The organism is Pseudidiomarina sp. (genome assembly GCF_048267825.1).
In the GTDB taxonomy this organism is placed as follows: Bacteria; Pseudomonadota; Gammaproteobacteria; order Enterobacterales; family Alteromonadaceae; genus Pseudidiomarina.
The window spans coordinates 98,770-152,050 of record NZ_JBLWWR010000006.1 but is presented as its reverse complement, the minus strand read 5'-3'; the positions used below and the strand labels follow the sequence as shown (position 1 = coordinate 152,050).

60 protein-coding genes are annotated in these 53,281 nt (G+C 48.9%); 36 read left to right on the top strand and 24 right to left on the bottom strand.

The window, feature by feature from the left end; translation table 11 throughout:
* Positions 1-307: 307 nt before the first annotated feature.
* Together ACN0UN_RS07195 and ACN0UN_RS07190 are read right to left on the bottom strand one after the other, a co-directional pair.
* Positions 308-757 carry a flavodoxin domain-containing protein gene (locus ACN0UN_RS07195; RefSeq protein ID WP_417659393.1) on the bottom strand — a complete coding sequence of 150 codons (450 nt, stop codon included), beginning with the start codon at positions 755-757 and terminating at the stop codon, positions 308-310.
* 11 nt (positions 758-768) lie between these two features.
* Entirely contained in the window at positions 769-2,172 is a 1,404-nt protein-coding gene (locus ACN0UN_RS07190) for a diguanylate cyclase domain-containing protein (RefSeq protein WP_417659392.1), read from the bottom strand.
* 197 nt (positions 2,173-2,369) lie between these two features.
* Between ACN0UN_RS07190 and ACN0UN_RS07185 the strand changes: the two genes are divergently transcribed.
* The 5 genes from ACN0UN_RS07185 to ACN0UN_RS07165 are packed head-to-tail and all read left to right on the top strand — an operon-like array spanning position 2,370 to position 7,684.
* A complete protein-coding gene (locus tag ACN0UN_RS07185; protein ID WP_417659391.1) occupies positions 2,370-4,820 on the top strand; it encodes a M1 family metallopeptidase in 2,451 nt (816 codons plus the stop codon).
* 2 nt (positions 4,821-4,822) lie between these two features.
* Positions 4,823-5,311, top strand: coding sequence for a DUF6702 family protein (locus tag ACN0UN_RS07180; RefSeq protein ID WP_417659390.1), 489 nt, complete (start codon positions 4,823-4,825; stop codon positions 5,309-5,311).
* A gap of 15 nt (positions 5,312-5,326) precedes the next feature.
* Positions 5,327-5,788, top strand: coding sequence for a hypothetical protein (locus ACN0UN_RS07175; protein ID WP_417659389.1), 462 nt, complete (start codon positions 5,327-5,329; stop codon positions 5,786-5,788).
* Positions 5,785-6,861, top strand: coding sequence for a PQQ-dependent sugar dehydrogenase (locus ACN0UN_RS07170; protein WP_417659388.1), 1,077 nt, complete (start codon positions 5,785-5,787; stop codon positions 6,859-6,861). The genes ACN0UN_RS07175 and ACN0UN_RS07170 overlap by 4 nt, the downstream gene beginning before the upstream one ends.
* Positions 6,862-6,883: 22 nt before the next feature.
* Positions 6,884-7,684, top strand: coding sequence for a S1/P1 nuclease (locus ACN0UN_RS07165; protein WP_417659387.1), 801 nt, complete (start codon positions 6,884-6,886; stop codon positions 7,682-7,684).
* A gap of 4 nt (positions 7,685-7,688) precedes the next feature.
* On the opposite strand, the gene ACN0UN_RS07160 is transcribed toward ACN0UN_RS07165, so the two are convergent.
* The 3 genes from ACN0UN_RS07160 to flgA form a co-directional block, all read right to left on the bottom strand.
* Positions 7,689-8,141, bottom strand: a complete 453-nt coding sequence (locus ACN0UN_RS07160; protein ID WP_417659386.1) for a flagella synthesis protein FlgN — start codon at positions 8,139-8,141, stop codon at positions 7,689-7,691.
* A 6-nt stretch (positions 8,142-8,147) separates the two neighbouring features.
* Positions 8,148-8,420 (bottom strand): flagellar biosynthesis anti-sigma factor FlgM, encoded by a 273-nt coding sequence (gene flgM, locus ACN0UN_RS07155; RefSeq protein WP_417659385.1) that lies wholly within the window; start codon positions 8,418-8,420, stop codon positions 8,148-8,150.
* Positions 8,421-8,508: 88 nt separating this feature from the next.
* Positions 8,509-9,231 (bottom strand): flagellar basal body P-ring formation chaperone FlgA, encoded by a 723-nt coding sequence (gene flgA / locus ACN0UN_RS07150; protein WP_417659384.1) that lies wholly within the window; start codon positions 9,229-9,231, stop codon positions 8,509-8,511.
* Between the two features lie 147 nt (positions 9,232-9,378).
* Here flgA and flgB point away from each other — a divergent pair, with 147 nt between their 5' ends.
* The 11 genes from flgB to flgL are packed head-to-tail and all read left to right on the top strand — an operon-like array spanning position 9,379 to position 18,669.
* Positions 9,379-9,783 (top strand): flagellar basal body rod protein FlgB, encoded by a 405-nt coding sequence (flgB, locus tag ACN0UN_RS07145; RefSeq protein WP_417659383.1) that lies wholly within the window; start codon positions 9,379-9,381, stop codon positions 9,781-9,783.
* 13 nt (positions 9,784-9,796) lie between these two features.
* Complete coding sequence (gene flgC, locus ACN0UN_RS07140; protein WP_339878921.1) at positions 9,797-10,201, top strand: flagellar basal body rod protein FlgC; 405 nt, start codon at positions 9,797-9,799, stop codon at positions 10,199-10,201.
* Between the two features lie 10 nt (positions 10,202-10,211).
* Positions 10,212-10,892, top strand: a complete 681-nt coding sequence (locus tag ACN0UN_RS07135; RefSeq protein WP_417659382.1) for a flagellar hook assembly protein FlgD — start codon at positions 10,212-10,214, stop codon at positions 10,890-10,892.
* Positions 10,893-10,903: 11 nt separating this feature from the next.
* Positions 10,904-12,088 (top strand): flagellar hook protein FlgE, encoded by a 1,185-nt coding sequence (gene flgE / locus ACN0UN_RS07130; RefSeq protein ID WP_417659381.1) that lies wholly within the window; start codon positions 10,904-10,906, stop codon positions 12,086-12,088.
* Between the two features lie 18 nt (positions 12,089-12,106).
* Positions 12,107-12,850: a flagellar basal body rod protein FlgF gene (locus tag ACN0UN_RS07125; RefSeq protein WP_417659380.1), complete on the top strand. Its 744-nt coding sequence runs from the start codon at positions 12,107-12,109 to the stop codon at positions 12,848-12,850.
* Positions 12,851-12,865: 15 nt separating this feature from the next.
* Entirely contained in the window at positions 12,866-13,648 is a 783-nt protein-coding gene (gene flgG, locus ACN0UN_RS07120; protein ID WP_128352523.1) for a flagellar basal-body rod protein FlgG, read from the top strand.
* A 17-nt stretch (positions 13,649-13,665) separates the two neighbouring features.
* Entirely contained in the window at positions 13,666-14,331 is a 666-nt protein-coding gene (locus tag ACN0UN_RS07115) for a flagellar basal body L-ring protein FlgH (protein ID WP_417659379.1), read from the top strand.
* Positions 14,332-14,347: 16 nt separating this feature from the next.
* On the top strand, positions 14,348-15,460 hold the full coding sequence (locus ACN0UN_RS07110) for a flagellar basal body P-ring protein FlgI (protein ID WP_417659378.1): 1,113 nt from the start codon (positions 14,348-14,350) through the stop codon (positions 15,458-15,460).
* A complete protein-coding gene (locus ACN0UN_RS07105; RefSeq protein WP_417659377.1) occupies positions 15,460-15,780 on the top strand; it encodes a rod-binding protein in 321 nt (106 codons plus the stop codon). Before ACN0UN_RS07110 ends, ACN0UN_RS07105 begins: the two co-directional genes overlap by 1 nt.
* A gap of 60 nt (positions 15,781-15,840) precedes the next feature.
* The gene (gene flgK / locus ACN0UN_RS07100) at positions 15,841-17,445 is read left to right on the top strand and encodes a flagellar hook-associated protein FlgK (protein ID WP_417659376.1); all 1,605 of its coding nucleotides are present in this window, start codon (positions 15,841-15,843) and stop codon (positions 17,443-17,445) included.
* A gap of 27 nt (positions 17,446-17,472) precedes the next feature.
* Complete coding sequence (flgL, locus tag ACN0UN_RS07095; RefSeq protein ID WP_417659375.1) at positions 17,473-18,669, top strand: flagellar hook-associated protein FlgL; 1,197 nt, start codon at positions 17,473-17,475, stop codon at positions 18,667-18,669.
* Positions 18,670-18,694: 25 nt separating this feature from the next.
* Here flgL and fliR read toward each other — a convergent pair whose 3' ends face one another.
* Genes fliR through fliF form a run of 13 tightly spaced genes read right to left on the bottom strand, consistent with a single transcriptional unit; the run spans position 18,695 to position 29,440 of the window.
* On the bottom strand, positions 18,695-19,474 hold the full coding sequence (gene fliR / locus ACN0UN_RS07090) for a flagellar biosynthetic protein FliR (RefSeq protein ID WP_417659374.1): 780 nt from the start codon (positions 19,472-19,474) through the stop codon (positions 18,695-18,697).
* 10 nt (positions 19,475-19,484) lie between these two features.
* Positions 19,485-19,754: a flagellar biosynthesis protein FliQ gene (fliQ, locus tag ACN0UN_RS07085; RefSeq protein ID WP_128352516.1), complete on the bottom strand. Its 270-nt coding sequence runs from the start codon at positions 19,752-19,754 to the stop codon at positions 19,485-19,487.
* 9 nt (positions 19,755-19,763) lie between these two features.
* On the bottom strand, positions 19,764-20,510 hold the full coding sequence (gene fliP, locus ACN0UN_RS07080; RefSeq protein ID WP_417659373.1) for a flagellar type III secretion system pore protein FliP: 747 nt from the start codon (positions 20,508-20,510) through the stop codon (positions 19,764-19,766).
* On the bottom strand, positions 20,511-20,876 hold the full coding sequence (fliO, locus tag ACN0UN_RS07075; RefSeq protein WP_339878943.1) for a flagellar biosynthetic protein FliO: 366 nt from the start codon (positions 20,874-20,876) through the stop codon (positions 20,511-20,513).
* Complete coding sequence (fliN, locus tag ACN0UN_RS07070) at positions 20,873-21,277, bottom strand: flagellar motor switch protein FliN (RefSeq protein WP_339878945.1); 405 nt, start codon at positions 21,275-21,277, stop codon at positions 20,873-20,875. The genes fliO and fliN overlap by 4 nt, the downstream gene beginning before the upstream one ends.
* Positions 21,267-22,391: a flagellar motor switch protein FliM gene (fliM, locus tag ACN0UN_RS07065; protein WP_339878948.1), complete on the bottom strand. Its 1,125-nt coding sequence runs from the start codon at positions 22,389-22,391 to the stop codon at positions 21,267-21,269. Before fliM ends, fliN begins: the two co-directional genes overlap by 11 nt.
* 30 nt (positions 22,392-22,421) lie before the next feature.
* Positions 22,422-22,913 carry a flagellar basal body-associated FliL family protein gene (locus ACN0UN_RS07060; protein WP_339878950.1) on the bottom strand — a complete coding sequence of 164 codons (492 nt, stop codon included), beginning with the start codon at positions 22,911-22,913 and terminating at the stop codon, positions 22,422-22,424.
* A gap of 46 nt (positions 22,914-22,959) precedes the next feature.
* Entirely contained in the window at positions 22,960-24,150 is a 1,191-nt protein-coding gene (locus tag ACN0UN_RS07055) for a flagellar hook-length control protein FliK (protein ID WP_417659372.1), read from the bottom strand.
* 11 nt (positions 24,151-24,161) lie between these two features.
* The gene (gene fliJ, locus ACN0UN_RS07050) at positions 24,162-24,608 is read right to left on the bottom strand and encodes a flagellar export protein FliJ (protein WP_417659371.1); all 447 of its coding nucleotides are present in this window, start codon (positions 24,606-24,608) and stop codon (positions 24,162-24,164) included.
* The gene (gene fliI / locus ACN0UN_RS07045; protein ID WP_417659396.1) at positions 24,605-25,975 is read right to left on the bottom strand and encodes a flagellar protein export ATPase FliI; all 1,371 of its coding nucleotides are present in this window, start codon (positions 25,973-25,975) and stop codon (positions 24,605-24,607) included. Before fliI ends, fliJ begins: the two co-directional genes overlap by 4 nt.
* Positions 25,968-26,687 (bottom strand): flagellar assembly protein FliH, encoded by a 720-nt coding sequence (locus ACN0UN_RS07040; RefSeq protein WP_417659370.1) that lies wholly within the window; start codon positions 26,685-26,687, stop codon positions 25,968-25,970. The genes fliI and ACN0UN_RS07040 overlap by 8 nt, the downstream gene beginning before the upstream one ends.
* Positions 26,680-27,702 (bottom strand): flagellar motor switch protein FliG, encoded by a 1,023-nt coding sequence (fliG, locus tag ACN0UN_RS07035; RefSeq protein WP_417659369.1) that lies wholly within the window; start codon positions 27,700-27,702, stop codon positions 26,680-26,682. Before fliG ends, ACN0UN_RS07040 begins: the two co-directional genes overlap by 8 nt.
* A complete protein-coding gene (gene fliF / locus ACN0UN_RS07030) occupies positions 27,689-29,440 on the bottom strand; it encodes a flagellar basal-body MS-ring/collar protein FliF (protein ID WP_417659368.1) in 1,752 nt (583 codons plus the stop codon). Before fliF ends, fliG begins: the two co-directional genes overlap by 14 nt.
* Positions 29,441-29,665: 225 nt before the next feature.
* On the opposite strand from fliF, the gene fliE reads away from it, so the two are divergent.
* On the top strand, positions 29,666-29,998 hold the full coding sequence (fliE, locus tag ACN0UN_RS07025) for a flagellar hook-basal body complex protein FliE (RefSeq protein WP_128352505.1): 333 nt from the start codon (positions 29,666-29,668) through the stop codon (positions 29,996-29,998).
* 21 nt (positions 29,999-30,019) lie between these two features.
* On the opposite strand, the gene ACN0UN_RS07020 is transcribed toward fliE, so the two are convergent.
* The 3 genes from ACN0UN_RS07020 to ACN0UN_RS07010 all read right to left on the bottom strand — a co-directional run bounded on the left by ACN0UN_RS07020 (position 30,020) and on the right by ACN0UN_RS07010 (position 31,711).
* Complete coding sequence (locus tag ACN0UN_RS07020) at positions 30,020-30,367, bottom strand: flagellar protein FlaG (protein ID WP_417659367.1); 348 nt, start codon at positions 30,365-30,367, stop codon at positions 30,020-30,022.
* A gap of 88 nt (positions 30,368-30,455) precedes the next feature.
* Complete coding sequence (locus ACN0UN_RS07015; protein ID WP_128352503.1) at positions 30,456-30,806, bottom strand: hypothetical protein; 351 nt, start codon at positions 30,804-30,806, stop codon at positions 30,456-30,458.
* An 80-nt stretch (positions 30,807-30,886) separates the two neighbouring features.
* A complete protein-coding gene (locus ACN0UN_RS07010) occupies positions 30,887-31,711 on the bottom strand; it encodes a flagellin (RefSeq protein WP_128352502.1) in 825 nt (274 codons plus the stop codon).
* A gap of 211 nt (positions 31,712-31,922) precedes the next feature.
* Here ACN0UN_RS07010 and ACN0UN_RS07005 point away from each other — a divergent pair, with 211 nt between their 5' ends.
* From ACN0UN_RS07005 to ACN0UN_RS06920, 18 genes are all read left to right on the top strand, one after another.
* Positions 31,923-33,629 carry an HD domain-containing phosphohydrolase gene (locus tag ACN0UN_RS07005; protein WP_417659366.1) on the top strand — a complete coding sequence of 569 codons (1,707 nt, stop codon included), beginning with the start codon at positions 31,923-31,925 and terminating at the stop codon, positions 33,627-33,629.
* 116 nt (positions 33,630-33,745) lie between these two features.
* The gene (fliD, locus tag ACN0UN_RS07000) at positions 33,746-35,101 is read left to right on the top strand and encodes a flagellar filament capping protein FliD (protein ID WP_417659365.1); all 1,356 of its coding nucleotides are present in this window, start codon (positions 33,746-33,748) and stop codon (positions 35,099-35,101) included.
* A 23-nt stretch (positions 35,102-35,124) separates the two neighbouring features.
* Positions 35,125-35,523 (top strand): flagellar export chaperone FliS, encoded by a 399-nt coding sequence (fliS, locus tag ACN0UN_RS06995; RefSeq protein WP_339878972.1) that lies wholly within the window; start codon positions 35,125-35,127, stop codon positions 35,521-35,523.
* Positions 35,524-35,584: 61 nt separating this feature from the next.
* Positions 35,585-35,887, top strand: coding sequence for a flagellar protein FliT (locus ACN0UN_RS06990; RefSeq protein WP_164876821.1), 303 nt, complete (start codon positions 35,585-35,587; stop codon positions 35,885-35,887).
* Positions 35,884-36,705: a hypothetical protein gene (locus tag ACN0UN_RS06985; RefSeq protein WP_417659364.1), complete on the top strand. Its 822-nt coding sequence runs from the start codon at positions 35,884-35,886 to the stop codon at positions 36,703-36,705. The genes ACN0UN_RS06990 and ACN0UN_RS06985 overlap by 4 nt, the downstream gene beginning before the upstream one ends.
* Positions 36,702-36,971, top strand: a complete 270-nt coding sequence (locus ACN0UN_RS06980; protein ID WP_339878976.1) for an EscU/YscU/HrcU family type III secretion system export apparatus switch protein — start codon at positions 36,702-36,704, stop codon at positions 36,969-36,971. Before ACN0UN_RS06985 ends, ACN0UN_RS06980 begins: the two co-directional genes overlap by 4 nt.
* Before the next feature lie 162 nt (positions 36,972-37,133).
* Complete coding sequence (locus tag ACN0UN_RS06975; RefSeq protein WP_128352496.1) at positions 37,134-37,433, top strand: flagellar transcriptional regulator FlhD; 300 nt, start codon at positions 37,134-37,136, stop codon at positions 37,431-37,433.
* Between the two features lie 27 nt (positions 37,434-37,460).
* Positions 37,461-38,006 (top strand): flagellar transcriptional regulator FlhC, encoded by a 546-nt coding sequence (flhC, locus tag ACN0UN_RS06970; protein ID WP_128352495.1) that lies wholly within the window; start codon positions 37,461-37,463, stop codon positions 38,004-38,006.
* Positions 38,007-38,066: 60 nt separating this feature from the next.
* On the top strand, positions 38,067-38,930 hold the full coding sequence (gene motA, locus ACN0UN_RS06965) for a flagellar motor stator protein MotA (RefSeq protein WP_128352494.1): 864 nt from the start codon (positions 38,067-38,069) through the stop codon (positions 38,928-38,930).
* A gap of 2 nt (positions 38,931-38,932) precedes the next feature.
* Positions 38,933-39,862, top strand: a complete 930-nt coding sequence (motB, locus tag ACN0UN_RS06960) for a flagellar motor protein MotB (protein WP_128352493.1) — start codon at positions 38,933-38,935, stop codon at positions 39,860-39,862.
* 95 nt (positions 39,863-39,957) lie between these two features.
* The gene (flhB, locus tag ACN0UN_RS06955) at positions 39,958-41,100 is read left to right on the top strand and encodes a flagellar biosynthesis protein FlhB (protein WP_128352492.1); all 1,143 of its coding nucleotides are present in this window, start codon (positions 39,958-39,960) and stop codon (positions 41,098-41,100) included.
* Entirely contained in the window at positions 41,097-43,181 is a 2,085-nt protein-coding gene (flhA, locus tag ACN0UN_RS06950) for a flagellar biosynthesis protein FlhA (protein WP_417659363.1), read from the top strand. Before flhB ends, flhA begins: the two co-directional genes overlap by 4 nt.
* Positions 43,178-45,310, top strand: a complete 2,133-nt coding sequence (gene flhF / locus ACN0UN_RS06945; RefSeq protein ID WP_417659362.1) for a flagellar biosynthesis protein FlhF — start codon at positions 43,178-43,180, stop codon at positions 45,308-45,310. Before flhA ends, flhF begins: the two co-directional genes overlap by 4 nt.
* 10 nt (positions 45,311-45,320) lie before the next feature.
* A complete protein-coding gene (locus ACN0UN_RS06940) occupies positions 45,321-45,815 on the top strand; it encodes a hypothetical protein (protein WP_417659361.1) in 495 nt (164 codons plus the stop codon).
* A 5-nt stretch (positions 45,816-45,820) separates the two neighbouring features.
* On the top strand, positions 45,821-46,519 hold the full coding sequence (locus ACN0UN_RS06935; RefSeq protein WP_417659360.1) for an RNA polymerase sigma factor FliA: 699 nt from the start codon (positions 45,821-45,823) through the stop codon (positions 46,517-46,519).
* 30 nt (positions 46,520-46,549) lie between these two features.
* Positions 46,550-47,029, top strand: coding sequence for a DUF4199 domain-containing protein (locus ACN0UN_RS06930; protein ID WP_417659359.1), 480 nt, complete (start codon positions 46,550-46,552; stop codon positions 47,027-47,029).
* A gap of 98 nt (positions 47,030-47,127) precedes the next feature.
* On the top strand, positions 47,128-47,754 hold the full coding sequence (locus ACN0UN_RS06925) for an OmpA family protein (RefSeq protein WP_417659358.1): 627 nt from the start codon (positions 47,128-47,130) through the stop codon (positions 47,752-47,754).
* A gap of 135 nt (positions 47,755-47,889) precedes the next feature.
* Positions 47,890-48,603 (top strand): DUF1499 domain-containing protein, encoded by a 714-nt coding sequence (locus tag ACN0UN_RS06920; protein ID WP_417659357.1) that lies wholly within the window; start codon positions 47,890-47,892, stop codon positions 48,601-48,603.
* Positions 48,604-48,648: 45 nt separating this feature from the next.
* Here the strand turns inward: ACN0UN_RS06920 and ACN0UN_RS06915 are convergent, their stop codons facing one another.
* The 3 genes from ACN0UN_RS06915 to ACN0UN_RS06905 all read right to left on the bottom strand — a co-directional run bounded on the left by ACN0UN_RS06915 (position 48,649) and on the right by ACN0UN_RS06905 (position 50,641).
* A complete protein-coding gene (locus tag ACN0UN_RS06915) occupies positions 48,649-49,056 on the bottom strand; it encodes a hypothetical protein (RefSeq protein WP_417659356.1) in 408 nt (135 codons plus the stop codon).
* A 15-nt stretch (positions 49,057-49,071) separates the two neighbouring features.
* Positions 49,072-49,611 carry a carboxymuconolactone decarboxylase family protein gene (locus tag ACN0UN_RS06910; protein WP_417659355.1) on the bottom strand — a complete coding sequence of 180 codons (540 nt, stop codon included), beginning with the start codon at positions 49,609-49,611 and terminating at the stop codon, positions 49,072-49,074.
* 106 nt (positions 49,612-49,717) lie between these two features.
* A complete protein-coding gene (locus tag ACN0UN_RS06905; RefSeq protein WP_417659354.1) occupies positions 49,718-50,641 on the bottom strand; it encodes an AraC family transcriptional regulator in 924 nt (307 codons plus the stop codon).
* Positions 50,642-50,785: 144 nt separating this feature from the next.
* Here ACN0UN_RS06905 and ACN0UN_RS06900 point away from each other — a divergent pair, with 144 nt between their 5' ends.
* Complete coding sequence (locus ACN0UN_RS06900) at positions 50,786-53,098, top strand: TonB-dependent receptor (RefSeq protein ID WP_417659353.1); 2,313 nt, start codon at positions 50,786-50,788, stop codon at positions 53,096-53,098.
* Positions 53,099-53,281 lie beyond the last annotated feature (183 nt).

Below are 53,281 nucleotides of genomic sequence, written 5' to 3'. Positions count from 1 at the left end.
TAACCTGAATTGCCTCAGATCAAAATGGTTAAATTCTAGTCTTGAGTTCTTTAAGGATCTAATCATTTAATTAAGATCTTTCTTTTGATCTTTTATTACTATTCTTATTAGCTTTGACTTTTCTGTGGATAACCAAGTATGCGTTAGACTCAGCGTGGATCACAACGATCTGTAAAGATGTGATCAGAGCATGATCCTTCCGGTGATCAAACGGTGGATAACTAGGTTACTTATACACAGGTGTAGTTATGCACAGATTTATTAAGTGGGTATGTACAGGTTAGATCGCTACTTATTCAATCTTTATTCACAATGATTTAATGAAAGATTGTAACCATGTTGATGATTTTTCGTCCGGATCATCTTGAGACATGTCAATTTCAAGGTGTGTGATCAGGCGTTTTGCGCCCAAAATAGCTAACATGGCATCGCAATCACGACCTGCGGAACAAAATGTATCGTAACAACTATCACCTACTGCTATAACGCCATACTTTAAGGTCGATAAGTTCGGTTTATGGGTGTGTAATTCCTCGGCAAAATCTAGCATTGAGTCAGCATATTCGCCGGCACCGTGGCTTGCGACACAACACAACCAGATAGAATTATCGGTTAGCGATTCCATTAAATCCGAATAGTCGGGCTCATAATGCATGGTGGTGGTATAACCTGCTTGTTGCAGTTCGTTAGCTAGCTGATCAGCCATATATTCGGTGTTGCCTGAGGTGGTGGCGACCAGTAAGTCGATAGTTTGCATGATGAATTCTCTTAGCTAATAGCAACAACTTTATTGCGGCCTTGGTGCTTAGCATTTTGCATTGCGCGGTTTGCGCGTTCCAGGGTTTGTTCGAAAGACTCACCAAATTGTACGTGCACGACGCCAAAGCTGCCACGAATTGGCAAAATTAAATCATCAAATTGTAATACGGGTAGTTGATGCCGAAGCTCGTCAGCGCGTTGAATGGCGCTATCTAAGTCTAAATTGGGCATAAAGATAACAAAGTTGTCGTGTTCGCAGCGACAGAGAATTTCACTATCGCGCATTTCGTTTTGCATAACCATTGATGAATCACGAAGTACTTGGTCACCAACACTGTAGCCGTAGTCATTATTGATGTGCGAGAAATTATCGATATTGTATAGAGCAATACAGTGGCTCTGATTCGGGCGCGATGATTTAACGACTTGCTCTACTAACGTTTTGAATAACCAGCGGGTAGGCAGTTGCGTCAGCGTATCAAGCATCGCGAGTTCTTTGAGCGTATTATTTTGTTGAACAAGCGCCGGAACAGCGACTGCAAAATAAGAAGTGGCCGCGGTGATGTATAGCGCAAACTGGTATGTTATTGCCTGATCGGTTACATCAAAAACGCCTACTCCAAAGGCAATCAGTGCCGCAATGATGAGTAGGCTTGTGGAAGCGTAAGCTGTGCGCTCGGTAAAGACGATCCATACTTGTGGAATGCTTACAAAAAATACGAAATAGGCAACGCCCGGATGTTCGATGGCCCTATCGAGCAATAAAATGCCAATAATTGTGAGCAGCGCGAGTACTAATTTGCCGATAAATTGTTTTTTGGAACGGCGCATGCCGCGATCATGCTCGTAGAATACGTCTATCCACGGCACGTTATAGGTGCTTAATTTGGGTAAAAACAAACATAAAAAAGGTGTCAGCGCCATTATGCCGACTAAATCACCAAGCCACCAGGCATACCAACCTTCTTCTAGAATGTTGGTGTAGTCTTCAGTTGCAAACTCCCATACTAAAAGGCCGCAAAAAGCTGCTAGAGCGGCAGATAACGCATAAATAACCAGCAAACCAACAATTTTTGTTGGGATGTTTTTTTGTACAAAGTGGCTTAACCAATGGCGCGTGGTTAACCCGCCAATGCCATAGGGTACGGAATGCGCTAATGAAAACAGGACTGATGTTGCCAAAAGGGTTGGGTCAAAACCATTTGCAAAAAACGCGGAAAAATTAAAAGACTCTACCCAAACAGCGAGGAAAATAGGAATAAAAGCGCGCTTACCGAAAACCAGGAACGCCGCCATAGATACGCCGGCTGGCAGATACCACAAGCTGATGAACTCGGAGTATGCAAGAACTGCCGAGGCGTGAAATGCCCCAAGCCAGAGGATAAAAATAAGTAAATACGCGCTTTTTCGCAAAAGATTTATTCTCCCTTTCAAATCACAGCTTAAAAGCCTTAACAATTGGATTCTTGCATTAATATTGTATCTTTTACAAGTCGCTTGTTGGGGGCTGAAAGCGACCAATGGTTATTTTTCGCGTTCAGTGTAATGGTCGCGTCGTTTAGAAATTGTTAAAGTAACGCGATGTGCGCACATATAAAGAGATAAAAATTATGAAAAAAACGATGTTTTGGCTCACCGCAGGGGTGATAGCCACATGTAATATTTCAGCAGTAGACGCTTCTGCTGTTTCGCAAACGAAAGGAAGCTTCGTTGATAAATTTCGTCAATTAGATGAAGTGTTGCCAACGGCCAACGTATACCGCAGTGCTGCGGGTGAGCCAGGTGAGCAATACTGGCAGCAGCAAGCTGACTACGACATCAAAGTAAGGTTAGACGAAGAAAAGCGCCGTATTGACGCAGAAGAAACCATTCAGTATCACAACAACTCACCGTATACCCTGAAGTATATATGGATTCAGTTGGACCAAAATATTTTCCGTTCAGACTCCATTGCTGAACGAACAGCCACGTTCAATAGTAAGCCGGATCAAAGCTTAGGTGGTGTTGATAAGCCAGCACGAATCAGCTTAAACCAACTGCGCCGTGATCAGTTTATGGCGGATAACGAACTGGGTTTTAGTATTGATAAGGTTGCCGACGGCCGTGGTCGTGGGCTTGAATTTGTGGTGGTTGGAACCAACATGCGTGTTGATTTACCAACCCCACTTAAGCCTGGCCAGAAAACGGAGCTTGCCATTGATTTCGGATTCAATATTGTTGAAGAAGATGCCGTTGGCGCGCGTTCAGGTTATGAGCATTTTGCGGATGACGCCCGTGAAGGCGGCAATGACATTTTCTTATTAGCACAGTGGTACCCGCGTGTTGCTGCGTTTACGGATTATGAAGCTTGGACCAATAAAGAGTTTTTGGGTCGCGGTGAATTTACGCAAGAATTTGGTAATTTTAGCGTTGAAATCGACGTTCCTGCCGATCATATTGTTTCGTCCACGGGCGTATTAACCAATGAGCGTTCAGTGCTGACGCCAACGCAACGTGAGCGCCTCGAAAAATCGAAAAAATCAGACAAGCCAGTGTTCGTAGTTACGCCAGAAGAAGCGTTAGAAAACGAGAAAGAAGGCACGGATAAGCGTAAAGTATGGAAGTTCGAAGCCGAAAATGTTCGTGACTTTGCGTGGGCTTCGTCACGTAAATTTATATGGGACGCACAAGGCTATCAGCAAGGTGGTGACGTGCAGCCATTAGTTATGGCCATGTCGTTTTACCCGAAAGAAGGCGGCGAGCTGTGGGAAAAATATTCGACCGAGTCGGTTATTCATACCATGGAAGTTTATTCGCGCTTCTCATTTGACTACCCATACCCTACGTCACAGTCAGTTAATGGTCCTGTGGGCGGCATGGAATACCCAATGATTACGTTTAACGGGCCGCGTACTATTTTACAAGATGACGGCAGCCGTACGTATTCGTTGTCTGAAAAACGCTTTTTGATAGGCGTAGTTATTCATGAAATTGGGCATATTTACTTCCCGATGGTTGTCAATTCAGACGAACGCCAGTGGACTTGGATGGACGAAGGCTTAAATAGCTTTTTAGACGGTGTTGCCGGGCGTGAATGGGATCCGAGTATTCCGTGGGGTGTTGAGCCGCGTTCAATTGTTGATTACATGAAATCGACCAACCAGGTACCTATCATGACACAGTCAGATAGCGTGCTGAACTTAGGCCCAAATGCTTATACCAAGCCAGCGGCAGCGTTAAATATTCTGCGTGAAGTAATTTTGGGTCGTGAGTTGTTTGACTTCGCCTTTAAAGAATACGCGCAGCGCTGGGCATTTAAACGCCCAACTCCGGCGGATTTTTTCCGTACTATGGAAGAAGCTTCAGGGGTTGATCTTGATTGGTTCTGGCGCGGCTGGTTCTATTCAACGGATCACGTTGATATCAGCTTAGACCGTGTTTATAAGTTACGCCTTGATACCAAAGACCCAGACATTGACTGGGAACGTCGCCGTCAAGAAGAAGCGGACAAGCCAACGTCATACTTTGTTCAGCGTAATGAAGCCGAAGGCCGTAAAACTTGGGTTGAAATGAACCCAGAGATTCGCGACTACCATGATGAAAATGATCGTTTCACGGTAACTAACAAACAACGTAATGCGTACCAAAGCTTCCTTGATAAGCTTGAGCCTTGGGAACGTCGCGTGTTTGATCGTGCTATTGCCGAAGACAAGAATTATTACGTACTTGATTTCAACAACATTGGCGGTTTAGTGATGCCTATCTTGTTGCAAGTAACGTACACCGATGGCACGCAAGAAGATTTGCATATTCCAGCGGAAATTTGGCGTCGCAATGCGAAGTCTGTGAGCAAATTGATTGTTACGGATAAAGAAGTCTCTGAATTTGCAGTTGATCCGAATTGGGAAACAGCAGATGTTGATATTGAAAACAACTTCTATCCACGTCGTATCATGCCATCGCGCATTGAAGCGTTTAAATGGCAGCGTACGCACGATCATGTGTCACGTGACCTGATGCAAGATGCAAAAACCAAGTTGAAATCTGACGAAGACAACGAAGAAGACAAGCAGGAGCAGTAATAATGCGACAGCTGTTCATAGCATTACTGCTTATTGTGGGGGTGAGCGCAGCAAGCGCTCACCAACTTCGTACAGCCAGTACCACAGTGCTGTTCAACGAGCGCACCGGTAATATTGAAGTGGCGCATCGCTTTTTTCTGCATGATGCAGAGCACGCTGTAAAACAGCTGTTCGACAAAAAGGCAGATATTCATCAACTCGAAAGCTCGCGTTCGCAATTTAGCGCGTATGTACAGAAGCATTTTCAGCTAGAAAGTTTGAATGAAGACGCGCTACCTCTTAAAGAAGTTGGTTACGAAATTGACGGAACTAATTTCTGGGTTTACCAAGAAACACCTATTGTTGAAGGGTTAGCCGGACTGCGAATTCGTAATAACGCATTGCAAGATATTTGGCGCAGTCAGCAAAATTTGGTTAATGTTGAAGGTAATGGACCTATTCAAAGCGTTACCTTTACCGTTCAAGACGAGTGGCTTGAGGTACGCTTCTAATCTTGGAGGCAGCCTATGGCTCGCGTGTTGATCGCGTTTTTGACAGCAATCATTGGTGCCGCGTTAGTCGGCACCGTGATTCAAACCCAGTTTAATTTAAGTGAGCTCACCGCGTTGTCGGTTGTCATTGATATGCCAACACGCATGAACACCATTCTCTACGATTTGCTTCATTTTGGGCCGATGTTTGCGCTCATTCTCACACCGACTCTGTTAATTGCATTTATAGTAGCTGCCTTTGTGGCGAGCAAGCTGCCAAGTATAGAACGGTGGCTGTTTATTGTCGGTGGCGGCGTGGCGCTGGCTGTGGCCTTTGTGATTGTGGACAGTTTGGCGCCGATGCCAACGTTAATCGCTGCTAATCGCAGCCCCCTTGGTTTCATGTTAATGAGCGTGACCGGAGCTTTTGCCGGCTGGATTTTTGATCGCCTGTGGCACCCTCAGCCACGGGAGCTTGCCGAGGAGTTAATGCAATGAAGCGCGCGTTAAAGTTTTTACTGTGCATAACACTTTATGGTCTTTGTGCTGTTGCATACAGCGGCGAAGTTCGAACGCGAATCATTGCCGAGCAACTGAACTTTCCATGGTCTATAGCCGAGTTACCGGAAGGCGGTTACTTGGTTACGGAACGTGGTGGCGAGCTCGTCTATGTTGCAGAAAATGGCACTAAGCAAAGGGTGGAATTAAACATTCCGGATTTGTACGCTGAAGCGCAAGCGGGGTTGTTTGAAGTGTTATTGAGCCCTGATTTTTCGCGTTCACGCGAGTTGGTTATCAGTTATTCGTGCGGCACCAAGCGTGCCAATAACACCTGCGTAATTCGTGGAAACCTTTCGTTGCAGCCACCGTATAGTGTGCTTGATACGCAGAATATATTTACCGCGTTACCGAAAAAAAACGGCGCCGCTCATTATGGCGCTCGGATGACCTGGCTTGGGGATGGCACCTTGTTGGTGGGGCTTGGCGATGGTTTTGTGTATCGCGAGCAAGCCCAGTTGTTAGACACCCACCTTGGTAAAATTGTGCGCATAACGCGCTCTGGCGCTACACCAGAAGATAACCCGTATATGCATACCAAAGCTCCGCAAATTTTCAGTTATGGTCATCGCAATGTACAAGGATTGATTTATGATAAAGAGCGTGACGCCATTTGGCAGCATGAGCATGGTCCGCGCGGCGGCGACGAAATAAACCGCATTGAAAAAGGGGCGAATTACGGGTGGCCGATTGCGACTTATGGCATTGATTATACCGGCGCAAAAGTCTCGCCTTTTGTTGATCTGCCAGGGGTTAAAGCGCCGCTGTACCAATGGACGCCGTCGTTAGCTCCTGCAGGTTTGGCGTTGTATGAGGGTGACCTTCTCGTCGCGCACTTAGCTGGAAAACGTTTACAACGATTTCAGTTAATAGCCAATAAGTGGCAATTAGAAGGCGACTACCTGAAGAATCTAAATCAACGTTTACGCGCTGTCTATGTTGGCCCCTCAGGTCGAGTGTTGGTGTTAACAGACAGCAAGGAAGGTCAATTACTTGAAGTGATATTTGAGTAGAACTTATTGGTTAGGGAAGTATATGAAATCATTTTTGATAGGTTTTCTGGTTGCATTAGTCGGTTTAACAACCACACTTTGGCCAGCCGCGACACAGGCATATGGCAGAACCGGGCACGCAGCTTTTTGCGAAGCAGCGTATCAATTGGCTGCGCCAGCTACACAGAATAAAATTGATGCGATGGTTGCACAGCATCCGAACTACGATAGTTTTGGTGCGCTGTGCAGTTGGGCCGATCACATTAAAAGTGACGAAAAATGGGACTGGGCTAAACCACATCATTACGTGAACTTCCCGCATGAGCGCGCCAAAGTCACTGCTGAGGACTGCCCGGTGCAAGGCGGCTGCATATTGAGCGCGATTCAGCACCATTACGATGTGTTAAAGCACAACCCAACTGATTGGATGGCATTGGCCTTTTTAGCGCATTTTATCGGTGACTTGCATCAACCCTTGCATGTTAGCTTTGCTGACGACCTTGGCGGCAACCGAGCACCACTAGTGTATTTCGACCAGCCGACTAACCTGCACCGACTGTGGGATACCGACATGCTGGTGCAGCGCGGGGGTGACAGTGGTGTTCAGCAGGCGGAACAGTTGCTGCGCGGAACGATATCGCTGTCACCACTTGCGGTAACGCCGGAACAAACCTTGAGTTGGGCCAATGAGTCGGCCGCTATTACGCGTCGAATTTATTCGCAATATCGAGAGAATCAAGAGCTTGGTGAAGAGTATACGGCACAATGGGGGCCTGTATTAGAACAGCGTATACAGCAAGGCGCGCAGCGCTTAGCGGCTGTGCTTGACGGGCTGTATAAATAACAGCTTAGGCTTTTGAGTTTATTCGTTGCGGGGTTTTTACCTGAGTGCCATCGGCGCCGTAAATGGCGGTGCCACCTGCAGCATCACGTAAAATATTAAGCATTTGCTGATTGTGGTGTAGGCGATGCTGAATCAATTCGCCATTTAACGTGTTGAGTTGCGCAACGCGTTGAGTGCGGTCTAGCAGCTCTAACCAAACGCCTTCACAGTCAGCTTGTTTTGCCGCAGCGCGAGCACCCGCTGCGTTATCATCGAACCCAAGTTTAACTTGAGCAGCACGTCGCGTTGTTTCACTGGCTTCGATGTGGCGCTGCAACTGTTGCTTTTTAACCGCGAGTTGCTGCAGTTTGTCGCCGTCAATTTGGCCATCGCCCAGCAGCCGTTGTTCTTGATCAAGCAACGTGTGCAGTTCGCTTAATCGTTCAGTTTGTTCGGTCAAGTGTTGGAGTAAACTCATATGTCCTTATAAACCGTCGGTTAAACTTTTCAGTAACGCCTCTGCTATGTTGTCAGTATTCATGTTCAATTTACCATCACGAATCGCCTCACGAAGCTCTTCAACCCGCGCGCTGTTGATATCCTGACTAGCATCTTGTGGCAGTTGATTCAAATGGGTCACTACGTCTGCTTGATTTGCTGCACCTGTTTTTGTGCCTTCTGATTTCTGGGTCGCTTGTGAACGACTGGAATCAGACGGAGTGACGCTGCTAGGTGGTTGATAACCGTTAATTTTCACGGGAAATTCCTCGCATTCTATGACTGTGCTAATTGATTTATCGGCACCAGTAGAAAAATCTTTAAGTTTATTTGCGTATATTTGACACTCATTGCACCGGTTTTGCGCGACCTGCCGCAATAATTTCGACCCGTAACAATTGTCGATTATTTAATCGTACGCGAATTATATCACCAATCGCACCAGTATCCATTGCATCGCCCGTGCGGTTTATCTGAAAGCCCTCGCCATGCACTTCAATCACCAACGTATCCCCGTAGTTAACTAACGTGGGTTTGACCAATAAATTTTCTTGCAAAACCGAGTGGGCATTTAAGCCACGGCGTAACTGCGAACCTTCTACCTGAGCAATGTTTTCTGGGGTGGCCAACAACGCATGACGCGGCAAATCTTGCAAATCACCTGTCATTGTCGCAACGTCGCTGCGGGTCAGCAATTGTTGCGCGTCTAAATCGTGCGCTGCAACAAGGTAGTCGCCAGTTGCAGAAACATCAATTTGAATATAGTGGTCGGTGCCGGTTTGAGCACAGTGCATGCGTACCATCATACGCCCAGACAAGCGTGGTGGAGGCCGATTAAATTGTGCAGTAACTTGCACGCACTGATCGAGATCTGCCAATGCAGCTGTTGGTGTTAAAACCTTTATTGTATGAGCGGTTGTGGTGGCTGGTAGCTGTTGTTCAACGAAGGCATTAAGCGTCTGTTGCCAATTTGATTGGGCAGCGGCAGAAACTGACGCAACGAGCCCTACCAACGCAAGGGCTGCGCTTAGAAAAAATCTGCTGTATTTGCTCTCCATTGTATTTAGCACCCGCCAACCCCCTCAAATCACTGGTTGAATTATAACCACCCTAACAAAATCCTATCGTCAGAATTGGGGCTAAAAAACACGCTTTTTCGTCGCTTTGTATTTACAGAAGTGCGCGTACTCTGCAACGTGAACAGGAGGGTCTGCACCATGATCGACAAATTAAGTAATGCGCTGCAGTTTCAGCAGCAGGCGCTTGCACTGCGCCAGCAGCGTCAAGAAGCGCTCGCGGGTAATATCGCCAACGCCGATACGCCGAATTACAAGGCGCGCGACTTTGATTTCGCGGCTGAATTAAAACGCGCCACTGCGCATCAAGGCGGGCCCGTAAAATTAGCAGCAACACATGCAGGGCATATGCAGCTTAATAGCTCAGCCACTGCAGTTGATATGCAATACCGAACACCCGCACAAAACCGCTTAGACGGGAATACGGTCGATATGGATATGGAACGCACGCAGTTTTTGAATAACTCGTTGCGTTATCAGGCAGACATTCAGTTTTTGGATGACAAAATAACCGGCTTACGTAAAGCCATGCAGCCAGAACAATAACAGGAGCTAGCTGATGGCTAACTTTTCAATCTTAGACATTTCAGGTTCAGCCCTAAGCGCTCAGTCGCAGCGCATGAACGTTTCTGCCAGCAACATGGCGAATGCGAATAGCGTGGCTGGGCCAGACGGTCAGCCCTATAAAGCGAAGCAAGTTATTTTTGAACAGCAAATGCAAGCCAATGGTGTGGGCGGCGTAAAGGTGCAGCAGGTGGTTGAGTCTGACGCACCAGCACGACGTGAATATTCTCCTGGGCACCCGCTAGCTGACGAACAAGGGTACATCACTATGCCTAACGTTGACCCGGTAGCCGAGATGGTAAATATGATTTCAGCGTCGCGTTCGTATCAGGCTAACGTGGAAGTGATGAACACCAGCAAAGACTTGCTGATGCGCACGCTAAGCATCGGCAAAGGCTAAGGGGTAACAGATGAATACAATTGATACCGCAGTATTGAATCAAACCAACCAAGCCGGAGCCAATCAAAAAATAGCTTCGGGTAGCCAAGAAATGCGTGACAATTTTATGACCTTGTTGGTCACGCAGTTGCGCAACCAAGATCCATTGAACCCAATGGAAAACAATGAAATGACGTCGCAACTGGCGCAAATCAATACCGTTAGCGGCATTGAGTCGTTGAACGACACCATGCAAACCATCAACGGGCAAATGGAAGCGGCGAAAACCATGCAAGCGTCAGCGCTTATTGGGCGCGCAGTTTTAGTGCCTGGCGAGCGCATTCTGGTGGGCAATGAAGGCGTAGGCGACGCCACGCCATTTGGCATGGAGCTTAGCGCACCGGCTGAAAGCGTGAAAGTAAACATCTATAACACCAGCGGCATGTTAGTGCGGCGTATGGATCTCGGTGCCGTTGGCAGCGGTCCGCAGCAATTCAGTTGGGACGGCGTTATGGAAGACGGCAGCCAAGCACCGGCTGGTGCCTACAATTTTTCCATTGAAGCAACCAACGGTGACGACGTTGTCACAGCAGAGCGCTTCAATTATGCACAGGTAATCGCGGTTAGTATGGGTCACGATGACGGCCCTCGCTTGGATTTAGGCGGTATTTTAGAGCCCGTTCGTCTTGAAGACATTCGGCAGATTATTTAAGGAGCTCAATCATGGGTTTTTCACAAGCACTATCAGGTTTACGCGCAGCAGCGACCAATCTCGACGTTATTAGTAATAACATTGCGAACTCACAAATTGTCGGCTTCAAAAGCGCTCGGGCGCAGTTTGCTGATATTTATGCCAATGCACAGGTTGGTTTGGGTACGCGGGTAGCCGGTGTTTTTCAAGATTTTAGCGACGGCAACATTGAAACAACGAACCGCTCCATGGACTTGGCGATTTCTGGCAAAGGCTTTTTTCGCTTTGAACAGCAAGGACAGGTTCAGTACTCACGCAATGGTCAATTGAGCATTGATAAGAGTGGTTATATTGTCAACGCGCAAGGCGCCCAGTTAACCGGTTACCCGCAAACTGCCGGGTTTGGTGGTCAGCCGGAAGTATTGCGTGTGCCAGCCGCTGGCTTGGCTGCTAACGCATCGACTGGAATTACCGGTGTATTTAACTTAGACACCAGCACTGGTGTTGTTGATCGTGCAACGGTTCCGTTTGATCAAACCGACGCAGACAGTTACTCCTATGCGAACTCAGTTACTCTCTTTGATTCATTGGGCAACCCACACCCAAGCATGATGTATTTCACCAAAACCGCTGACAATCAGTGGGAAGTACGTATGTCTCGTGGTGATGAATTAGCGCCGGAAGTGGGTCAGCTTGATTTTGACAACAATGGTTTATTGGTAACCCAAACCAATATGGATGCGTTTTCATTTGTGCCGGGTGATGGTGCTGCGAACATGTCGATTGGTTTGGATGTAACGGGTACAACCCAGTTTGCCAATCAGTTTGAATTAACTGCAATGGAACAAGACGGTTATGTATCAGGCACTTTGATGCAGGTTGCAGTAGCGGAAAGCGGTGAAGTTGTTGGCACCTACTCGAATGAACAGCAGGTTGTACTCGGTACCATCGCGCTCGCCAACTTCCAAAGCTTGGAAGGTTTAAAACCTGTTGGTGACAACGCATGGATAGAGTCGAAGAAGTCTGGCGTGCCAATTTTGTCGCGCCCGGGTGAAGGTCAGTTTGGTTCGATCATGGCCGGTGCAGTTGAAGCTTCAAACGTAGACTTAACTCAAGAGCTGGTGGCAATGATTATTGCACAACGTAATTACCAAGCTAACGCGCAAAGTATCAAGTCACAAGATGAAGCGCTGCAAACGACGATGCAGCTGAAATAAGCATAACGGGGCTTTAGTATGGACGCCATTTTATACACGGCAATGAATGGGGCGCGGCAGACGCTGGATGAGCAGTCTGTGGTGACCAACAACTTGAGCAATGCATCGACTACCGGATTTCGTGCCCAGCTTGCTGCGGCACGCGCTGTGCCTGTGAATGGGCCCGGTGTGCATGCAACGCGGGTTGCAGCCGTAACCACCACGGGCTTGTTTGATACCACCGGCGGCGCGATTCAGACCACCGAACGCGACTTGGATGTGGCATTGGACCAAAATAACTGGCTGGCGGTGCAAACCCCAGCTGGTGAAGCCTACACCAAACGCGGCGATTTGCAGCTTGATGCAGACGGTCGGCTGATGGTGAACGGCATGCCGGTGCTGGGCGATGGCGGCCCCATATTATTGCCGCTAGGCACCCAAGCTAGCATTGGTAACGATGGCACAGTTAGCGGCATTGGTATGGGCGGTGATGCCAATGAATTGGTGCCGCTTGACCGAATCAAAATGGTGCGTGTTGATCAACCGAATCAGTTGCAACGTGGTGATGACGGTTGGTTTCGCTCACCCGTAGGCGCTGCTTTGGCGCGTGATGAGAATGCACAATTAGTTTCGGGCGCACTGGAAGGCAGCAATGTGAATACCATTGAGGCCATGGTGGCGATGATTGATACGCAGCGCCGTTACGACTTGAATATGAGCGTGATTTCAAAAGCCGATGAGACCGCACAAAGCGCGAACAGCTTGCTCTCTGTAAGAGGCTAACCGGAGATATAACCCATGATTAAATCATTATGGACTGCAAAAACAGGTTTGACTGCGCAACAGCAGCAGCTGGATGTGATAACCAACAACTTGGCTAACGTGAATACCTCCGGGTTTAAACGTTCGCGAGCGGTGTTTGAAGACCTTTTATACCAGAACATGCGTCAACCTGGTGCCATGAATAACGCGCAAGACACGCTGCCTTCTGGCTTACAAGTTGGTACTGGTGTTCGTGCTGTGGCGACCGAACGTTTGCATTCGCAAGGCAGCTTAAACAACACAGAAAACTCGCGTGATTTAGCGATTAGTGGCAAAGGCTATTTTCAGGTGTTGATGCCTGATGGTGCGGTTGCCTATACCCGTGACGGCAGCTTTCAGGTGAATCAAGACGGCCAGTTGGTTACAGCAAATGGCTTTCCGCTTGAACCCGCTATATTTTTACCCGCCAACGCAATGAGCGTCACGGTTGGACAGGACGGTATCGTTACCGTCACTCAGCCGGGGAACACTCAAAACAACCAAGTTGGCCAAATTACGCTTGCTATGTTTATGAACGATGCAGGTTTGGAAGCGCGTGGTGGCAACTTATATGTTGAAACGCAAGCTTCAGGTGCACCAACTGAGTCGCTGCCGGGCATGAATGGCGCAGGCACTCTGTTTCAAGGCTTTGTTGAAGCCTCGAACGTGAACGTGGTGGAAGAAATGGTGAACATGATTCAAACCCAGCGCGCTTATGAAATTAATAGCCGCGCGGTTTCAAGTGCCGATGAAATGCTGGCGCGTCTGAGTCAATTATAACAACAGTAGGTGATGTGATGCGGCGCTTACTTTCAGCGGCAGTTTCGGTTCTTGTTCTCGCTGCATGCAGCAGCTCACCGCCACCACCGGTGGTGGTAGAGCCCTATACGGCAATTGATATTCCTGAATATCAACAAGCTGAAGCAAACGGGGCGATTTTTCAGGCGCACCACGGATATATCCCGCTGTTTGAAGACCAACGCCCGCGTCGGGCTGGCGATATTATTACCATCGTTTTAGAAGAACAGGTTAGTGCCACAAAAAATTCTTCGTCACAGTCGTCGCGCGCGAGCAACATGGGGCTTGATTTAGAAGGCCTGCCCGATGCGCTGGAAGATCTAGCTGAGTACGGTTTTACGGTAGGCAGCGCGAATGATTTTTCCGGAACTGGCGGCTCAAGTGCGTCTAATCAATTTTCCGGCATCGTTACCGTGCAAGTGGTGCAAGTACTGCCTAATGGCAATTTACGCGTGCGCGGCGAGAAGCAAGTAGCTATTAATCAAGGCACCGAGTACATCCGTTTTTCGGGTGTGGTTAATCCGCGCAGTATCAACGGTCAAAACAGCGTGATGTCGACGGCCGTAGCCGAAGCGCGCTTGGAGTACATTGGTGATGGCTACATTAATGATGCGCAGAAACAAGGTTGGTTACAACGTTTCTTTAACTACGTAGCACCATTTTAATTAGAGGTTTGTGAATATGTTGCGAGCAATTATTACGCTACTTTTTATCGCCAGCACAGCCCTAAGTGCTGGGTTAGCGCCCGCGCATGCGGAACGTATTAAAGACCTCGCTGATTTTGCCGGAGTGCGCAGTAACAGTTTGGTTGGTTATGGTTTGGTGGTCGGGCTTGATGGCAGCGGTGACCAAACCATGCAGGCGCCGTTTACCGGGCAAAGTATGACCAATATGTTGGCGCAACTCGGTGTGACTATTCCGCCAGGCACCAACATGCAGTTACGCAACGTCGCAGCCGTCATGGTAACCGCAACATTGCCAGCATTTGCACGACCCGGACAAGAGTTAGACGTGGTTGTTTCATCTATGGGTAATGCGCGCAGCTTGCGTGGCGGCACGTTACTGATGACGCCCCTAAAAGGTGCTGATGGGCAAGTGTATGCCTTAGCACAGGGCAATTTATTGATAAATGGCGCCAGCGCAGAGTCGCAAGGTTCGTCGGCGGTTATTAACCAGCAAGCCGGTGGGCGCATTAGCGGTGGTGCAACGGTTGAACGCAGCGTGGCTCTGGATTTAGGCCGTACCGCCGGGATACTGCAACTGAACTTAAAAAAAGCGGATTTCACCACCACTTTAAACATGGTGAACCGCATTAATAACGAATTTGGTTATGCCGTGGCCCAGCCGCTTGATGGTGGCAGCATTCAGCTGCAAAGCCCAACCGATACCGGCGAACGCGTGCGGTTTATGGCACGGGTAGAAAATATTGATGTAACGCCTGCGGCTGCAAGTCCACGGGTGGTTTTGAATTCGCGGACTGGGTCGGTTGTGCTGAGCGGGCCAGTTACGTTACGCCAGGCCGCAGTAGCGCACGGTAATTTATCAGTAACCATTGACCGCCGTCCATTCGTAAGTCAGCCACCCGCACTAAGCGGCGGCGATACGGTGGTAGGCGAAACCACGGACATTAATATCACCCAAGAAAAAGGCTCGCTGCAAATGGTTGAAGGGGTTGAATTAATGGAAGTGGTTCAAGCTTTAAACAGCCTAGGCGCAACCCCCAGCGACTTGATGGCAATACTGCAAGCATTGCAAGCGTCAGGCGCACTGCGTGCTGAACTGGAGATTATATAATGAGCTCTATTTTAACCAGCAACACGCTTGCACTCGACACCCAGCAGCTCAGTAAGCTCAAAACCCAAAGTCAGCAGCAACCCGAACAAGCGGCGGCTGAGGCCGCGCGGCAGTTTGAGGCGTTATTCATTCAACAAATGATGAAAACCATGCGTCAAGCAGGCGGCGAATCGGAAATGTTTAACAGCAATGCCATGAAAACCTATACCGAAATGTTTGATCAACAAATGTCGACCGAAATGGCCGGCAAAGGCATTGGTTTAGCGCAACAGTTGTTGCATGAGCTGCAGCAAACACCTGCGGGCATAAAAACTAAGTAAAGGTGTTAAGTATTTGCCGCAGTTGCCGATAACCTTCGGTAACATCAGAAGGGAACAAGCATGAGTATTTTTTCCATTGGTTTAAGTGGGTTACGCGCGGCGCAATCTGGGTTGTACACCACCAGTGCAAACATCAGCAACGTCAATACGCCGGGCTATAATCGTGAGCTACTGCAATTGAGCGAAAATCGCTCCTATGGCGTGTCAGTCGACGGCTCTGAACGACAGTTCAATCAGTTTGTTGCGACCCGCCTCAATGCCGCCAGTGGCTCGCTTGCCTCGCTTGATACCTATTACAGCCAAGTTCGCCAAATTGATAATTTGCTTTCCGATGAGCGCTCTGGGCTTGCCCCAGTAATGCAAAAATTTTTCAGTGCGCTTGGCCAAATGAACAGCAATCCGGCTGACCCGTCAGCACGGGCTGGGGTGCTGGGCACCGCCACGACGTTGGCCAGCCAATTCCAGTCGTTTGATAATTACCTTGAAGACATTGAGCGCAGCGTCAATGCGGAAATGAAGTTCGAAGTGGATTCGGTTAATGCTTTAACCGGCCAAATCAGTTCACTAAACCGCGAAATTTTGATTGCGCGATCAGGTACCGGCGACGCCCCAAACAGTTTATTAAATCAACGCGATAAGTTGGTGCATGAGTTGTCCCAGCGCATTGATGTGCGTGTGCACGAACAAAAATCTGGGTCGTATACCATTTCATTAAACAATGGTTCGCCGTTGGTTTCTGGTGACACGGCGTACACGCTAGAGGCCCGCACCGATAACAGTGACCCTACCCGCACAGCGGTTTTTTACAATGATGTGGCCGGTAATCAGCTGCAACTGAAAGACAACGTATTTACCCGAGGTAGTTTGGGCGGTTTGATTGAGTTTCGTAGTAAAAGCCTCGACACCATGCGTAATCAGCTGGGGCAAATGGTTGCAGTGTTTGCCGATGCATTTAATACGCAACATCAACAAGGCACCGACTTAAACCAGAACCCAGGGCAAGCTGTTTTCTCAACCGGTGCCCCAATCGCGTATAGCAATGCTGACAATGGCGGTGATGCCGCAGCCAACGTGCAAATTACCGACAGTACCGCGCTGCTCGCTTCGGATTATGATATTCGCATGACGGGTGCGGGCTATGAAGTTACGCGCCTGGATAACGGCAAGCCAGTTACAGCAAACTTTGACGGCGCCACCAATACGCTGACCTTTAATGGGCTTTCTGTTGAAATGACCGGTACGGCGCAGCAAGGGGATAGCTTCCGTGTGCGGCCTTTGGTTAATCAAGCCCAGAATTTTGAAATGCTGCTTACCGAAGGGTCACAATTGGCGGCAGCGCAGTCGAATGCCAGTGGTGATAACCGTAACGGCTTAGCTCTACTTGATTTGCAGAATCAATTATTGGTTGAAGGGCGTGGCACCTTTAATCAAGCTTACGGAACCATGGTGAGTACCTTGGGTAACCAAATTAATGTGGTACAGGCCAATCTGGCAGCCCAGCAAGGGCTTACAGAACAGTTGGATGCGCTGCAGCAGTCGGAGTCGGGGGTTAACCTTGACGAAGAAGCGGCAAATTTGATTCGGTTTCAACAATATTACCAAGCCAATGCGAAAGTGATTGAGACAGGCTCGACCATTCTCGATACCATTTTGCAGCTGCGCTAAGCGCACAACAAGCGCCGGAGTTATACCATGCGAATTAGCACATTAACCATGTACAACCAGAATGTTTCTTCCATGAACCGCCAACAAGGCGAATTCATGAAAATAGGCCAGCAAATAGCGAGCGGTAAACGCATTGTAAACATTTCTGATGATCCGCAAGCGATGACCCAAGCAATTAACATTGGGCAATCTAAAGCGGTATCGACTCAATTTAGCGAAGCGCGTGTTGGGGTCAGAAATGCCCTGTCGCAGGAAGAAAGTGTGCTAAACAGTGTGAATGACGTGTATTCGCGCGCCCGCACGTTGATGGTTCAGGCCTCAAGCGATACGCTGTCGGATCCAGACCGTGCTTCGGTGGCAAGTGAGTTGCGCGGGCTTTACGAATCTTTGGTTGGCCTAGCAAATACCCGCGATGGTAATGGGCGCTATTTATTTGGTGGCTATCAAGACGATACAGCACCATTTGTGCGTGACGTAAATGGTGACGTGAACTTCGTGGGTAACCCGAACGTGCGCGAGCAGCAAGTAGACGGTGAACGCCGTATGGAAATCGGCCATTCGGGCAATGATATCTTCCGCTCAGTTCACAGCAGTGCAACTTACATGGCCGATGCGGGCATGGATAATCAAGGTTCCATGCAGTTTAAGGGCATCAATATTATAGACCCAAATGATCCTGCCTTTGGGCAAGCCTTTGATCTCGATTTTGCGGATAATGCGGGTCAAATGCAGTACCGCATTAATGGCGGTGCCTGGGTGGATTACAATGACCCAACCACGGTTGCTTTGGGGGGTGTTGAAGTTGAAATCGCGGGGCAGCCTGTTACCGGTGACACACTGCGCGTTGCGCGTGGGCAAGACAGCAATACCGATATGTTTCGCACGTTCGAGAAAGCGCTTGCGGTGCTCGATAACCCAGCGGATACCGAAACAAAACGCACCTTACGCACCAATACACTGCGTACCGTGATGCGGGAGTTTGATAATGGCATGGACAACGTGTTGACGACCCGCGCGGAAGTGGGTGCACGACTGAACGAATTGGATGCGTTGGACACCATTGGTGGCAACCGCACCCTGGCGTATGAACAAACATTGTCAGACTTGGTCGACCTGGATTACGTGGAAGCTGCGTCGCAATACAGCGTGCGTATGGTTGGTTTGCAAGCGGCGCAAAAAGCGTTTGTCGACATGAAAGACCTAAGTCTGTTTAACTTCTTATAGCACGCGTGTTGTTGGAGCCTTCCCTCTAGAAGGCTCCAAGTACCTGTTCAACCATGTTAAGCCCCACACGAAATAAGCGCTGTAAAAACCCACCCAGTTCAGTCGTCAATACCGTCATTAAGACTAACCCCAGCGTTAGCGACATGGGGAAACCGACTGAAAACACAGTCAGCTGCGGTGCTGACCGGTTTAAAATGCCTAACGTAAGATTCACAATCAATAACGCACCAAATACCGGTAACGCCAGCAAAATTCCCGAACTAAACACCACCGTGCCAAATCGCGCAACTTGCTCGAACGCGCTTGCGTTTAATCCAAGCGTGCCAATGGGTAAGAATTGAAACGACCGCGCAAGTATTTCCAACATGATGAGGTGTCCGTCAATGGCGACGAACATTAAGATGGCAAAGGTATAGAATAGCCGCGACAAAATCATGGTGTTTGCGCCGCTATCGGGCGAAAAGAAGGTAGCGAAGGCTAGGCCCATTTGCAGGCCAATATACTCACCAGCGGCCTGTATGGCGGCAAAAACCACTTGTACCACCAAACCTATGGTCAACCCAATAATCAGTTGTTCCACCATGATGCCGAAACTGGCCCAGGAAAACAGCGGAATATCCGGTAGCGGTGGAAGTACAGGGCTGATTATAATCGTGAAAAGCAGGGCCAAACCGATTTTAACTTGATTGGGTACGCTCGAGTGACTGAACACTGGTGCGATAAGCAGTAAGCCCGTGAAGCGGCAAAAGGGCCACAAAAATAAGCTAACCCATTCCTGAAGTTGCGCAAAAGTAACTGTTAGCATGCGCGCCCCGTTATTGAATCATGGCGGGGATGTTGGTAAATAGCCGCGAGGTAAAATCGATAAGAAGCTGCAGCAGGTAGGGGCCTAATATGACCAACACTGCGAGCACACCGAGTATTTTTGGAATAAAGCTAAGCGTCATTTCATTGATTTGTGTGGCCGCCTGAAAAAGACTGATCAACAAACCCAGCAACAAGGCGGTAAGCAGCAAGGGACCTGCCAAATACAAGCTTAGCAGCATACCTTGGTAAGCAATGGACATGACTTGCTCTGGCGTCATCGCTTCTTCCTACACATAAAAACTTGCCGCAAGTGAACCGATAAGCAGTTGCCAACCGTCCACGAGCACAAAGAGCATGAGTTTAAACGGTAACGAAATGGTTGCTGGTGGAACCATCATCATACCTAGGGCCATGAGCACGCTGGCAACAACCAAATCGATAATCAAAAATGGAATGAAAATAGTAAAACCAATTTGAAACGCAGTTTTTAATTCGCTGGTTACAAATGACGGAACCAGCACGTGAAACGGCACGTCTTGCGGGCTCTCTAACGGGCCAACATTTGCTAAGTTAGCGAATAACGCCAAGTCAGGCTCGCGGGTTTGGGCCAGCATAAACTCGCGCAAAGGGCCCGAAGCCAAGTCGAGAAATTGAGGAAAATCAATGCTATCCTGGCTAAACGGCAGCCACGCAATGTCATATATTTGGTTAAATACTGGTGCCATAATAAAAAACGTTAAAAATAATGCGAGCCCCAATAACACCTGGTTAGGTGGCGCTGATTGAGTACCCATGGCGGTACGGAGCAAACCAAATACGATAATAATTCGAACAAAGCAGGTCATCATCAGGATGACTGCAGGTAAAAACGCCAGACTGGTTAAAAATAGCAGTGTTTGCAGTGACAGCGACCATTGCTGACCACCATCGTCTGTAGGGCTGGTGGTAACGCCTGGAATGGTTTGTGCGAATGCATCAAACGGGAATAAGACGCCGGCAGTGATTAATGCAAAAGCAAAGAGCCATACGCGCATTTATTTGGCTCCGTTCTGGCTTGAAGTGCCTTTTATCGCTTGTTGTAAACGTGCGGCAAACCCGTTCAGATGTTTTTCGGGCTGCTCTTGTGCCGGCAGCTCATGCAGTTTAGTGACCTGCCCATTGGCAACCCCAAGCACCAGCCATGTTTTGTTTACTTCAACAATAACCACCCGCTCGCGCTGGCCAACGGCCACGCTGCTGACCACGTTCAATAAGCTACTACCGCTTTGAGTGACGCCGGCCATTTTTCGAAATAACCAAGCGCACAGTAAAATAATGCCGATAATAAGCAATAGAACCACGGTCACTTGGCCTAATAGCGCAAGTCCGTTGCCAAGCTCTGCAGGTGCGGTATCGTTCATCGGTTTAACTTCTGTACCCGTTCTGAAGGGGTTACAATTTCGGTGATACGAATGCCGTATTTATCGTCCAATACAACCACTTCGCCTTGGGCTATCAGGTAGCCATTAATAAGAATATCCATTGGCTCACCGGCCAAACCATCAAGCTCAACCACAGAGCCTTGCGCTAATTCAAGTAGCTGCTTTATGGTGATGCGCGTGCGGCCCAACTCAACACTGAGTTTCACAGGAATATCCATAATGATATCCAGTTCATTCATGGTGCTGGCATCAACTGCACTGTCGAGTGGTTTAAATACGCTGTTGGCATTTTCGTCCGCGGTTGGACTTGTTTCTTCCTCAAGCGCATCTGCCCACGGGTCCTGCTCGTTATCTGGGTTCATGGTATCTTTATTCGTCATCGTGAGACTCCTTTGTGCGCATTGGGGTAAATACGCCACCTTTGCTTCGGGTGCGCAAAATCGATTGCGGGAAGCGATGGTTTTCTAATAACCGCTTCACTTTCAAAGCGCGATTCTTGTTTAAACTGCCGAATTCACATTCCATAATCGGCAGTGAGTTAACGGTTGCAGTTACTGTGTCCGGTAAATCGATTGGAAGCACATCGCCAGGTTTGAGTGACATGACTTGTGGAATGCGCAACGGTATTTCGACAAAATCTGCAATCATCTCAATGCTTGAGGCCTGCAGTTCATGGGTAATACGCTGCCGCCACGCTTTATCATTTGACGAGCCACCGCCAATATCTGCGCGCAGGTTAGCGAGTTTGTCACGCAGCGGCTCCACCATCGCGTAGGGCATGCAAATTTTAAAGTTACTGTCGAGATTACCCACTTCTAAATGAAACGTCGTGGTGACCACAATTTCACTCGGTGAGCTGGTAATTGCAGCGAATTTAGGCTGCATTTCTGAGCGAACAAAGGTGATTTCTAAAGGGTGTACTGCACGCCACGACTCTTGATAGGCATCGATTGCTAAATTGAGTACGCGGTTAATAATACGTTGCTCGGTGCCGGTAAACTCACGCGCTTCGTTACGCGTCATGAAACGACCATCGCCACCAAATAAGTTCTCAACAATCATCGAGACCATAGCGTGCGGGAACACCACCAAAGCACTTCCGCGCAACGGCTTCATTGAAATAATATTGAGATTGGTAGGCGTTGGGGTGGCATCAGCGAAATCACTAAAACGCTGATAGCGTACCGACTCAACTGTTATATCCGCGTTGCGTCGTAACAAGTTGAATAAGTTCATGCGAAACTGTCGGGCGAAGCGCTCGTTGATAACCTCTAAGGTATGTAAACGTTCACGAACAATCCGCGCTTGCGACCCAGGGTCAAACGGTTGCTGTTTCGTTTTACGTTTTTTCGGTTGCCGCCCAAGCGCGTCAATGCCGACGTCATCAGCGGCGCTAGCTGCTGCTTCAGTATCATCGCCATCGCCATCGTCATCAGCTACCCCGGCAAGCAGGGCATCGAGTTCTTCTTGTGACAGTTGATTTCCGTTACTCATGGCTTCTCAATTTTCAACTTAACCCGTTAATTACTGCACGATGAATTCGGTGAACAGTACGTCGTTAATAGCTATTTCTTCATCGCCGCTATAAGGCGCAACCAGCGAGTCCATAATGTTTTTGGCCAACACTTTTTTACCTTCCGATTGCGTAATGCCTTCGGCATTCTGTCCAGACAGCAACACCAATAAGCGGTTGCGTACCTGTGGCATGTTTTTAATTAAGGTTGCTTTCACCTTTTCACTTGGCACTTCTAAAGTCAGGCCAGCGTAAAGTAACCGCGGACCGAATTGGTCGCTTTGCAGGTTTACCGTAAACGGTGAAATGTTTACGAAGACAGGATCAGTTGGCTCCTGCTCAATCGGTTGTGCGCCCATAGCTGACGCCGCGGCTAAACTGCGGGTTTCCCATAGTAAATAAGTATTTAACCCTATCAGGGCAATGACTAACCCCAATAACGCCACTAAAATTGGCGGTGTTTTTCCCGCGTTAGCAGGTTGTGCATCGTTTTTACGCGCCATAATTTATCCTTTTTTCGTCCAGTTGCTCGCTGCTAAGGCCCACATATTAAGCGTATATGTCTACCTGACCGTTCAGGGGCGCGGCAGTATGCCGAGAATTTGACCCCATGTCAGTATTTTCGGCCGATTCTGAATTTTCTACAGCACTATCTGTATTAATTTCTGAATTATTAGTCGCTTTTTGTTGGTTCATGGCCCATTGCTGAGCTTGCTGGCGCTCTTGTTGTTGCGCGAATTGCTGCGCATTGTCGTTAACCTGAGAATCATCAAGCTGAATTCCTTGGTTGGCTAAGGCATCACGAAGTTGCGGTAGTGCTTGTTCAAGAGCGCCGCGAACGTGGTGACTATGGGTAAAAATATTGAGCTTCGCTGTGTGCTCGTCTACGCGTAATTGCACCTGCAAGGGTCCAAGTTCGGCTGGGTGCAAGCGCAATGTCATTTCTTGCTGGTTGTGCACAACCATTTGCAACACGTTTTGCTGTAGCTGATTGGCCCAGGCTGTACTGCCCACTTGCGCATTTAACGCGGCTGACGGCGGTGCTTGGATTGCAGTCGCTGCAGTCGTGCTTGGCGTGGCTACCGGCGCGTCAACCATAACCACCTGTGCAGTCATTGATGTCGCGGCTAACGGCGCCGACGGGCGTGGTGCTTCAATTGGGGTGGTTTGGTCCAATTTGAGTTTCACAGTTTCAAAGGTTGCTGGTTTTGCGGTTTGTTCGTGTTGCGCAGCCATAACCGGTTGCTGCTGAATGGGCTGGCTGGCTCGGCTGCTATCAAGCTGAGCTTGTTGGGCTGTAACCGGTGTTGCTGGCGCAGTTTGTTCAGCCAGTGCCGACACCGTTGGTGGCGTAACCTTTACGAGGTTTTCGGCGGCAACATTGTGCGCAAGAGCAGACGCCTTCGTCGTCGCTGCTTGGGCAACCGTCGCCATCAGAGCCTGCTGTTCAGCGCTTGGCGTCGCATCTGCAGACAATTCGCGCAGTTGCTCAAGTTGGGTGACCAGGTGTTGAAGTGCTTCAGGACTCAATTCATCAAGTTCTAAGGCTGGCTCCCCTGCGACAGCTAAACGCTGTTCAAGCTGTTGCAGAGCAAGCGCTTGCGGGTTCAAATTCTGCGCACCCTTTTGCGGGTATGCTTGCACAGCAGCAAACAACGCGGCGAAACCGCTGGATGGCGCGCCTTGTTGCGTTCCTGTAGCGGCAGGAGCTGTTGGTGTAAGGCCTTTTATCGTAACCATACTGTTCACCTTTATCGACTTGCGCGCTGGCGCATGTGCATGGCCAACGAAAGCTCGTCGGCAAGTTTTTGTTCACGCTTATTAATGACCCGTTGTGCAGCTGTTTGCTGACGGCCGTGTAGCGTTTCGTAAGATGCTAACTTGCGTTGGTTAGTCATCCATTGTTGTTGGCTGTGATCAACTTTCGTTTGTTGATCAACAAGGGCATTCTGAGCTCGTGAAACCGCATTATCGAGACTTAACAGAAACTGCCGATAGTTGTTGAGTAAGTGACTCGCGATACCTTGCTGCATATGCAATTGAAGCTGCTCAGCATAATCGCTTCGGTATTGTTGCAAGGTTTGTAACTGCAGTGCGATTTTTTGTTTATTTTGGCGCTCTTCAGCTAATAACTGAGCCGCTTCCGTGCGGGCTTTTTCAGCCTGCTCCGTTAAATGGGCGAGTACGACACTGTTCATGCTGCCCCTCCAACAAGTTCGGTGAGACGCTGCTGCGCATTCGTAATTGAAGCTTGGTCGAGCATCTGTTGTTGCAGGTAAGCTTCAACCTGTGGAAATTTTTGCACTGCTTGGTCTAGCAGCGGGTCATGGCCGGGGCTATAGGCGCCAACGCTGATTAAGTCACGGTTACGTTGGTAAACGGAGAACAGCTTCTTCAACCGCTGCGCTTGTTGCTGCTGACTTAACGAGGTCACCGCTGGCATAACACGACTAATCGATGCTTCAATGTCGATAGCTGGATAGTGACCGCTTTCAGCTAAGTCGCGCGACAGCACAATGTGGCCATCAAGGATTGCGCGCGTTGCATCGGCTATCGGATCTTGCTGGTCATCACCTTCTGTGAGCACGGTATAGAATGCGGTGATGGAACCGCCGCCGCGCAAGCCATTGCCCGTGCGTTCAACCAAGGCAGGAATTTTTGCAAAAACACTTGGCGGATAGCCCTTGGTTGCTGGTGGTTCACCAATTGCCAAAGCAATTTCACGCTGCGCCATGGCAAAGCGTGTAAGCGAATCCATGATTAACAGTACGTGCTTGCCTTTATCGCGGAAATCTTCCGCCAGTCGCGTTGCATACGACGCGCCTTGTAAGCGTTGCAGCGGTGACGAGTCGGCTGGCGCAGCAACTACTACTGAACGCGCCATACCTTGCTCTCCGAGAATATGGTCGATAAATTCCTGAACCTCGCGGCCGCGTTCACCAATCAAGCCAACCACAATCACATCTGCTTTGGTGAAGCGCGCCATCATACCGAGCAACACTGATTTACCAACCCCTGAACCGGCAAATAAACCCATGCGTTGACCACGGCCAACACTAAGCAGGCCATTAATGGCGCGAATGCCAACATCAATAGCGGTATCGATGGGCGCGCGAAGCATCGGGTTAATTGTTTTTGTGGCTAAATAACCGTGCTCAGTTTGTTTGGGTAGTGGTTTGTTGTCGAGTGGACGGCCGCTGCCATCGAGTACCCGACCCAGCAGTGTTTCACCTAATGGGAAACGACGGCTGTCATGAGCACCATCACTTAGCGGCATAACCCGTGCACCAGGCACAAGTCCTTGCACCGCATCAAGCGGCATGAGGTAGGTGACATCGCCTGCAAAGCCAACCACCTCGGCTTCAACCAAGGCTTCGCCATGCTGTGGTAATTCAATGACGCAACTGCTGCCAACGGGCAACTTTAAACCAACCGCTTCGAGCACCATGCCGGTGGCACGCACCAAGCGCCCGCACATATGCCACTGCGGCATCGCTTGCAGGCGTTGGTCGACACGATGGAGTGTCGTTTGCCAAGACTCGAGTATGTGCTGGGCGTTAGCCATGGCGTCCTCGTAATTGATGAATAATGCGTTGCCAGCGCGTTTCGATGGTGGCATCAAGCTCGCCATCGGCACTTACTAAGCGACAACCACCGCGTTCTAGTCGGTCATCTGCGCGTAGCTTCCAGCCGATAGCGGCGAGCTCTTGTTCTAAATGCTGTTGTGCCAGCTTTAAGTCGTCAGGGTGTAGCAACAGCACAGGCTTATCATTGAGCATGGGGTCTTCGTGCAATATGGCCCGAATCAGTTCCAAAACCTGCTCTGGATTTGCGGCCAACGCCTCGCCTGCGAGCTGACGCCCCACCGTTAAAGCGAGTTGCAGCATGCTTTCTGCCATGTGTGTTTCGACACCTTGCAAGGCGGTGTCGGCTTCTTTAATTAGAAGCCCAAGCGGTGCAAGCGCGCTCTTTGTTTGGGCGGTATATTCCGTCAACCCCTGTTCACGCCCTTCCTTTAAGCCTTGTTCCAAACCTGCTTGGTAGCCTTCTTTTTGTCCTTGTTGCAACCCTTCGTGATAAGCCTCTTGCCGGGCTTCTTCACGGAGTTTCTGCAGTTCACTGTGGCGTTCAAATTGTGCTTGTTCGGCAGCCGTGGCTTGTTCAGACTTGCTGGATTTGGTGCTGTTACTCAGTGGCTCCATGCTCCAGCTTTGCCAATCATCATTGCTATGGGCAGTTGCACGCTGCTTAGCCGGTTGCTCAAAGGGCTTAAACATAGGCATCGTCGCCACTGCTTAAGACAATTTCGCCGGCATCGGCAAGGCGACGCACCACTTGCAGAATGGCCTTCTGCTCGCCTTCCACTTGCGAAACGCGTATCGGGCCGCGCGTTTCCATTTCTTCGCGAATAAGTTGGGCTGCACGTTGTGACATGTTGCGTAAGAACTTCTCCACCAGTTGGTCTGGAGCACCCTTCAGAGCCACCACCAACGACGTGGTTTCGATTTGACGTAGCAGTACCTGAATGCTGCGGTCGTCCAATTCGAGCAAGTTTTCGAACAAGAACATTTCGTCGACAATCTTTTGTGCCAGTTCGTCGTTGTAGGCGCGAATGTTCTCCAGAGCAGTGTCCTCTTGCCCTGCGCTAAGTAGGTTGAGAATTTCTGCGGCCGTGCGCACACCACCCATTTTGCTACGTTTAAGTGACTGCCCGTCGAGCATGCCGCCCAATACTTCGGTGAGCTCTTGCAGTGCCGCAGGCTGCACACCCGTGAAAGTTGCGACACGCAACACCACGTCGTTACGCAAACGTTCGTCAAATAATTCGAGCACACCAGCAGCCTGCGCGCGATCAAGATGGATAAGAATAGTGGCAATGATCTGAGGATGTTCATCCCGGATCATTTCAGCAACTTCTGGCACATCCATCATGTTGAGCGCATCAATACCAATGCCGCCCACTTTGTGCTCCAGCACATCTTCAATCAGTGTGTTGGCGCGGTCTGAACCCAAGGCTTTCGTTAGCACTGAGCGAACATAGTCGTCATACTTGTCCAGCGACGGGGTATCGGCGAGGTCTTGGTGAAAGTATTCCAGCACAGCTTTAATATCTGCATGTGAAATATCACTTAATTTGGTCATTTCTTTACTGATTTTCTGAATCTGATTGGGCGCAAAGTGTTTAAAAACTTCTGCCGCTGATTCTTCTTCAAGCATCAGTAATAGCAACGCAGCGCGACGTAAACCGCCCAGCTCTTTGGCTGTTTTCTCGTTCGGGTTAGACGTGGTCATCTTCGTTCATCCAATTTTGTAAAATACGTGCTACTTGGCGTGGGTTTGATTGTGCAGCCTCTTTGGCTTTCGCCAGCGCTTGCGTATAACCTTTGTTCTGGCGCTGCTGCGGCCAATGGAAAGACTCGCCTGCATCACTGTTATCATCGTTACCCATGGCATCGTTTTCAGCGCGGCGGCGGGCTATGGGTAGTTCATCCAAGTCATCGTCATCGCCAACAACGGCACGAAGATTGCCATTTCGATTCCTGTTTGGTACCGCACCTGTGGATTCTTCATGCTGTACAAAACGTTTTAGTAAAGGCCGCAGCAGCAAAAGATATAACAATAAGATGCCTAGCCCAGCCAACACGTAACGAACAATATTCTGAGCCAGTTGCAGCATTGCCGGTTGCTGATACCATGCGATGTCATCAACAATCTCTTTATCAAGAATGAAGGGACTATTAACCACTTCAATTTCATCGCCGCGTTGTTCCGAGAACCCCATGGCTTGGCGCACCAAGCGGTTGATATAATCGAGTTCCTCAGGGCTGCGTGGTACCAGTTGCTCTATACCTTCTTCGTCAACGGTCGTGCGGTGGTTAACCACAACGGCTACCGATAAGCGCTCAAGCTGGCCACGCTGGTGGTCAACGTGCTCGATAAAGCGGTCAACTTCATAATTCACCACTTGATCTTGCTGCACGGCGCGGTTGCCTTGCGTTGTTTCGGCTTCGGCCTCGTCACCTTCAGTCGCTTCAATCGGGGAAGGCTCAACGCCCGGCGGCGTGTTTGTAAGTGCGCCCGGTACGCCCATAGCACCATTACCAGTGCCCTGTAGATTCAGGTTGCGTTGAATACTGCGAATAGCTGCAGAGTCTGGGGTTTGGTTGGGTGTGTAGCGCTCAGCAGTTGCTTCGCGTTTGGCAAAATCAATTTGCGCAACAACCTGTGCCTTAACGTTTTCGCGGCCTAATATTGGCAATAAGATGCTTTCAATGCGTTGCTGATAAGAACGTTCGACTTGTTGAATGTAGTCCAACTTGGTGCCATTCAACGCGTCTTCACCATTTGTTTTCGACAGTAACGCGCCATATTGGTCAACAACGGTAACGTTATCCGGAGCCAACTCAGGCACGCTGCTTGATACCATGTGAATAATTGCTTGCACTTGGCCTTCACCAAGCTTTCGGCCTGGTTGCAAAGTCAGAATAACTGAGGCTTTTGCAGGCTCCCTTTCACGCACAAAGACAGACGCTTTCGCCATGGCCAAGTGAACCCGAGCGGTTTGCACCGGGCCCAGAGATTCCATTGAACTCGCAAGTTCACCTTCCAACGCACGCTGGAAATTGACCTGTTCGGCAAACTGACTGATACCAAAGGCTTGGTTGTCCATCAGCGCGAAGCCAGCATTGCCGCCTTGCGGCAGCCCTTGCTCGGCCATTTGCAGTCGCAATTTATGTACCTGGTCGCTGGCGACTAAAATCGTGCCAGCCCCATTAAGTTGGTACGGTATTTGGCGCGTATCAAGCTCATTAATGATGCGGCCCCCGTCGGCCTCACTTAAATTGCTATACAGCACACGATATTCCGGAGCACTGGCCCATAGCACCAATGCAAATACCAAACCAATAAACGCTGCACCACCTACCAAAAGGGGTACCAACCCACTTTGTTTGAGTTTTGTCAGCCACTGCTGCGCTGTTGGCTGCGCTTGCGTGCTGTTGTTTATCGGTTGTGCTTGCGTTGCGTCCATGAATTGTCTCGGCTGCTGTATCAGTCATTACCTGGCCTGCTTGAACGTTGCTAAGCTGCAAGCAGGGGGAATTATCTAGTGCACATTATGCCCACCGCAATGCAACTCAAAGGGACAATAAGCGCACTTTTTTATGCGCTTTTGATCGCTTCAGTTGCCCTTGATGCTGTTAAATTTGGTGGCACTAAAAATCCCGTTGAAGATTGTCAGAAGAAGGATAGGGTCATGAGCGTACCGGCCATACAAACCGCACTGCAGCAAATGCAGGCGATGAAAACAGAAGTGGCGGCGCCTGCAGCGCAGGTAAATTTGAATGTGCAGCCTGGCGTACAAACGGGTGGTTTTGCCGGGGAATTGAAAAATTCAATTGACCGCATTAATGCACTGCAGCAAACCGCAGCAGCGAATACCACGGCGTTTCAGCTGGGTGATCCAAACGTATCGCTAAACCAGGTTATGGTAGACAAACAAAAAGCAGGGCTTGCCTTTGAAATGGGTGTGCAAGTGCGCAATAAGTTGGTGAGTGCTTATAAAGATATTATGAATATGCAGGTTTAATGGGCGCTTACAGAAGAGGCATTATGCCTCTTCTCTTACGAGCAAACCTGACATGGTATGAAGATGCTCTGCAACACGGATGACTTCTTCAGTTGGAATTTGACGAATGACTTCACCGGATTCCTGACTGACAATTTTCACCACGATTTTCCCAGTCTCATCGTGCAATTCAAAATGAATGCCGTAGTTGTTCATGACTTCGTTAATTTGCTGCACCGGTTTAATTAGCTCATCACGCTTTAACTCGCGTTGAACTTCACTTTGTCGAACGGCGGGAAGCTGTTGTAACACACGGTCTAAGCGCTGGCGTTCTGCCGCGGCATGAGTTACGGGCCAGTTTGTAGTCGCTTCATTGATTGGCGAGGCCATAGAGTATCTCCAAAATAGACGAAACAATTTTCGCTTCATTCAAGTTATCGGCAGCTACTGTACAAACTTTAGACGCGTATCAGGTGAGCTAGAGTTTTGACGCGAACTCACTAACTTTACGGTATAAATTAGCGACGGCGGTAAGCGCAACTTGCTCACTGTCGTCCAGATCAAGCAGGGTGTTTTCTGGGCGTTTACCTGCTGGCTGCAAGATGTCTGCATAACGATTTAATAGATGCTCAAGGTTCATTTGAATCATCATCAGTTCAAGTTGAAATTCTTGTTGTAAAACTTCATAGCGGCTGCGTTGTGACGCATCTTTGCTGTTCGCAATAATCGCGCGAAGCTTGGTGTCGAGAATAAATTCGACCGTTTTTAATTTTGGGATAACGTCGTTAATGAGGTTTTCTGACGATATCCGCGAGCCTGTAGCGTTCATGAATCGTGCTCTTGCTAACTGTTACTAGAAACAAAACAGGCCCCCGAAGGAGCCTGTTAAATCGTCTTACGAAGCGAAGATTAACCCAACAGTGACAATACTGATTGAGGAACCTGGTTCGCCTGTGCTAATACTGAAGTACCAGCCTGTTGCAAGATTTGCGCACGGGTCATGTTTGATACTTCAACTGCATAGTCAGCATCTTCGATACGTGAACGTGCAGCAGACAAGTTGGTTGAAGTTGTTGCTAAGTTTTCAACAACTGAATCGAAACGGTTTAACGTGGCACCAAGGGTGCTGCGTGACGTGTCGATTGTTGACAACGCGGTGTCAACTGAGTCAATTGCTGCTTGAGCACTTGCCGCGTCGGTAACAGCTAATGCACCAACGCCTAATGTTGCTGACGTAGCATCAACTGTTGCAACTTGAATTGAGTCGTTTGCGGTAGTGTTTGAACCCACTTGAATTTGCAGTGGTGCTAAAGCGCTACCGTCTAACAAGTTCGTGCCGTTGAAGCTTGCGCCACCAGCGATACGATCAATTTCCGCAACACGTTCAGTGATTTCAGTTTGGATTGACGCGCGGTCATCGGCACTGTTGGTATCTGACGCTGCTTGAACTGCCAACTCACGGATACGCTGCAAGTTGTCATTGATTTGGTTTAAGCCACCTTCCATGGTTTGCACCATAGAGATACCGTCGTTTGCGTTACGCTGTGCTTGGCGCATACCGGTGATTTGTGCAGTCATTCGGTTTGCAATTGCTTGACCAGCTGCATCGTCTTTGGCGCTGTTAATACGCAGGCCTGAAGACAGACGCTCCATAGAAGTTTGCAGTGAAGACTGTGACTTCTGGAGGTTTTGCTGACCAATCAGCGAGGTCATGTTTGTATTGATAACTGACATAGTCTTATTCCTTCTGTTTCCAAATTAGGCTGCCATGTTTGGCCTGCCGTCACAGAGGGTTATCGGTGACTTAATGAAAACCTTTAGAAATATTTTTCAGAAAGTTGAATTTTTTTTTCAAAGCTTATCGGGCGCTTGCTATATTAAAGGCACTCGGCGCTCTGCCGATAAACGGAATATATAAAAATACAATAATGGAAAGGAGCATCGCGTGAGCGAGGCCACTGAAACGTCCGAAAATGAGTTTACGCCTATCAATAGCGTGGTTGAATTAGCGACTTACTATGACTCGTTAAGCCAGCCTGGCGTAGCTGTGCTGACGTTATTAGGCCCAGCCGAGAAAGATCATCCAGTGGTATTGGTTGAACAACTCGAAGAAGATTACTTACTGTTCGATCTCACAGCCATTCGTGATGTGGCGCCGCCGCTGCGGCGTGGTGGTAAATTCATCTTGTCAGGGTTTACACCGGGTGGGCTGGTTCGCAGTGGGCCGATGTCCATTCGTGAATTTACCACGGTTGAAAGTCGTCTATTAGCCTACGCAGACTGGCCAACAGAAATATTTGTGAAGCAGCGGCGAGCGAGTTTTCGAGCGACTTTGCGGATTGGCATGGAAGTTGGCGTGCATGTGCGCAGTAAAGACAATGACAAAGACGAGTTGGTCGAGCTGCAAGGTGACCTAAAAGACTTGTCAGCTACCGGCTGCCTGGCGGAATTTTTTATGCAAGATGGCGTGTCGCGGGTGTTGCCGGATATTGCCACAGAAATTGAGCTGTATTTTCCGAATGGCACATCCTTTGAAGTCAAAGCCAAAGTGCGCCATTTAAAAACCGACAACGACAGGCAGGTGCTTGCAGTTGGTTTCGAGTTTGAAAATGTGAGCAAGCCACAAGAACGCGAAATATGGGGCTATGTACGTGAGATAGAACGTGAAGCTTCGCGCAGTGCCGGTAATGGTGAGAGCCGCAGCGAATCTGAATTATTCCGCGTTCATGATGAAAATGACAAAAAGCTTAGCCGCCGTCATGCACACACCTATGCAACCCCAATGGCACGAAGGTTGGCGCGCATCGCGGGCTATCTAGACAGCCAAATGGTGGTGATGAAGCAAGGGCAGCCGGTGAACTCCTCACAATTATCATTGCATGCCGACCGCGTGCTCGACATGCTTGAAGATGATCGGCAAGAAACCTTATTTGCAGTGCATTGCATTCATCGCGAATCGCGCTGGGTAAAACATGGATTGGCGGTTGCCGTTCGACTGGCGGATTTATTAAACGCGGCGAAAATGCCACGCGATTTGCGCAAAGCGGTGGTTGCCGGCGCTATGGTTCACGACCTCGGCAAAGGAACCTTGCCGCCTGAAATTTGGCGTGCGACAACCTTAAGCACCGATGTTTATGAAGAAATGCAAACGCATGTTGAAGCGATTATTGAAAAGCTTGATGGCGTGAAGTGGCTTGCACCGGTTGTTCGGGAAAACGTAATCGCCCAAATTAATGAACGGCTGGACGGTTCTGGGTATCCGCATGGTTTACGTGGTGCCCATTTAGGCCAGCTTGCGCGCGCTGCCGCAGTGGTTGATGCAGTGGATGCCATGCAACGCAACCGGCCAGACCGACCCGCTATTTCAACGGTTGCAGCGGGCAAGTCGATGCAAACACGCACCGAACAATTTGATGAAGCTTGGGTTAAGCGCTACAACGCACATTTCGGTCCGTTACCTGTCGGTACACTTTTGCGCTTTGAAAAGGGTAGTTTTGCTTGGGTGGTTGGGCTGGATGCAAAAAAGCGCGTCAATCGAGTTCGTGTTTCTCCTCATAAATTAGCCCCTGACGATAAGCTGGGGCCACCGTTAGAAGGTAGCGCCATGGCAGAGTTGGGACGCATTCGCGAAGTTTTAATTCCTGAAAGCTAAAGTTGTTCAAATTGCGGCCGATAAAATGAAAAGACGGGTTTAGCGTCGCCTTTTATCGGTTTTGATTTGAATTTGTTCAGGCAAACTGGTTTGTATCAAGAGTAGGGGTTTACACCATGGCATCTATTGCAGCATTAGGTATTGGTTCAGGATTAGACCTGAACGGCTTGCTGAATCAGCTCGAAGCGTCAGAGCGGCAGCGACTGCAACCTATTACCCAGCAGCAGCGTAGCTTCGAAGCGCGTATTTCAGCCTATGGCAAACTGCAAAGCGCGTTAACGAAATTTCAAGATGCGACCAGCGCGTTGAATCTAAGCACGACTTATAAAGCTACAACAAGCACAGTCAACAGCGACGCCTTAACCGTTGCCGCTGCCAGCAACACGCCGCCTGGCACGTATAACGTTGACGTAACAGGGTTGGCGCGCGCCTATACCATTGCAACCCAAGGGGTTGCTGATAGTGCGGCGCAGCTGGGAACTGGAACGGGCAACGTCAGCTTTACTCTCGCCAATGGCACCAGTCATAGCATTGACTTAGCCGATGGCAGTACATCTTTGGAAGATGTACGTAATGCAATTAACAACGGCCAGTCAGACGTGCAGGCCTCGATTATTAATGACGGCAGCGGCACGCCCTATCGTTTAGTTCTTACCTCAGCGACTACGGGCACCGACGCCAGTATTACGGATATTACCTATGGCGGCGCGCTGGCCGGCAATTTAGCTAGCGATGCGGCAACTGAAATTTTAGCAGAGAATGCCCAACTGACCGTAAATGGCATTGCCATTAGCAGTCAGACCAATGTCGTGGAAGATGCTATTCAGGGAGTAACCTTGTCCTTAGCCAAACCAGGGCAAGCGCAAGTGAGCATAACCCGTGACGCAGAAGCGATTACGGGGCAAGTTGAAGAATTCGTGACGGCTTATAATGAGTTGCAAACGCTGGTCACAAAAATGACTGACTACGATGTTGGCTCAGACACGCCCGGTCAGTTGTTAGGTGATAGTGGCGTGCGCACCATTCAGTCGCGCATGAGCACCTTATTGAGCGAAACGGTTGCCGGCCAGTTTTCAATGCTAAGCGATATTGGTATTTCCCGTGAGTTAGGCGGGCAACTGAAAATTGATGAAAATAAACTCGCGGCGGTAGTACAAAATGACTTACCGAAGCTGCAGGAGTTTCTTGCGGGCTCAGATACTGTTCAAGGATTCGCGGAAAAAGCAAAAACAACGCTGACAAACTTGCTTGCTGACGATGGCCCCATTCAAAGCCGGCTTAAAGGTTTTGAAAGCACTATTGAGCGTCTTGATGAGCGCTATTTTCGTGAAGAGCAACGCATTGCGTCCACGGTAGATATTTATCGTAAGCAATTCGCGCAAATGGACAGCATGATCGCGAGTATGAATTCCACCAGTGCCTATTTGACGCAGCAATTTAGTTCGTTAAATGCACAGCTGAATAAGTCGTAGAGCATCGACCAGGAGTTTTGATTATGTACGGAATGAGAGGTGCTGCGGCTTATGGTCGTGTTGATGTAGAAAGTCATGTGTTGGCGGCTAGCCCTCACAAACTGATAGCCATGTTATTTGAAGGTGCGCAAAAGCAAATCAAAGCAGCCAAGTTGCACCTTGAGAATAATAACCTTGCGCAAAAGTCGGTGGCTATTGCGAAGGCACTCGATATTGTAAACCAAGGGTTGTTGTCTGCGCTTGATAAACAACAAGGCGGAGAGCTCGCCGAGCGTTTAGAAGCGCTCTATGAGTACGTTGCCAGTTTGCTGCTAAAGGCCAACCTAAAAAACGACGTAGACAAGCTTGATGAAGCCGCTGGATTGTTGGAGCAAATCGGCTCGGCATGGCGAGAAATTCAACCTCAGGTTGAGGGAGCGTAAGGCTGTGGCCGCGCAACCGCAAGTACAACCTGATTACGTGATGACACCGACGGAGGTCATAATGTCGTATCACATGCTGTTAGAGCATTCGAATAAAATGCTTGCTAGTGTGCGCAATGAAGATTGGGATACCTTGATAGAAGCAGAAGTTGAGTATGTTCGCGAGGTAGAACGGTTGAGTCATGCCGAAGCACAAGTGCAACTGTCGGAAGATCAGCAGTTGGATAAATTACAACTTTTGAGCACCATCATGGACCAAGACCGAGAAGTTCGCGAGAGACTTGTCGCACGGCGTGCCATGTTGGAGCAAACGTTGCTCAGCATGCAGAAAAAGCAGAAGCTTGAGCACAGCTATCGCAATTGAGCAGTATCACGCCACTGTTGGACACGTTGGTCCATCAGGTTGCCAAGCAACGTTCGACAGTGGAGTTATTGCCGCGTCACACCCTTCCAGTAGCGCCGATTCAAGCTGCAGCGAGTACCACGGAGTTTAGTCAGGCTGGTCAGCAAGTCGCACGACTTATCAGCTTAATCCAATCATTTCAGCAACAAATTCCGCAACAGCATCTTAATCACGGCGCCGGCGGTTTAATAAAACCCGATACCCCGTTATTTCAAACCGCACAAAAGCTCGACGTATTGACTTTGATGAGTCGATTACAGACTTTAGTGAAGGACTCGGGCGTATTTTACGAAGCGCTTCTGGCGCGATGGGCGGCTGACAAAATCCCGTTCCTTCAAGTGCGGCAACAGCCGCAGAACCTTGGTCAATTTCAAGCGAACGCACCTCAAATTCAAAAGATTCTCAGTCAACAACTTGAGGTTTTGAATTCAGGTATGCTGCGTATGGACACTGAGTTATGGCCACAGGCTCACTTGCAATGGTTGGTGCAACCTGATGTAAATCCGCTGGTACAACGCTGGCGCGATCAACAACGGAAGCAACAAGGCGAGCCACCAGAACCCCCTGCCTGGACCAGCGAGCTCAAGTTAAGTTTGCCGAACGTTGGCGAAATACGCGCTCAAATGCGATTTGAGCAAAAGCGTTTAACCATGCAACTGCAATGTGCCGAGCTGTTGGTACCCTCGTTGCAACAAGCAACATCGCGGTTGATTGCTCGGTTGCGTGTTGGAGCCGGTGTTGAAATTGACGAAATACCCGTAAAAAGGTTGCCACAATGAGTGACCATGATCAGTTAAATAAAAAAGCAATTGCATTACGCTATCAAGAATTTGAGCCGGCACCCAAAGTGGTGGCAAAGGGGGACGGATTAGTTGCGGAAAAAATTATTGCAACGGCAAAAGCTCATGGTGTGTTTGTACATGATTCGCCAGAACTCGTTGCGCTTTTATCGCAGATTGACCTTGATGATTTTGTACCACAAACGCTTTGGCTAATTGTTGCAGAGTTGTTGATATGGGCAAAAGAGGTGGACGCAACACCTTGATAGCTTGTAATTGATGGACGACTAATCAACAAAATACATACAAATATGTATACATTCCATACTGTAAAGATTGAAACTTTTCATTGACCGACACTGTAAAGATTTGCTAAAGATCGCGTTAAGAACGAAAAACAATCGGTAGTGTTGGAGAAATACCCCCCCATGAGTCAGAACAAAACAATTTCTGAATTACAGGAACTAAACTTGAGTTACTTGATGTTAGTTCAGAAGTTAATCGTAGAAGATCGCGATACAGCAATTTTTCGTTTGAAAATCGATGATGATCTTGCTGATTTCATCGCAGATATGTCCGCTCGAGAACTGACCATGTTAGCTCGACAATCACACAGTTTTTTGCAGCCTAATTTAGGCTCTGTCAGTCAGTTAAAAGCTATTCTGACCAACAAACGTGATACTGGCATGCAAGCCACTCATTTAGCAATGCATATGGCATCTGCTTAACTAGGTTAACCACAAGGATTAGCTCTGGTGAGTACCACGAAGCTTCTTGAAGAACTGAATCAGGTGCAACTGGCTATAGAGCTCATTGAGTTGGGCGCTCGGTTACAAGTACTTGAGTCTGAAGTTAGTTTAAATAGGGGCCGATTAGTTAGGTTGTATAAAGAAGTGGCGGGTAAATCACCACCAAAAGGCATGCTACCGTTTTCCACAGACTGGTTCATGACTTGGCAACCGAATGTGCACTCATCGTTTTTCTATAATATTTATATTCGATTGCGTGAAGGCCAACGATTAGAGCGAATGCAAGCTTTTATCAAGGCTTACAAACTGTATCAAGAACACATTCAAATCTGTGGCGAAGAAGAAGTGCTGGCGCTCACGCGGGCATGGACCTTAGTGCGTTTTTTTGAAAGCGATATGTTTCAGTTGTCTAAATGTACATGCTGCGGTCTAAACTTCGTAAATCATGCGCATACGCCAGATACAAACTATATGTGTGGTGTGTGCCAACCTCCGTCCCGAGCAGGTAAACCGCTGCGAAAGAATTCGGTAAAATCTCTAAAAGAAATTTAAGTTGCGGCTACCCGCGCCGATAAACCATATAGATGTGTTTTATTGGATAAGGAAGCGGCAGTGTTAATCCCTCTTGGCTTTATAATTGTTCTAGTATCCGTGTTTGGCGGATTCGCGCTTGCAGGTGGAGCTCTCGGCCCCTTATTCCAGCCGCTGGAGTTTATGATTATTGGCGGCGCTGGCTTGGGTGCATTTATTGCTGCGAATAACGGCAAGGCTATCAAGGCAACCGTACAGTCCTCAAAACGTCTAAAAGCATCGAGCAAGTACAATAGTGAAACGTACCTCGAACTCCTCGCGGTTATTTATAAGCTGCTCAACAAAATGCGCCGCGACGGTATGCTAGCGGTCGAACGTGATATCGAAAGCCCCGATGAGAGCGCAATTTTTCAAGAACACCCGGAAATACTTGAAGACCCCATGATGCTAAATTTCATTGCCGATTACTTACGGTTAATGATTAGTGGCAACATGAACCCGCAAGAACTCGATGAGCTCATGCTTCACGAAATCGAAACCTTTGAAGCCGAAGCTGAAATCCCTGCGGACGCACTGCATAAAGTCGGCGATGCAATGCCTGCATTTGGTATCGTAGCTGCCGTTTTAGGTGTGGTTCGCGCACTGAGTAATGCTGATGTACCCCCGGACGTTATGGGCACGATGATAGCCCACGCATTGGTAGGTACGTTTCTTGGTATTTTGCTCGGTTATGGCTTTATCAATCCATTGGCCAGTCGTATCGAACGGCAAGTGGTTGAAATGGTAAAAGCACTGCAGGTAATCCGCGTAACGTTGCTGGCGAGTATGCATGGTTATGCACCGCAATTGGCTGTTGAATTCGGCCGCAAAGCGCTGCATACCTCAGAACGGCCTAGCTTTACCGAGCTTGAAGAGCATGTCCGTGGCGCGAAAGCGGAGTCGTAACTATGTCTGACCAACAGCGCCCAATCATAATTCGCCGCAAGAAGATCGTTAAAAAGCATCATGGCGGAAGCTGGAAAATTGCTTTGGCGGATTTTATGACGGCACTGATGGCGCTGTTTTTGGTGATGTGGATACTGGCGATGTCGAGTGAAAAAGAGCGGCAGAGTATTTCCGAATATTTTCGCACGCCATTACTTGTAGCAATGGCTGGCGGTGAAAAATCCAGTAATGCGGCGAGTGTTATTCAGGGGGGCGGCGCCGACCCGACACATATGGATGGTGAGCAAGCACGAATTGATATGCGCCGAGAAACTCGCCCAGCTGATGTGCGTCGGCATTTTAATGAAATTCGTCGTCGCGTTGAAGCAGCCATCGAGGCCGATCCTGTATTGCGAGCCCTCAAAGCACAGATGCGTTTTGATGTGACCCGAGAGGGGTTGCGCATTATGATGCTGGATACCGAAACTAAGCCGATGTTTGAGGTGGGGAGTGACCGTATTGCTCCTTATATGGAGCGGTTGTTGCGCACCCTAGCGCCGTTGTTAAACGAAATACCCAACGAGATCACCATCAGTGGGCATACGGATAGTTTGCCTTATGCGGGCGGCGAGAGTGGTTATAGTAACTGGGAGCTTTCTGCAGATCGTGCGAACGAATCACGCAAGGCGTTATTAGCTGGGGGCTATGAATCTGACCGTTTGTTATTAGTGATGGGTGCCGCCGACAGAATTCCGCTAGATGGCACTGAGCCAGAAGACCCCCGCAACCGGCGGATAACCATTGTTGTGCATACCTCGGAATCTGCCGAATTCATCAAGCGTCAGGGCTACTTCCCACAAGACCAGGAAGAGTTTGAACTGGAGCAGCAACAACTTATCAATCAGCAGTTTGAAGAAGAAGCTCAAGCGACCGATCAAACAAAACAGAAATAAGGGGTTCTAACCCCCCTTTTCTTCCCTTCAAAGCCATTTGCCTTGCGGCATACTTGTCGGCATGGTCCCAACGTGTCACTTAAATACAAGCGCAAATGGCAGACGAGCAATCCAGCGATCAGGAAAAGACAGAAGAACCCACGGCCCGAAGATTAGACAAATCTCGGGAAGAAGGTCAGGTTGCGCGTTCGCGCGAGCTGACCACGTTTGTGATCCTGTTTGGTGGCGTCATTATGCTTTGGGTGATGGGCAGCTCCATGTACCAAAATCTTGGTTTAGTGATGGAGCAGGCATTTCTGTTTGATCGTTCGCAAATAGCTGAGTCAGGCCCCATGCTTCAAAACGTGCTTGAACTCGGACAGTCCGCATTGTTCTCGTTACTGCCCTTATTTGCCGCTATGGTGGTATTTGCCTTAGTGGCACCAGCGCTACTTGGTGGTTGGATTGTTTCAGCCAAAGGTATGGCACCAAAACTTGAAAAATTAAACCCTATTAAAGGGTTAAAGCGTGTGTTCTCTTCGCAAGCACTGGCTGAACTGGGCAAAGCAATTGCAAAAACGGTTTTGGTTGGTGGCGTGTTGATTCTGTTTTTATGGCAACAAAAAGCAACGTTTTTGCGCCTTATGAGTCTTGAAGTTAAACAAGCCTTGGTTGAGGCAATGAGTTTGGCGGCAATGGCTTGCTTCTTGATGGTGTTAACGTTACTGGTTGTAGTTGCCTTTGACGTGCCGTTTCAGTTGTTCACACACACCAAGAAACTGCGCATGTCCAAAGATGAAGTAAAGCGTGAAAACAAAGAAACAGACGGCGACCCCCACGTTAAAGGAAAAATTCGGCAGCAACAGCAAGCAATGGCGAGACGTCGGATGATGACTGAAGTGCCCAAGGCTGACGTGATTGTGACCAACCCCACGCACTATGCGGTTGCGCTAAAGTATGATGAAGATGGTATGGGGGCGCCGCGCGTTGTTGCCAAAGGAGCAGACTTAGTGGCTCAGCGAATTCGTAAACTTGCCGACGAGCATAACGTTCCCCGCCTTGAAGCTGCACCGCTAGCACGTGCTCTGCATACGCATGTTGATTTAGGCCATGAAATTCCAGCGCCGTTGTACACGGCTGTGGCAGAGGTTTTGGCTTGGGCCTTCCAATTAAAACGAGCTCAACAAGGGGCTGCGGTGACTCCGCCGATGCCGAAAGCAATTGCTATTCCGTCAGATTTTGAGGTGCCGGCATCATGAATTTAAGTTTAAATGGTTTAGCCTCAAGCCTGCGTTCAGCAGAGTATCAAGTGCTTGTCGGGCCGGTGCTTATCTTGCTTATTTTGGCGATGATGGTATTGCCACTCCCGCCGTTTGCCTTGGATTTTTTGTTTACCTTCAATATCGCGCTGTCATTGATGGTGTTGTTGGTGAGCATGTTCACGGAAAAGCCGCTAGAGTTTGCTGCGTTCCCTGCAGTACTGCTTTTTTCAACGCTGTTACGCCTCTCGCTGAACGTGGCCTCAACACGCGTAGTGCTGATGGAAGGCCATAATGGGGGCGATGCAGCAGGTAAAGTCATTGAGGCCTTTGGACAGTTCTTGGTAGGCGGAAACTTTGCTGTCGGCCTGGTGGTGTTCCTAATTTTGGTGATCATCAACTTTATGGTAATTACCAAAGGTGCCGGCCGAATTGCCGAAGTAGGTGCGCGCTTTACCTTGGATGCAATGCCTGGCAAACAAATGGCAATCGACGCTGACCTTAACGCTGGATTAGTTGGTGAAGAAGAAGCGCGTCGTCGTCGTCAGGAAGTTGCGCAAGAGGCCGAGTTTTACGGTTCCATGGATGGCGCAAGTAAATTTGTTCGTGGTGACGCAGTCGCTGGCATGGTTATCATGGTAGTGAATATCATTGGTGGCCTACTGATTGGCGTTATGCAGCACAACATGAGTGCTGGTGCAGCTGCAGAAACATACGTGCTTCTAACCATTGGTGATGGGTTGGTGGCACAAATTCCTGCGTTGATCATTTCTACTGCAGCTGGCGTTACCGTGTCGCGCGTGAACACTGAACAAGACGTGGGACAGCAATTAATCAAGCAGTTGTTTGTGAGCCCTAAAGTGTTAATGCTGGCTGCTGGTGTAATTGGTATGTTGGGGTTGGTGCCGGGCATGCCGAATTTCATTTTCTTATTGTTCACCGCCATGCTGGGTGGTTTCGCTTGGTACTTGCAGCAACAACAAAGCAAGCAAAAAGTTGCTGATGCCCAGGCAAATACTGCGGTGCCAGCACCTTCATTTAGCGCACCCGAAGCGAGTTGGAACGACGTTCAGTTGGTTGATACGTTGGGTATGGAAGTGGGCCATCGCTTGATTTCATTGGTTGATGACAATCAACAGGGCGAACTGCTTGGCCGTATTAAAAGCGTGCGAAAAAAATTCGCACAAGAAGTCGGTTTTTTACCGCCTGTGGTGCATATTCGTGACAATTTAGAACTGCAGCCGAACACCTATACCATCACCCTAAAAGGTGGAGAAGTTGGTCGCGCTGAAATTTACCCTGACCGCTGGTTAGCGATAAACCCTGGTCAAGTGAGCGGTGACGTTGACGGTATCGCTACCACCGACCCGGCATTCGGTTTGCCAGCCATCTGGATACAACAAGATCAACGTGAACATGCGCAAATATACGGGTACACAGTGGTAGATGCCAGTACTGTGGTTGCCACGCACTTAAACCATTTGTTGCAACGTTTTGCGTCGGATTTGCTGGGTCGACAAGAAGTGCAACAATTGGTTGATAAGCTATCAGAAGAAAACAAAGCCTTGGTTGAAGACGTGGTGCCCAAATGTGTTACCGTGACGACCCTGCAGCGTGTGTTGCAAAACTTGTTGGACGAAGATGTTTCAATTCGCGATTTACGAACAATTTTCGACACCCTGGCGGAGTTTGAAGGGCAGCAAACCGATGCGCACGAATTAACCGCGCGAGTGCGCATGGCGCTGGGGCGTAATATTACTCAGAAATGGTTTGGTGGTGAACGCGAGTTACAAGTTATTGGTCTTGATGTCTCGCTCGAGAACATGTTGAGCCAGGCTCTGCAACAAAACAGTTCGTTGGAGCCGGGCCTTGCCATGACGCTACAAGAGCAAACTCAGCAAGCGATGCAACGCGCTGAAACAATGGGTCTAGCGCCTGTGGTTGTGGTACCACACCACTTACGACCGTTATTAGCTCATTTCTTGCGACGCCAATTGCGCGATTTGGTGGTACTATCGCAAGCTGAAATTCCAGATGATCGAACGATTAAAGTAGTGAGTGTAATCGGAGGGTCAGCATGACCATAAAGCGCTTTAACGCAGCCAGTCATAAAGATGCGATGCGCAAAGTGCGTGATGCGCTCGGTGAGGATGCGGTGATCGTGTCGTCCCGAAAAGTGGCCAGTGGTGCCGAAGTATTTGCTATCGGCGAGGCCGACTTAGCGAAACTACATAATAATGACGCGGCCCAAACGCAGTTGCCGCAATCAAATGCAGACTTCTCGAGTGTTGCAGAGCAGCTATTAAGCGATGTGCAAGACATGCGCGCCTTGTTAAGTCAGCAGCAGGGTGTAAAGGTGCCCGATGATAATCGTAAACGCTTATACCGGCAGTTGCGCGCGGGAGGCTTTAGCGACGAGCTGGCACGTCAATTGGTTGCGTTGTTGCCCAGCGCTTTAAATCATTCGAGCAAAAACTATGCCGATTCACTGAAATGGCTGCAGCAACAATTATTGGCGCGCGTGGCGCACCAATCCAACATGCAACCGGCCGACTGGGAACTATTGCAACACCGGGGTGTTATGGCGTTGGTGGGGCCTACAGGCGTAGGTAAAACCACGACTACAGCGAAACTGGCGGCAAACTATGTGATGCAGCACGGTAACGACAGCTTATTGCTCGTGACCACGGACAGTTACCGAATTGGTGCACAACAACAACTCGCTATTTATGCGGAGCTGCTTGACGTTGAAATGCACGCATTGGCGGATGGCGATAGCCTGGATGCTCTGGCGGAAAAAATGCAGGGCAAACGCTTAGTACTGGTAGACACTGTGGGCATGAGCCAACGTGATCAGCGACTGGCCCAAAAAATTGCCGCGTTAGGTAGTGCCGACTACAGTGACGCGACACGCATTGTGTTGTTATTGAATGCGGCAGCACAACAAGAAACCTTGGACGAAGTAGCGCGAATTTATAAGCGCATCGCCCAGGAAAGCGAACTTGCGATTAGCGACTGTATACTCACCAAGTTGGATGAAACGGCACGCATGGGCGGTGTGTTGGATACCGTAATTCGGCATCAGCTGCAGGTGCAGGCAATTTCTAATGGGCAACAGGTACCCGAAGATTTACGTGTGCCCGACATTGAGCAGCTCATTGCAGATACGTTAACGTTAGAACTTAATGATTCCATGCTGGCCGCCAGCGAGTGGGAAGCTTCTGGGAATCAGTTAGAGCCCAGCCAAGTATTTACCCATGGTCATTTAATTCAAGCCAGTATGCAGATACTGCGTGCACAGATACCGCACTTCGATTTGTTCATTCAAGCCATGCAAACGGGCGCTTTGCCGGAACAGTGGCAAACCGCGGCTTTCCCTGACCAACTGGAAGTGATTCGTTGGGCTGCGCCGCAACCACTGCAAGGTTGGCGGCATTTAACGCCACATTTGGGGTTAAATAAAAAAGGTTTGCCGCTGTTGCCTCCTGTATTGCAGCACCGCGACATGCCAATATTGCCAGACATGGCGTTCGCGCCTGTGCAATTGTTTGATTATTTGCCCGAAACCACGCTGTTAGATATTTTTGGCGAGCATCAAACCGGTTGGTTGGCGACATTAAACGTGAACCATCGGATGCAAGCCAATGGGCGCAGTTATAGTGTGAGTGAGCTGATTAAGGTACACGGTATTCCGCTGGCAAAACATACGATCAATTATCGCGGTGAACGGCGTCGGCTTGAACTAACCATTGCGGCTGCCCAGTCAGATCAAAGCGAACAGGTATATCAGGTCATTGCTGGCGAACTGCACGGCGGAACGGGTAAAAACCCGGTTCAACGGCGCTATTGGTTGGTTGACGGGCATTGCACCGCAGATCAAGTTAGCGAGCGGGCACGTATGATGTTACAAACAGAAGAATATGCGCGTTTAACGCGGTTGGCTTGGCGTGCGCTCGCTGAGCAGGTAAAACCGCAATCAGATAGAACAGCAATGGAACGATACCATTTGGGGTTAGCAGCGGCTTTAGCAGGAATAACAATGCATGTTGAATATCAAAGTGCGGCCAATTTTGCAGGTTTACGTGGTGACCTGCTGAGTTTAAGCGGTAAGCGTGGTCGCGTTCAGGGTGACAAATTGGTACCTGCTATTTTGCATGTTGTGAAAGCCTATGAGTCTTTGGTGGCCGCTGGCCGCGATGTAGAGGCATAAGAATTTAATCATGAGTGATCAAGCAGCGAGCTTACGGCAGTGGGCCGCGAAACGTAACGACGGTGATACAGTAACCGAAACAGTGACCCAATCTGCGTCGCCCGTTCAGCAACAGGCTGACGTTGAGCAAGTTGTGGTGTTAGGATTAAATACACTCAGCCAGGAACAAGCTTTGCAAGCGGTTAACGTATTTCATCGTTGGGCCGAGCAAGGTAAGAAATGGGTCGGTGATCCAGCGCGGTGGCGGGTTATTCCGGTTGCGTCTGATTATCGAAACATGGATAAGTTGGTAAGTACTTACCCTAGATGGGCCGTATGGATTGACAACGATATAAACAGTTTTAAGCGAGCCTATGAAGCGCTTAAAACCATGAAGCAAGCCGGCGGACCCAAGCGTATCATTGCGCTACACCCTCCGATGGCGTCACGCAAAGGTTTATTGAATAACATTCAGCGCGTGGCGCAGGCTTATTTAGACATTGATGTTTTGGTATTTTCAGGCTGAAAACTATGTATACAGCGGAAGGTAAAATCAACAAAAACAGCTTAATCGAACAGTATTACCCACTGGTTCGGAGGCAGGCTTTTAACTTAAAAGTAAAGCTGCCGGCCGGGGTGGATGTCGATGATTTGATTCAAGCAGGTGTTGAAGGTTTACTGGGCTGTGTTGATCGTTTTGACCCAGAGTCTGGCGTCGCGTTTTCAACCTATGCGCATCAGCGCATTCGCGGCGCAATGATTGACGAACTTCGCAGTCGAGACTGGCTTCCACGAAGTGTGCGTCGCAGTGGGCGTGAGTTGGAGCAAAGCATCCGCCGTTTAGAGCAACAGCTTGGCCGCATACCGGAAGAACGTGAGATTGCTGCAGAACTGGGTATGGAGGTCAACGACTATCATCAGCTGTTGCTAGATACCAATAATGGTCTTATATTGTCTTATGACGAAGTTGTCGGCGAAAGCCCGGGCGCTGAGTCGAATGATGCCGAAGAAGCTGAGCCCGAAGCACAAATTGGTGCAGCGCAGCTTAAACTTTTGCTCATGGATGCAATAGATTCCCTTCCCGAGCGTGAAAAATTAGTCATGACGCTCTATTATCAAGAAGAGTTAAACCTCAAAGAGATCGGCGCAGTACTGGATGTAACCGAATCACGGGTATCGCAACTGCATAGCCAAGCGATTAAACGTATTCGTTCTCGAGTTGCCGCGTAACCATCCGACAAAGTACGAAGAAGGTGCTTGATGAATAATTATAAACTTGAGATCCGCTGGGGCTTTATTTTCAGCGTGGCGATGTTGCTTTGGTTGCTTGTTGAGCGCCTTGTTGGCTTGCATAGCACCTACATTGAATACCACATGGTGTGGACGAATCTGTTCGCTGTTGTTGCCATTGCCGTGTATGTATTTGCCCTTCGCCAAAAACGCGATAAAGAATTGAACGGTAGCATGACCTGGAAACAAGGTTTTATGAGTGGCGTGGGAATTACCGTTGTGGTCGCTATTTTGTCACCGTTAACGCAGTGGCTGGCACATACCATCGTGTCACCTCACTTTTTTACCAACATGGTCGAGTTTGCAGTACGTAGTGGCAACATGACTGAGGCGCAGGCATTAGACTACTTTTCATTACAAAGTTATATGATGCAGGCTGTTATTGGTGCTGTTGCTATGGGTGTTATTACATCGGCAGTTGTCGCGTTTTTTGTTCGAAACCAGAAGTAGTCGGTTTTCTAAAGTTAAATTGGCGCAAACTGCAGTGCAGCGAATCTTTACTGTGCTAAATTTTATCTATCATTGAGTAGAAAAGGACATTTAGCATTATGAAAAAATTAGTCTTAGCAGTCGCAGTATCATCGCTTGTTTTAGTGGGCTGTGAAAGCATGAGTAATGCACAAAAAGGCGCGACCATTGGCGCCATTGCTGGCGCTGTCATTGGCAAAGGCACCGGTGATCATGACAAAAGTCGTTATGTTTGGGGTGCTGTTGCTGGTGCCATAGCCGGTGGTGCGATTGGTGCTTACATGGACAGGCAAGAAGAAGAGTTTCGTGAAGAGCTTGCTGGTAGCGGCGTTGAAGTTATTCGTGATGGCGACAATATTCGTTTGCAATTACCAAGTAATGTGACGTTTGCGACAGATAGCGCCAGTATTGCGCAAAGTTTTGACCCAGTGCTTATTGATGTGGCGAAAGTGCTGAATCGGTATGAGAAAACAACGATGTTAGTTGAAGGCCATACCGATAGCACAGGCGCTGCTGACTATAACCAGCGTTTGTCAGAAACACGGGCACTTTCGGTGCGCAATCATTTGGTGGGTAATGGTGTTGATCAACGTCGTGTGACAACAATTGGCTATGGTGAAACCATGCCGATAGCAGACAATAGCACGGCCAGTGGACGTCAGCAGAACCGACGTGTCGAATTACGAATTGTGCCAAACGAATCGTAATAGCTGACACGGAATAAACGCAAAAGCCCGCCTTTTTAGGTGGGCTTTTTTGTTGTGATAGATCTCGCTACGCTTAGTTTTCGTAGCTATAGTCTAAACTAATTAATCCAGTCGACTAACTAGGCGTTTATAACTATGAAAAAAATTAATGACCTACTGATTGCCCTTGGCATTTTGTCTCTTTTATTACTGCTTGTCGCAGGGCCGCTGTACCGGTTTGAAGTGCTTGAGCTAGGCACAGCGTTTTTGTTATTGCGTTGGGCTGCATACATTGGAATTGGTGCGGGCGTGTTGCTGATTGTATGGCTTGTGTGGCAGCGCCCAAAAGGAACGCGCGCAACCTTGTCAATTATTGCACTCATTACTGCAGCAGTTGCAGTTTGGATGCCCTATAGCCAGTTGCAGAAGGCGCGCAGTGTGCCGCCAATTCATGACATAACAACTGATACGGAGAATCCGCCGGAGTTTGTTGCCATTGCATCGTTGCGAGCCGATGCACCTAACCCTGTTGAATACGCGGGGCCCGAAACCGCAGAGCAACAACTTAAAGCTTATCCTGATCTTGAAACGTATCGCTCAAACCTTACAACCGAGGAGCTTTACGATAAAGCACTTGTTGCTGTGAAAGACATGGGTTGGGAGCTTGTCGCGGGCGACCGTGATGAAGGCCGTATTGAAGCAACGGATACAACCACTTGGTTTGGCTTCAAGGATGACGTGGTAATTCGCATTCGCGCCCAAGCTGATGAAACGCAGCTAGACATTCGCAGCAAATCGCGCGTCGGGCGCAGCGATGTGGGTAAGAATGCTGACCGAATTCGAGAGTTTTTAGCTTACCTAGAAAACTAATACAGAAATAGGCTACCGCCACGCGCCATGCGTGGCGGTTTTAGGTTATTGTTTTGTACCACCAAGAGTAAAGCGGTCATGATCTCGCATAATAAACAGCGTGAAACAGGCCGCCCACATTGGCCATGCTGCAAAAAATAAGAGATTGTTGAAAGCATCGAGATATTGCGCATAAGACGACAATGTTGAAGCGCCATGCAGGATGAATATAATCCCGTAGGTTACAAACTTAGCGACACCCAGCACAAACAGGATACATAAAATAATCTGTAAGCCCCCGAGCACTGCGGCTGCCATTTCGCCAAGACCACTAATGCCATAGAAGTTGTCGAAAACTGCAGCGGTATGCCCAGGGTTAATCCATTTATCAAGCGCCCATACGAGCATCACAATAAACACACTCAAACGCAGTGTTAGCAGCGACCAAGCCAGTCGTTTTTCAAGTTGATTCATAAACGTATAGCTCCTTTAGGCGAACTTTTTGAAGGGTTGGTCAATAGGGGTTTGCGCAATGTGGTTGGTGTAGTTACTCATTGTTTTTTGAGCAAGACCAACGATAACGTCCAGCACATTTTGTTGGCTAAACCCAGCGGAATAGAAGTTTTCTAACACGTCGTCGGCCACATTACCGCGCTGCTTTAACATGCTCAGAACAAACTGGCGCAGAGCCTCAAGTTTTTCGTCGTCGAGTTCATTACCTGCTTTAATGGATGCCGTGATGTCACCGTCAACGCCCATACTTTTAGCGATTGCGGTGTGCGCAGGAACACAGTAATGGCAGTCGTGAAACACATTTATGGTTTGCCACACAACAGTCATTTCTTCTGCATTAAAACTGCCGTTCGTAAAATCTTCATGCAATTGTTGGTAGGCTTTTAACAACGCTGGTGAGGTGGCCATGACAGCATGTAGATTAGGAATCATGCCCATTGATTTCTCCGATTTACGAAGTAAATCTTTAGCTGCTTCCGGAGCTGATTCGATAGTGTGAAGGGTAAATTTTGACATAATTGGTCTCCAAATTTGCTGTTCGTAACATCAACTTTAGACCGAATCAGTGAGAATAATAGGGCAACCGTAGAAGCTCCCTGTTTCTGTTGGGCAATTAAGGGTTTTAGTTGTGTTGCCGGAATGATGACGGGGTGACACCCATGTATTTTTTGAAAAAACGTGAGAAAGCAGTGCTGGATTGGTAGCCTAGTTTGGTCGCGATGGAATCAAGCTGCAGGTTTGGCTGTTGCAATAACGTAGTAGCGATATGCAAGCGCACCTGATCAAGTAACTTTTTGGGGGTTAGTCCAGTGATGCGATAGCAGCGCTCGGCAAAAGCGCTTTCGGATAGGAAGGCGCGGCTCGCCATGTCTGGCACGGACCAACTACGCTGAGGATGTTCGATAAGGGCTGCCAGAACAGCACTGAGATGTTTGTCATGTAGAGCGGCGAAAGGACCATTTAACAGCTGGTTTGAACCTAACATTTGACGTAAAAGGTGTAACGTGAATACATCGCTAAGGCGCTGAATCGCAGCTTTAGCGCCGGGTTGTCCGAGCTGAGCTTCGGTTCGAATCAACTGAATAATGTTTTTTAAGGTGTCGGTTTGTTGAGCGCTGGTGAAGATGACATACCGAGGTAGAAGTTGAAAGAACAAGTCGATGGCTTGCCCTTCGGCTAAAACATCGTAACACACCATACCCGAATTAATATGCGCAGGTTCGCAGAGCTGCTTGAGTTGGTTTTGGCTAAGCTCAAGCGGCACCCGAGTATGGCTTAGAAAATGAGAAACTCCACGGTTGACAAAAACTGCTGCGCCTTCATCCAGACGTTGCACCGTCAGTTCTTTTGGGTCTTCGCTTAGACCAAACCAGCAGTGACCGCGAGTCACAAGGTGAAAGCCAACGTGCTGCGGGTCCGTCATTGCGAGTGTCCAAGCACCACAAAGACCAGACTCGAAGTGAAGTTCGGTGTCACGCGCAATGTGGTTCAGCAAGTCGTTGAGCGAATCCGAAGTTTTGGTTGCTTGGTCGCGAGTTTTGGTCATGGGAATTTTCTTAAAAAGCGCTAGGATAATTACGAGTAAAGCACGGTCAACGCGCTTGGTAAAGCAATCAGTATGGTATGGTTGTTGATCTTTTCGGTGGTATTTCGGGTAAGAGCTCAGTGGTCTTTAGTTTAAGGAACAAAAATGAAAGTTTGGGTTTTACTGGCACTCTCGCCATTGGCTGTCTTTGCGCAAGAAAAAGACCAACCAATTGAAGTAATTGATGTTATTGGTGAGGCCAATGAAACGGTCATGCCCCATGAGCAGCCTGTGTCAGGAATTTTTGGCTTGTCCGATGCAGTACATGACATTACCCGTGGCGTTACCGTTATTGATGCGTCGTTGATGCAAGCAACTGCGGTTGATAATTTGCATGATATTGCGCGCTTTGCGCCCAGTGCTTACGCTCCGAGCGGATTTGGTACCCCTTCCTTACCAAGTATTCGCGGGCAACTTGGTGAGCTGTTTCAAGCCGGCATGCGTCGGCAGGCAGGTAACAACGGGCTGGGTGTGCCGCTGTCGTTAAATGGTATTGAGGGTATTGTAGTGGCCCGTGGTGCGCCGCCTATTATGTTGGGAACCACTCAGCGCGTTGGTGGTTTTGTGGACTTGCAGCCAAAGCAGGCACATACCGATGAAGCTGCGACAAAATTAGTCGGGCGCATCGGTGAGTGGCAGCAAAACCGTTTGCAAGTTGACCAAAACTGGGTGCTTGCACCGAATCAACAAGCACTGCGGGTTAGCGCGGAATATGTCGACGAGGGAAGCTTTTATGACTACAGCGGGTTGCGCAGCGATAGCATTGTTGTTGCGTACCGTTACCAACCTAACGCCCAAAGTGACTGGGCCGTTAGCCTTGAATACTATGACGCGCAATGGACAGACAACGCGGGCATTAACCGGCCTACGCAAGCACTGATTGACGATAACCTATACATTACGGGTATAGGTGTGCAACCGAATAGCTCAGAAGTGCCGGGTGCGTTTGCAGTAATCAGTCCTACTGGGCAAGTTCGAATTCCGCGCTCACAAGTGCTCACTGATCCGCTCGATACAAATACCGCAACAACTTGGTTGCTGCACTCGACCTATTCGCGTCAGCTGAGTAACGACTTGACGCTCGTGAATAGAACTTACTATCAGCACCTTAATCGTGAGGGTATTAATCAAAATAGCTTCGTCGAGATTATTGATGGTGCCGAAACCTTTGAAAATAGGTTTGAGCTGCACTGGCAACAAGGTACAACGCTTGGTGCCAATGTCCGCATTAATGATGTGCTGGGGTACAGCCAGTTTACTACTGAGGCCGACTTACCTATCGACCTGACTGCAGGTTTAGAGGCACGTCGAATTCCGCTCACCGAAGCGCAACAAGCTCGTTTGGTTGAGCTCCGGCCCGGCCTGTTTGTTTCGCCTGGCGCCCAGTATGATCGTGATGGCGATGGTGTCGGTGATTTCAATCTATCGGATACGACCAACTCGAACAGCACTCAGTTTGGTGTGTTTGCTCAGCAAGAGTTCGTCTTTACTAATGCCTGGTCGTCGCGGTTTGGCGCGCGCGCGGATTATTATGATGTATCGGCGCGAGACCCGATAGCACCAGATGGCGTCACACCTGCCGCGGATACTTATCAGGACTGGTTGTTTGCATGGCATGCCGATACTCGCTTTGCACTGACGCCAGATATGAATCTGTATGCAACTGCATATTGGAGCGATTCTACCTCGAACTCGATGGCCGGTGGACATGTTTTGAATGCTGCGGGAGCAATTGATTCGCAGAATTTTGCGACTGAAAACACCTTGTATGAAGTGGGTATGAAATACCAACCAGAAGGCGAGCGCTGGTATGCTGATGCAGCGGTATTTGAACAAACGCGCAGTCTGCGTAACCGCGATGGTTCAAACTCAGGTATTCTTACTCGAGGTGTTGAAGCACAATGGAACTACCGGCACGAATCAGGCTACTGGATGACATTAGCAGCAACGTATATTGATGCGCGTTTTGACAACTCCGCAGCATTTCAAGACAGCCGCCAAGTTGCTGACGCGTTCGACAATTCGCGCCCTGATATTATTGAAGGAACCGGAGTTGGTGCACCGAACTTTGCGGCATTCTCACCCTCAAATCAGCGTGTGCAGGGTATCCCTCCGGTGCAGTTGTCGGCCGCTTGGGGTTGGAGTTTCACCAGCCAATGGCAATTAGGTGGTGATATCTCGTATACAAAATCGTACCCACTGGATTATTTGCAAACTGTGATGATTCGCGACCAACACTTGGTGAATATGAACCTAAGTTGGCAGGTAACACCGGCGTTTAATGCGCGTCTTGAAGTGCTCAACCTGACTGACCAAGACAATTGGTCGCCAGTATTCGAAGGTGGCTACTTTGGTTCAACGCTGGCATTTCCAGTAGAACCGCGACACGCACGCATGCGGCTGGAATTTAGCTTTTAACCTGCAGTTTAAAAAGGACCGAAAATGTCATTAAAAAAATGGGTTGTCGTCAGTGTCATTGCCTTACTGGTGGCGCTTGCGGTTACGTTTGATGTAACGCAGTACCTGACGTTAGAAACACTCAAAGAGCAGCGTACAGCGCTGCAGCAGTGGTTTATTGATTACCCAGTACAGACATTTTTA

Coding starts and splice junctions, on each gene's coding strand:
- ACN0UN_RS07115 (WP_417659379.1), top strand. CDS start 13,666: ATGCGGCGCTTACTTTCAGCGGCAGTTTCGGTTCTTGTTCTCGCTGCA.
- fliN (WP_339878945.1), bottom strand. CDS start 21,277: ATGACGAATAAAGATACCATGAACCCAGATAACGAGCAGGACCCGTGG.
- flhF (WP_417659362.1), top strand. CDS start 43,178: ATGACCATAAAGCGCTTTAACGCAGCCAGTCATAAAGATGCGATGCGC.
- ACN0UN_RS06915 (WP_417659356.1), bottom strand. CDS start 49,056: ATGAATCAACTTGAAAAACGACTGGCTTGGTCGCTGCTAACACTGCGT.
- fliE (WP_128352505.1), top strand. CDS start 29,666: ATGAGCGTACCGGCCATACAAACCGCACTGCAGCAAATGCAGGCGATG.
- fliQ (WP_128352516.1), bottom strand. CDS start 19,754: ATGACGCCAGAGCAAGTCATGTCCATTGCTTACCAAGGTATGCTGCTA.
- ACN0UN_RS07160 (WP_417659386.1), bottom strand. CDS start 8,141: ATGAGTTTACTCCAACACTTGACCGAACAAACTGAACGATTAAGCGAA.
- flhA (WP_417659363.1), top strand. CDS start 41,097: ATGAATTTAAGTTTAAATGGTTTAGCCTCAAGCCTGCGTTCAGCAGAG.
- fliI (WP_417659396.1), bottom strand. CDS start 25,975: ATGGCTAACGCCCAGCACATACTCGAGTCTTGGCAAACGACACTCCAT.
- ACN0UN_RS07020 (WP_417659367.1), bottom strand. CDS start 30,367: ATGGCCTCGCCAATCAATGAAGCGACTACAAACTGGCCCGTAACTCAT.
- fliJ (WP_417659371.1), bottom strand. CDS start 24,608: ATGAACAGTGTCGTACTCGCCCATTTAACGGAGCAGGCTGAAAAAGCC.
- ACN0UN_RS07015 (WP_128352503.1), bottom strand. CDS start 30,806: ATGAACGCTACAGGCTCGCGGATATCGTCAGAAAACCTCATTAACGAC.
- flgE (WP_417659381.1), top strand. CDS start 10,904: ATGGGTTTTTCACAAGCACTATCAGGTTTACGCGCAGCAGCGACCAAT.
- fliR (WP_417659374.1), bottom strand. CDS start 19,474: ATGCTAACAGTTACTTTTGCGCAACTTCAGGAATGGGTTAGCTTATTT.
- motB (WP_128352493.1), top strand. CDS start 38,933: ATGTCTGACCAACAGCGCCCAATCATAATTCGCCGCAAGAAGATCGTT.
- ACN0UN_RS06940 (WP_417659361.1), top strand. CDS start 45,321: ATGAGTGATCAAGCAGCGAGCTTACGGCAGTGGGCCGCGAAACGTAAC.
- ACN0UN_RS07055 (WP_417659372.1), bottom strand. CDS start 24,150: ATGGTTACGATAAAAGGCCTTACACCAACAGCTCCTGCCGCTACAGGA.
- flgC (WP_339878921.1), top strand. CDS start 9,797: ATGGCTAACTTTTCAATCTTAGACATTTCAGGTTCAGCCCTAAGCGCT.
- fliG (WP_417659369.1), bottom strand. CDS start 27,702: ATGACCACGTCTAACCCGAACGAGAAAACAGCCAAAGAGCTGGGCGGT.
- ACN0UN_RS07185 (WP_417659391.1), top strand. CDS start 2,370: ATGAAAAAAACGATGTTTTGGCTCACCGCAGGGGTGATAGCCACATGT.
- ACN0UN_RS07110 (WP_417659378.1), top strand. CDS start 14,348: ATGTTGCGAGCAATTATTACGCTACTTTTTATCGCCAGCACAGCCCTA.
- ACN0UN_RS07125 (WP_417659380.1), top strand. CDS start 12,107: ATGGACGCCATTTTATACACGGCAATGAATGGGGCGCGGCAGACGCTG.
- ACN0UN_RS06920 (WP_417659357.1), top strand. CDS start 47,890: ATGAAAAAAATTAATGACCTACTGATTGCCCTTGGCATTTTGTCTCTT.
- ACN0UN_RS07195 (WP_417659393.1), bottom strand. CDS start 757: ATGCAAACTATCGACTTACTGGTCGCCACCACCTCAGGCAACACCGAA.
- ACN0UN_RS07010 (WP_128352502.1), bottom strand. CDS start 31,711: ATGTCAGTTATCAATACAAACATGACCTCGCTGATTGGTCAGCAAAAC.
- ACN0UN_RS07170 (WP_417659388.1), top strand. CDS start 5,785: ATGAAGCGCGCGTTAAAGTTTTTACTGTGCATAACACTTTATGGTCTT.
- ACN0UN_RS06900 (WP_417659353.1), top strand. CDS start 50,786: ATGAAAGTTTGGGTTTTACTGGCACTCTCGCCATTGGCTGTCTTTGCG.
- fliM (WP_339878948.1), bottom strand. CDS start 22,391: ATGAGTAACGGAAATCAACTGTCACAAGAAGAACTCGATGCCCTGCTT.
- ACN0UN_RS07165 (WP_417659387.1), top strand. CDS start 6,884: ATGAAATCATTTTTGATAGGTTTTCTGGTTGCATTAGTCGGTTTAACA.
- fliP (WP_417659373.1), bottom strand. CDS start 20,510: ATGCGCGTATGGCTCTTTGCTTTTGCATTAATCACTGCCGGCGTCTTA.
- ACN0UN_RS06935 (WP_417659360.1), top strand. CDS start 45,821: ATGTATACAGCGGAAGGTAAAATCAACAAAAACAGCTTAATCGAACAG.
- ACN0UN_RS06905 (WP_417659354.1), bottom strand. CDS start 50,641: ATGACCAAAACTCGCGACCAAGCAACCAAAACTTCGGATTCGCTCAAC.
- ACN0UN_RS07105 (WP_417659377.1), top strand. CDS start 15,460: ATGAGCTCTATTTTAACCAGCAACACGCTTGCACTCGACACCCAGCAG.
- fliD (WP_417659365.1), top strand. CDS start 33,746: ATGGCATCTATTGCAGCATTAGGTATTGGTTCAGGATTAGACCTGAAC.
- ACN0UN_RS07180 (WP_417659390.1), top strand. CDS start 4,823: ATGCGACAGCTGTTCATAGCATTACTGCTTATTGTGGGGGTGAGCGCA.
- ACN0UN_RS07060 (WP_339878950.1), bottom strand. CDS start 22,913: ATGGCGCGTAAAAACGATGCACAACCTGCTAACGCGGGAAAAACACCG.
- fliS (WP_339878972.1), top strand. CDS start 35,125: ATGTACGGAATGAGAGGTGCTGCGGCTTATGGTCGTGTTGATGTAGAA.
- ACN0UN_RS06990 (WP_164876821.1), top strand. CDS start 35,585: ATGTCGTATCACATGCTGTTAGAGCATTCGAATAAAATGCTTGCTAGT.
- fliO (WP_339878943.1), bottom strand. CDS start 20,876: ATGAACGATACCGCACCTGCAGAGCTTGGCAACGGACTTGCGCTATTA.
- flgL (WP_417659375.1), top strand. CDS start 17,473: ATGCGAATTAGCACATTAACCATGTACAACCAGAATGTTTCTTCCATG.
- flgG (WP_128352523.1), top strand. CDS start 12,866: ATGATTAAATCATTATGGACTGCAAAAACAGGTTTGACTGCGCAACAG.
- ACN0UN_RS07175 (WP_417659389.1), top strand. CDS start 5,327: ATGGCTCGCGTGTTGATCGCGTTTTTGACAGCAATCATTGGTGCCGCG.
- flgB (WP_417659383.1), top strand. CDS start 9,379: ATGATCGACAAATTAAGTAATGCGCTGCAGTTTCAGCAGCAGGCGCTT.
- fliF (WP_417659368.1), bottom strand. CDS start 29,440: ATGGACGCAACGCAAGCACAACCGATAAACAACAGCACGCAAGCGCAG.
- ACN0UN_RS06975 (WP_128352496.1), top strand. CDS start 37,134: ATGAGTCAGAACAAAACAATTTCTGAATTACAGGAACTAAACTTGAGT.
- ACN0UN_RS07040 (WP_417659370.1), bottom strand. CDS start 26,687: ATGTTTAAGCCCTTTGAGCAACCGGCTAAGCAGCGTGCAACTGCCCAT.
- flhB (WP_128352492.1), top strand. CDS start 39,958: ATGGCAGACGAGCAATCCAGCGATCAGGAAAAGACAGAAGAACCCACG.
- ACN0UN_RS07135 (WP_417659382.1), top strand. CDS start 10,212: ATGAATACAATTGATACCGCAGTATTGAATCAAACCAACCAAGCCGGA.
- ACN0UN_RS06910 (WP_417659355.1), bottom strand. CDS start 49,611: ATGTCAAAATTTACCCTTCACACTATCGAATCAGCTCCGGAAGCAGCT.
- ACN0UN_RS06925 (WP_417659358.1), top strand. CDS start 47,128: ATGAAAAAATTAGTCTTAGCAGTCGCAGTATCATCGCTTGTTTTAGTG.
- ACN0UN_RS06930 (WP_417659359.1), top strand. CDS start 46,550: ATGAATAATTATAAACTTGAGATCCGCTGGGGCTTTATTTTCAGCGTG.
- ACN0UN_RS06980 (WP_339878976.1), top strand. CDS start 36,702: ATGAGTGACCATGATCAGTTAAATAAAAAAGCAATTGCATTACGCTAT.
- flgK (WP_417659376.1), top strand. CDS start 15,841: ATGAGTATTTTTTCCATTGGTTTAAGTGGGTTACGCGCGGCGCAATCT.